This window comes from Microbacterium sp. Se63.02b, assembly GCF_014171575.1.
Classification (GTDB): domain Bacteria; phylum Actinomycetota; class Actinomycetes; order Actinomycetales; family Microbacteriaceae; genus Microbacterium.
In genome coordinates, this window is the sequence record NZ_CP050453.1 from 3,731,428 (window position 1) to 3,787,196 (window position 55,769).

A 55,769-nucleotide genomic window follows, 5' to 3' on the forward strand; every position below is an offset into this window, starting at 1 on the left:
CTCGTAGATGAGGCGTCCGACGCCCGGGTAGGCGAAGATCGTCTCGGTGAGCACGGCGCCGCCGACGAGCGTTCCGAGCTGGAGGCCCATCAGCGTCAGCGCGGGGATGAACGCGTTGCGCAGCGCGTGCAGCCAGGTGGTGCGGCGTGGCGTGTATCCGCGTGATCGCGCGCTCTTGATGTAGTCCTCGCCGAGCACCTCGAGCATGTTGGTGCGGAGGGTGAGCGCGTACGGCCCGACCTGCACCAGGACGAGCGAGAACAACGGCAGCGCCAGATGCTGGAACAGGCTCAGGTAGGCGGCGACCCCTCTGGTGTCGGGGTCGATCGCGCCACCGATCGGGAACATGCCCAGGTTCGCGGCGAAGACGACGAGCAGGAAGATGGCGACGCTCGGCACGAACAGCGCATTGCTGGTGATGCCGAGGAACTGCACGAGCTTGTCGACCGCCTTTCCGCGCCCCACGGCTGCGTACACGCCGAGCGGGATCCCGATCAGGATCGTCAGCACGAACGCCGACCCCGCGAGCAGGAGCGTCCACGGCAGCCGCTCCAGGAGCACGTCGGTCACGGGGACGAGCTGCCGGAACGAGACACCGAGATTCCCGGTGAGCAGCTCGCCGAGATACAGCAGGTACTGCACGAGCAGCGGCTTGTCCAAGCCGTACTGCTCGCGCAGCGCCTGCTGCATCTCCGGGGTCATGTCCCCCTCCACGACGAGGAGGGTGGGATCGGCCGGCAGCAGCCGCAGCAGGAAGAACGTGATGGTCACTGCGATCCAGATGGTGAGCACCGCCCGCAGGGCCTTCTTCGAGGCGTAGTGCAGCATGCCGTCCCTTCCTCCTCGTCGTGTTCTGATCGATCGACCGGGTCAGACCGGTCGGACCTGCGCCAGCGAGTAGCCGGTCACCATGCCGAGCAGATCGCTCGGCGACGGGTCGAAGCCCTCGAAGCGGTCGGAGCGGTAGGCGAACCGGAACGTCTCGACGTACAGCGGGGTCAGCAGCGCCTGATCGTGGACGTACTCGTCGATCGCGCGGATCTTCTCCCCGAACGCGTCCTTGTCGACCGTCACCGCGGCGTCGTCGATCAGAGCGTCGAGCTCGGCGTCCTGCACCAGGTTGTAGTTGATGCCGCCGGGGTTCGACGAGAGATAGGTGCTGCGCAGCTGGTCCATCGGGTTGTCGAAGACGCCCCACTGCGAGAGGTCGATGTCGTACTGGCCGTCCTTGGTGCGCGAGAGGAAGGTGTTGCGTTCGATGCACGCGACGGTCAGCTCGATACCGGCATCCACGGCGTCCTCGCGGACGACCTCGGCCACTCGGGTGAGGTTGGCGTTGGACTGGTCGCAGAGCACCTCGAACGACAGCCCGTCGAGCATCCCGTCGCCGTCGGCGTCGGTGTAGCCCGCGTCTTCGAGCAGCGCCTTCGCGCCGGCGGGGTCGAACGGATACGCCTCGAGGTCGGGGTTGTCGAACTCCCCGAAGATCGGCGAGATCGGACCGACCATCTCCTGGCCGTCTCCCTGGAGGATCGTCGAGATGATCGACTCGGTGTCCACCACCATCGACAGCGCCTGGCGCACCGGTTGCTCGGCGAGGGTCGCGTTCTGCATGTTGTAGGTGAGGTGGGCGAAGCCGAGGGATCCGACCTCCTGCATGGTGATGTCCGCTTCGGGCTCGAGCGAGGCCGCAGCAGATGCGGGGACCGGAGTGCCCATGAGGTCGATGTCGCCGTTGCGCAGCGCCAGGATCATCGTGTTCACGTCGGGGTAGACGACGTATTCGACCGTGCCGACCGCGGCGCCGCCCTCAGGCGCGTAGGGGTAGTTCTCGTTCGCCTTGAGCACGTACCGCTGGCCGCGCTTCATCGAGTCGAGGACGTACGCGCCGGCGCCGACCCAGCCGTCGGCCTGATCGTTCGCGAAGGTGCTGAGGTCGCCGGCTTCGCTGAAGATGTGCTCGGGGACGACGCGCATCCAGAATCCGACGCCTTCGGCGAAGGGCGCGTACGGCTGGGTGAGGTGGAAGATCACCGTCGTGTCGTCGGGGGCCTCGATCGATTCGACCCAGGTGAGCTTCGCGGCGACGTTGCCGAGCTGGTTCTCCATGATCGCCTCGGCCGTGAACTTCACGTCGGAGGCGGTCACCGGCTCCCCGTCGCTCCACTCGAAGTCGTCGCGGAGCGTGTAGATCACGGTCGCGCCGTCGTCTTCGAGCGTGTACTCCTCGGCGAGTTCCGGCACCTTCTCCGCGTTGCCGTCGATGCGCAGCAGCTGCGGGTACATCGCGTTGAGGATCCAGCTGTCGGTCTTGGACAGCGAACCGAGCGGGTTGAAGTTCGCGACGTCGGTCGTGGTGCCGATGCGGAGCGTCGATGCTCCGGCCTCGGTGTCGGGCTGTTCGCCCTGGTCCTCGTTGAGGCCGCAGCCCGCGAGGAGGAGCGCGGCCGCGGCGATGCCCGCAACGATTCCCGTGCCTCTGTATCTCTTCATGTGTTACCAGACCTCTTTCAGAACTCGCAGAATGTTCGTGCCGATGACTTTGCGGATGTCCTCGTCGCCGTACCCGTTTTTGACGAGCCAGCCGACGATGTTCGTGAAGTTCTCCGCGGGGTTCTCCAGGCCCGCGACGTGAGAGACGCGCGGATGCTCCACGTGTCCGTGTGCCTGACTGATGGTCAGGTGGCCGGAGAAGGAATCGTGGAGCCCGACGTGGTCTCCGAAGTTCGTGTCGGGGCCGAAGGCCACGTGGTCGATGCCGACCAGGTCGACGCAGTAGCGGAAGTGATCCATCACCGACTCCAGCGAATGCTCGGGGTGCTCGGCGGAGAGCGTCGTGTGCGGGGCGGCTTCGATGCCGATCACTCCGCCCCGTTCGGCACACGCGATGATGACCTCGTCGGGCTTCATCCGGTTGGTCGGCCAGACGCTGCGCGCACCGGCGTGCGTGATGAACACCGGCACGGACGACTCGTCGATCACGTCCATGCTGGTGCGGTCGGAGGAATGGGAGATGTCGATGGCGAGACCGAGTCGGTTCATGCGCTCGACGGCTCGACGTCCGAAGCTCGTGATCCCGCCGTCCTGGGGCTCTGCGAGTCCGGAGCCGAGCTGGTTCGCCATGGAGTAGGCGATGCCGATCTGGCGGATCCCGAGACCGTAGAGGATGTCGAGTCGGTCGAGCTCGTTCTCGATCGCGGTAGCGGCTTCGAGCCCCGCGACGAGGGCGATCCGACCTGCGGCCTTCGCGTTCTCCAGGTCGGCGACGGTCCGGGCGACGACGACGTGATCCTGCTGCGCGACGTCGGCGAAGCGCAGGCCGATGTCGAACACGACGTCGTTCCACTTCCACCCGTTCTCACTCGTGACGCAATTGGTGCCGTTCATGAAGTTGTCGAAGAAGGCGGACATGCCCGATCGCGCGAGTCCGGCGAACCCCATGGCGTTGCGCCCCGTGTGGTTGTACTCACGCAGTTGATGCGGGTCGGCCGTGAGGATCTTGGGGTGCTCATGCAGTGAGATCGCATGCTCGTCGGAGAGAAGGCGGGCGACCCGCTGCACCTGATCGGGGTCGAGCCCGAGCTCATACGCCGGAACGCGGCCGAACTCCTGCGCCAGGGCGAAGACGCGGTAGTCGACGTGCGGCTCCAGATAGTCGAAGGAGGTGTATCCGCGATAGTTGCCGCTTGGCTCTTGCATGTGTCTCCAGTGGTCGGACCTCTTACCTCTCCGACTATAGGGACGCCGAAATGCGCCGTCGAGAGTCACATGCACTTCGTAACACGGTGGTTACAAAGACTGGAGGTCCTACCTCTAGGCGAACAGATCGCGGTTCGCGACGCCGCGCGTCACCCGCGGCGGAACAGACGACGTCGCGGCGGGCGCGGCTCGGGTGCCGACACGGACCGTCCTGCGCGGCGCGCCGCCCAGGCCGCCACTTCGGCGTCGACGTCACGAGGAGCCGTCACGACGGGCGGGCCGCCCTGGAGCTGGCGGCGCGCCTCGCGCACCCGCCGATTGAAGTCCTCCAGCACGTCTCGCACGTCCGACTCGCGTCCGAGCAGGTCGAGTTGGTCGTTCAGCTCCCGATCCTCCGCACGCAGCAGGATGGCGGGCGGTCCGAGACCGGTCAGGTTCTCGGTCTCGATCTTGCGGCGGATCCACCAATCCGGGTCGTGGTGGGTGCCCAGTCCTTCCAGAGGCTTGCCTGCGCCTGGCAGGTCGTCGAAGTCGCCGCGGCGGATCGCCACCTGGATGGCGGTCTCGATGAAGGCGGCGCGATCGACAGCCGCCGCGATCCCCGGCGCGACGCCCGTCTCCTCGTCGCCGACCGCACTGTCGCCGTCCGCGCTGTCGCCGCTCCGCCGGTTCGCGAGATACCGTGCTGCGGCGTCCCTGGGGTCCGTCATGATGCACCTCCGTGGCATCCGAGCTCTTCTCCACCCTACGACGACGCCGGCAGTGCAGGATCGACGACGCCGGCAGTGCAGGACCGACGAGGTCGGCCCCAGGTCATAGGCTCGGAGGATGACCGCGCGCACCTCCCTCAATCGAGAGATTCTGCGTCTGGCGGTTCCCGCGCTCGGCGCGCTCATCGCCGAACCCGCGTTCCTCATCGTGGATGCCGCGCTCGTCGGACATCTCGGCACGACTCCGCTCGCGGGCCTCGGCATCGCGGGGGCGGTGCTGCAGACGATCGTCGGACTGATGGTCTTCCTCGCCTACTCGACGACTCCGGCGGTCGCCAGACGGTTCGGCGCAGGCGAGCCGGGTGCCGCGGTGTCGGTCGGCGTCAACGGGATGTGGCTGGCGCTCGGCCTCGGCGCCGTGCTCGCCGCGATCGGCGCCGTCTCCTCCCCTGGCTCGTCTCGCTCTTCGGTGCGAGCGAGGCGGTGGCCGCCCAGGCCAACGAGTATCTCGTCATCTCGATGTGGGGCCTGCCTGCCATGCTCATCGTCTTCGCGGCGACCGGTCTGCTGCGCGGCATGCAGGACACGATGACGCCGCTCTGGATCGCCGGACTCGGCTTCGGCGCCAACGCCCTGCTCAACTGGCTGTTCATCTACGGACTCGGCTGGGGCATCGCCGGATCCGCCGCCGGAACGGTGACGGCGCAGTGGGGCATGGTCGCGGCCTACGCGCTGGTGATCCGCCGCCTCGCCACGCGCCACAGCGCCTCGCTTCGTGCGCAGCGCGCCGGGATCCGCAGCACCGCCACATCGGGTGGCTGGCTGTTCCTGCGCACCGTGAGCCTGCGCGTCGCTCTGCTCGCGACCGTGGGCGTGGCCACCGGCATCGGCACCGATGAACTCGCGGGGTGGCAGATCGTGTTCACGATCTTCTCGGCCGCGGCCTTCGCGCTCGACGCTCTCGCGATCGCCGCGCAGGCTCTCATCGGGAAGGAACTGGGTGCCGGCGACGAGCAGCAGGTGCACCGGGTGCTCGCTCGCACGGTCGCGTGGGGCGCCTGGTTCGGCGTTATCGTCGGCGCGATCATCGCTGCGCTGTCCGGGCTTCTCGGGATCATCTTCACGGGTGACGCCGAGATCGCGACGCTCGTGCAGCCGGCACTGCTCGTGCTGGCGGTCGCCCAGCCGATAGCCGGCGTCGTCTTCGTGCTCGACGGGGTGCTGATGGGCGCGAACGACGCTCGATACCTGGCGATCGCCGGCGGCCTCAACCTGGTGCCGTTCCTTCCCGCGCTGTGGATCATCGCCGCGACCGGCGTCGACGGCGGTGCCGGTCTCGTCTGGCTCGCGGTCGCATTCTTCGGCGTGTATCTGCTCGCTCGGCTGGCCACTCTGGGCTGGCGGGTGCGCTCGGGACGCTGGCTGGGAGCACCCGCATGACCCCTGCGCAGGAGTGGCCGGGAGACGCCGCCACGGTCACGCGATGGGTGCGGGCCTCTCTCCGTCCCGAGGAAGCGGAGTTGGAGGTGCGCGGGCTCGCCGACGTGCGGGTCTCGTGCGAGGTGGCCGGCGACGACCTCGAGCACCTGACGCTCGATGCGAGTGATGTCGAGCTGCGCGTGCGTGCCCCGAAGAACGGGACGGCGTCGTCCGCCGCCGCGACGACGCCCTCGGAGACCCCCGCCGTCGTGCATCGACGCCGGGGCACCGCGCGCACGCTGCGCGTGACCGCACGGCCCGTGCGCATCGAGGGCGTCCCTCTCACGATCGATGCCCAGGTGCACGACACCCCCGTCGAATGGCTCGTCTACGCCGAACCTGCTGTGGCGGGCCGCCCCGAGAGCCGCTTCGGCATCGAGGTCGTCGAAGAGGGCGCCGGGATGCGCGGCTCCCTCCTCGCCTCTCTGGGCGCCGCCGATCTGACTCCGTTGCTGACGAGGGTCCTCCGTCCGGCGGTGCAGGCGGGCGGAATGCGCCTCCGACGCGTCAGGGCGCACGTGGCGCAGGACGGTGCCGACGGCATCCGCGTCGACGTCGCGGCAGGCGTGCGCTGGCGGGTCCTTCCCGCGTCGGCCCGCGCGACGGTCCGTGTCGGCCTCCGCCCCGACGGTGTCATCACGGTGCGGGACATCCGCGTGTCCAGCGGCAATCCGGTGATCGCGCTCGCACTTCGCGCGGCACGCAAGCCCATCCGGGCCGAGATCGGCCGCTCCCACGACCTGAACGAGATCCTCGGCCTCGGGAGCTCGGCTCCGCGCCTGCACGACGTGCGCGTCACGATCGACGACGACATCACGATCACGGCGCGTCTGGGCTGAGTGTCTCTGCACCGATTCTGATCAGAACGACTTCTTCACACCCGCCGGTTCCCGCGGAATACTACCCCCGCCGCCCCTGGCGTCCTCGACGATGATCGAGAGACACTGAAGGGATGCTGGGGATGACGGAACCACAGGTCTGGACCCTGATCGGCGTCTTCGCCGCGGGGATGTTCGGCACGCTCACACTCATGTCGACGATGTTCCTGCGCACGATGCAGAACGGATTCGACGGGGTGCGCACCGAGATGCGCAACGAATTCGCGAGCGTGCGGACGGAGTCGGCCAGCGAGTTCGCCGGCGTGCACACCGAGATCCGGGCGATGCACGAGCGCATCGATCATCTCGATCGCGATGTCAGTGCGATCTATCGCCACATCTTCGGTATCGACCGCGGCTGAACTCAGGCGATCTCGAGTTCCGCGATCACGATCTTCTTCATGTGCATGAGCGCCTGGATCTGCTCCGGCCGCTGCTGCAGGAGGTCGAGACCTGCGGGGACGACCTGCCAGCTGACGCCGAACCGGTCCTTGCACCAACCGCACGCCTCGGCTTCCGGAACCGCCGACAGCGCATTCCAGTAGTGGTCGATCTCGTCCTGGTCGGCGCACTCGATCATGAACGACACCGCCTCGTTGAAGGTGAATGCCGGGCCGCCGTCGATGCAGCCGAACCGCGTGCCGTTCAAGGTGAACTCGCCGTTGATGACCTTCCCCGACATCCCCTCGAAATGCTCGCTGAGGTTCTCGTCCGGGTAGCGGGTCACCTGGTCGATCGACGAGTTCGGGAACACCGAGACGTAGTACTCCATCGCCTCCTGCGCCCGGTCGACGAACCAGAGATAGGGACGGATGGGTGTGACGCCTGCCATGTCGGCCTCCTCGATCGGCACTCACGCTACGCCGAGGACCCGTGGCTGTCGAGGGGTCCGGTCGCTCAGCCGGCGTACCGTCGACACCACTCGTACATGATCACGGCGGCTGCGGCACTCGCGTTGATCGAGCGCGTCGATCCGTACTGGGTGATCTCGATGTGAGCAGACGCGGCGGCGAGCGCCTCTGCCGACAGCCCAGGCCCCTCCTGGCCGAACAGCAGCACGCACCGCTGCGGAAGATCGGCCCTGTCGACCGGTACGGCGCCCTCGACGTTGTCGACCGCGATGATCGGAAGGCCCTCAGTGGCGGCCCACGCGGCGAACGTCTCGACGTCGTCGTGGTGCACGACGTGCTGGTAGCGGTCGGTGACCATGGCGCCGCGCTTGTTCCACCGGCGACGCCCGATGATGTGGACGGTGTCGGCGAGGAACGCGTTGGCGCTGCGCACGATCGACCCGATGTTCATGTCGTGCTGCCAGTTCTCGATCGCGACGTGGAACGGATGCCGCTGCGTGTCGAGGTCGGCGACGATCGCCTCCATCCGCCAGTAGCGGTAGCGGTCGATCACGTTGCGGGTGTCACCGGCCGCGAGGAGCTCAGGGTCGTACTGCTCCCCCTCGGGCCAGGCCTCCTCACCTCCGGGCCATGGCCCCACGCCGTAGCCGGGCTGGGCGGTGGATCCGACGGCCGGCTCTTCCCGCGGCTCGGTGTTCCGGCTCTCCGGTGCGGCGTCATCCATCCCGCCAGGCTATCGCCGCGACTCCCGCAGGCCGCACCGGAAGGAGGCGGCCTGGGGATATTTAGGTACACCGAAAAATACGGTACGGTTTCGGTGTGCCTAAAAATAACGCGCTTCCGCTGACGACCCGGGCCGCCGGTCCTGCCGGCGCCCCGCGCAGCCTGTGGCTGCTCGGACCGGCGCTCGTGGCCGGCGTCGCCTATCTCGACCCCGGCAACGTCGCCAGCAACATGACCGCGGGCGCGCAGTACGGGTACCTGCTGGTGTGGGTGGTCCTCGCGGGAAACGTGATGGCATGGCTGATCCAGTACCTTTCCGCGAAGCTCGGCGTCGTCACCGGGCAGAGCCTTCCCGAGGTCCTGGGTGCACGACTGACACGCCCGTGGGCACGCCGCGCATACTGGCTGCAGGCCGAGCTCGTGGCGATGGCCACCGACCTGGCTGAGGTCATCGGCGGCGCGGTCGCCCTGAACCTGCTGTTCGACGTCCCCCTGCTCCTGGGCGGTCTCATCACCGGCGCGGTCTCGATGGTCCTGCTCGCCGTGCAGAGCCGTCGCGGCGCGCGTCCGTTCGAGTTCGTGATCATCGGGTTGATGGCCGTGATCACGATCGGCTTCGTCGCCGGAGTGTTCGTGGCTCCGCCCGACCCGGCAGGAGTGCTCGGCGGGATGGTGCCTCGCTTCGAAGACACCGGTTCGGTCCTGCTGGCCGCCTCCATCCTGGGCGCGACGATCATGCCGCATGCGATCTACGCACACTCCTCACTCGCCCGCGATCGGTTCGGCGCCACCACCGCTCACCTCGGCGACGAGGCGGCACGCACCGACACGTCGCGCATCCGCCGCCTGCTCACGGCCACGCGATGGGACGTGTCGATCGCGATGGTGATCGCCGGCAGCGTCAACCTCTGCATCCTCCTGCTCGCCGCGGCCAATCTCGCCGGCGTCGAGGGCACCGACTCGCTCGAGGGCGCGCACGCCGCCCTCGCTGCCGGGCTCGGGCCCGTCGTCGCGACGTTCTTCGCCGTCGGGCTGCTCGCCTCCGGCCTTGCATCGACCTCGGTCGGCGCCTACGCCGGTGCCGAGATCATGCATGGACTCCTGCACGTGCGCATACCGCTGCTCGCCCGACGACTGGTCACCCTGATCCCCGCGCTCGTCATCCTGGGCATCGGGTTCGATCCGACGCTCGCGCTGGTGCTCAGCCAGGTGGTGCTGTCGTTCGGCATCCCCTTCGCCCTGATCCCCCTGGTCGTGCTCACCGCCCAGCGCCGGACCCTCGGCCCGTGGGTCAACCGCCGCGGGACCACCGCAGCCGGGGTGCTCGCATCCGTGCTCCTGATCGCTCTGAACGGAGCGCTGCTCTGGCTGGTGCTGACCGGCGCCTGAGCCCGGATAGGCTCGACACATGTCTGCCGAGAGCGCCCGCCGCAACGTCCGCATCCTCACCTGGATCGGCCTCGCGACCGGCGTGATCGGCGGCCTTCTCGTCGCGTTCCCGAAGGTCATCGGCGCAGGCAGCCCGTGGGTGCAGCTCGCGCTGGGCGTCGCCACCCTCGTGCTCGCCTTCCGCGCCCGCAAGGTCGGGATCGCCGAGATCGAGGGGTTCGACGGCCGGCTCTCGCTGGCCGCAGCTCTCCTCGGCTTCCTCGTGCTGTTCTTCGCCGGTCAGGCTGCGTACGGCATGCTCGCCGCCGCGACGAACTGATCCGACCCTCGGGTCCCCCGCGTGGGCCCGCGAGCACACCACGTAGGCTGGTCAGGTGGCATCCCCGGCAGCTGACGACTACCTGAAGACCGTCTACGCGCACACCGAGTGGCAGGACGCGCCGATCACTCCCTCGGTGCTCGCCGCCAAGCTCGGGATCGCCCCGTCGTCGGTGACCGAGATGGTGAAGAAGCTCGCCGCCGCAGGCCTCGTCTCGCACGTGCCCTACGGCGCGGTGCGGTTGACGGATGCCGGCACGGCTCGCGCCCTCGCGATGGTGCGCCGGCATCGCCTGATCGAGACGTGGCTGGTGCAGGAGTTCGACTACGGGTGGGACGAGGTGCACGACGAGGCCGAGGTACTCGAGCACACAATCAGCGACCGCCTGCTCGAGGGCATCGACGTCCGGCTCGGACGCCCCCGCTTCGACCCGCACGGCGATGCGATCCCCGACGCCGACGGCCGCATCGAGCGCGAACCCTTCGTCCTGCTCGCCGATGCGCCGGTCGGGCACACCGGCCACGTTCTGCGCGTGGACGACCGCGACCCCGAACTGCTGCGGGCGCTCGACACCCTCGGCCTCGCGGTCTCGTCGACCGTGACGGTGACGGCATCCGGCGTCGAGGTCGGCGGTGTCGCGACAGCGCTGCCGGATGGCGCAGCTCAGGTCGTCTGGCTCAGCGCCTGACGGGCGCATCACGGTCGGGCGCGACACGGTCAGGCGCGCGTCACCCCCGGCCTCTAGGCTGTGCACATGGCACAACGAGACGACATCGAATGCTGGCTCACCGACATGGACGGCGTGCTCGTCCATGAGAACGACGCCATCCCCGGAGCGTCCGAGCTGCTCGCCGGGTGGGAGAGCGCGGGCATCCCCTATCTGGTGCTCACCAACAACTCGATCTTCACGGCGCGCGATCTGTCGGCACGCCTCCGCATCAGCGGACTGCACGTGCCGGAGGAGCGCATCTGGACCTCGGCTCTCGCGACGGCCGACTTCCTGAAGCAGCAGCTGCCCGGCGGTTCGGCCTTCGTGATCGGCGAGGCCGGCATCCTCACGGCTCTGCACGACGCGGGCTTCATCATGACCGAGACGAACCCCGACTTCGTGGTCGTCGGCGAGACGCGCAACTACTCGTTCGAGGCGATCACCAAAGCGATCCGCCTCATCATCGGCGGGGCGCGCTTCATCGTCACGAACCCGGACGCCACGGGCCCGAGCACCGACGGACCACTGCCGGCGACCGGCGCCATCGCCGCCCTCATCACGAAGGCCACGGGCAAGGAGCCGTATGTGGTGGGCAAGCCGAATCCGATGATGTTCCGCTCGGCGCTGAACAAGATCGGCGCGCACTCGAAGCGCACCGGCATGATCGGCGACCGCATGGACACCGACGTCGTGGCCGGCATCGAGGCGGGCCTGCACACCGTGCTCGTGCTCACCGGCATCAGCGACCAGGCCGAGATCGAGAAGTACCCGTTCCGCCCCGACGAGATCGTGCAGTCGGTGGCCGACCTGCTGCCGCGGATCACCGAGACGATCACGACGGTGAAGACGAAGAAGTAGGCCGTGGGCGCACTCGACGACGGCGAACGACTCCGGGCGGCGGATGCCACGGCCTGGCGCGCCTGGCTCGAGGCGAATCACGAACGGGCGGCGGGTGTCTGGCTGCTCAGCGTGCGCGGCGCCTCCGACGGGGTCGGCTACGAGGATGCCGTGCGGCAGGCGCTGTGCTTCGGATGGATCGACGGCCCGGTGCGGGTGTTCGGCGACGGGACGGACGAGCGCGCCAACGGACAGTGGTTCTCCCCGCGCCGACCGGGCAGCGGTTGGGCCGCGACGAACAAGGCCCGCATCGCGGAACTCGCGGCGGAAGGGTCGCTGGCTCCGGCCGGCATCCGCGCGCTCGAGGCCGCGAAGGCGAACGGCTCCTGGACGGTGCTCGACGGGCCGGAGGCCGGCATCGAACCGGAGGAGCTGACGACCGCCCTCGATGCCGTGCCCGCCGCACGTGAGAACTGGGACGCTTTTCCGAAGTCGGTCAAGAAGTTCGGACTCACCCAGATCGCGATGGCCAAGCGGGCGGAGACCAGAGCGGCCCGCGTCGCGAAGATCGTGGCGGATGCCGCGGAAGGGAAGCGCCCATGAGCCAGAGCGACCTGCTGTTCCTGGTGATGTTCCTGATCCTGCTCAGCTCGCTGACCGTGTTCATCGTGCAGTTCGTGCGGTCCCGCCGTCGCCGCGGACCGGACGAGGGTGCGGGCGACGGGCGTGCGGGCTGGTGGGAAGGCCCCTGGGACGACGACGACCGACGGCGTTAGCCCGCGAGTGACGCCCCGGGGATCGCGGCGAGCAGCTCCCGCGTGTACGGATGCTGCGGGTCGTCGAAGATGCGCTCGGGGGTGCCGCTCTCGACCACGACGCCGCGCTGCATGACGTGCACCTCGTCGGAGATCATGCGCACGACGGCGAGGTCGTGGCTGATGAACAGGTAGCTCAGGCCCAGACGGCGCTGCAGGTCGGCGAGCAGGTCGAGGATCTGCGCCTGCACCAGCACGTCGAGCGCGGACACCGCCTCGTCGAGCACCACGAGTTCGGGCTCGAGCGCGAGCGCGCGGGCGATCGCCACACGCTGACGCTGCCCTCCCGACAGCTCATGAGGAAGTCGCTCGGCCATCGCCGCAGGCAGCGCGACCTGCTCCAGAAGCTCGAGCACCCGCGAGCGTCGTGTCGCCGTGGAGCCGATGCGGTGCACGCGCAGAGGTTCGGTGATCGACTGCTCGACCGTGTAACGCGGGTCGAGCGATGCGTACGGGTTCTGGAACACCGGCTGCACGCGGCGACGCAGGGCGAACAGCTCCTTGCGGCGGAGCGTGGTCAGGTCGACGCCGTCGAAGAGGATCGAGCCCGAGGTGGCGTCTTCGAGACCGAGCACCATGTTCGCCGTCGTGGACTTGCCCGAACCCGACTCGCCGACGATCGACACCGTGGTCCCCCGGCGGATCTCGAAGCTCACTCCGTCGACGGCCGTGAATGTCTGGGGCTCCCCCGCCTTGGGTGCGCGGAGGGCGAACTCCTTGCGCAGGTCGCGGATCTCCACGAACGGCGTCCCGGTCGCTGCCTCGCGCTGCGGGAGGGCGTCCCGGCGCGAGGCGAGGCTCGGCGCGGCGGCGAGCAGCTGCTTCGTGTACTCGTGCTGCGGATTGCCGAGAACCTCGGCCGACGTGCCCTCCTCGACGATGTGACCGCGGAACATCACCACGATGCGGTCGGCGCGCTCTGCGGCGAGCGCCAGGTCGTGGGTGATGAGGAAGACCGCGGTGCCGAGTTCGTCGGTGAGCGCGTCGAGCTGGTCGAGGATGCGCCGCTGCACGGTCACGTCGAGGGCCGAGGTGGGCTCGTCGGCGATCAGCAGGCGCGGCTTGCAGGCGAGGCCCATCGCGATCAGCACGCGCTGGCGCATACCGCCGGAGAACTCGTGCGGGTACTGGTGCGCCCGCTGCGCGGCATCCGCGATCCCCACCATCTCCAACAGCTCGACGACCCGCGCCTTCGTGGCGTCGCCGTGGGTGTGGCCGTGCACCTCGAGCGCCTCGCCGATTTGCTCACCCACGCGCATGAGCGGGTTGAGGTTCGACATCGGGTCTTGCGGCACGAGACCGATCCCCGCCCCGCGCAGCGAGACCATGGCGTTCTCCGGGAGCTCGGTCAGCTCGCGCCCGTCGAAGCGGATGCTGCCGGCGGTGATCACGCCGTTCTCGGGCAGCAGTCGGTTGACCGCCGCCGCCGTGGTCGACTTGCCCGACCCCGACTCCCCCCACGATCGCGACGGTCTCGCCCGCGGCGACGTCGATGGTGATGTCACTGATCGCCGTGACCAGCTCGGAACCGGTCCGGAAGGCGACGGCGAGGCCGCTGATGCTCAGCACGGGCTCGGTGGTGCTCATGATGTTCTCGTTCCTTCATTGTCACGGAGTGCCTGGTCACCGGCGGATGTCGGGGCGCCGCCCAGGAGTGCGGGCAGCGCCGTGCGCCACAGCGCCTCGGTCGGCGCGGGTTCGGGCGCGAAGAGGCGGTTGGTCAGCAGGACGGCGGCGGTACCGGTGCCCTGGACGATGCCGAGGGCGCAGCCGGTGTAGCCGGGGTGCCAGAGCAGCCGAGTCTGCCGACCGGCGACGGCGACGCTGTCGCTGCGCCACCCGAGGGCCTGCCCCGCGTCGGGCCCGTCGCGGAAAAGCTCCGCCACGACCTCCGAGCGCCACAGCTCGGGGTGTGTTTCGGGGGCGGCGAGCGCGGCGCCGAGGGTGAGCAGGTCGTCGGCGGTGCTGAAGAGTCCCGCATGACCGGAGACGCCGCCGAGCGCGTGGAAGCAGTTGCCGTCGTTCACGCTTCCGGTGACCTCGCCCTCACGCCAGGCGAAGTCGCGGTCGGCCGTGAGGATCGGGTACGGCTCGCCCGTCGCGACCATCCGACGTTCGGCCGCGTCACCGATGCCGGAGGACGCCACAGGCCGGGCGACCGGACCGTACCCGGTGCGGGCGAGCCCGAGGGTGCCGTGACGAGCTCGCGGACGGCAGCGTCCAGGGGTGTTCCGGTGACGACCGCGATGATGCGGCCGAGGAGCATGAAGCCGAGGTCGGAGTAGTGGCGCCCCTCATCGAGCCCGTAGCGCAGCGGGACCGCGTCGATCGCGTCGGCCGGATCGAGGTGCTCGCGGTCGAGGTACAGCGGCTGCCACTCCCAGAGCCCCGCACGATGCTGCAGCAGGTGACGCACGGTCGTCCCCGCCGCGCACGGGGTGCCGGGCAGGAAGCGCTCGACCGGATCGTCGAAGTCGAGGTCCCCACGGCTGACCAGCCGCAGGATCACGGTCGTGGTCGCCGCGACCTTCGACACCGAGGCGATGTCGAACGCGGTCGCGGTGGTCATCGGCGTTCCCGCGAGGTCGGCGAAGCCGCCGGCTGCGAGGTCGCGTCCGGCCGTGGTCACCACTCCCGCGACGGCACCTCGGGGCGCGGAGGTGCTCGCCAGGACGGCGGCGACGGCCGCGACGGCGCTCCCCGGCGCTCATGCCCACTCCTTGCGCATGCGCTGCTCGGGTTCACCGAACTCCGGCTGCGTGCGGGTCGCCCCGTCGGGGTGCCAGCCCTTGGCCTCGTAGAAGCCGATCGATGGCAGGTTGGCCGCGAACACCCAGAGCGTCGCGGCGCCGGCTCCGACCTCGCGCAGCGCCTCGGTCGCACGCGACAGCAGCGCGCCGCCGATACCGCCGCCGTGCGCTCGTGGCGAGACGTAGAGCGAGTGCACGGCACCGTCGATGCCGCCCTCCGCGCCGTCGGTCGACGCATACCGGGTGATCCCGACGATCACGCCGTCCCGTTCCGCGACGAGCACCGTCCCGTCGGAAGAGGTCAGCACCCGACGCCACAGCGTCTCGGCGCGTTCGTCCGTCATCGCCTCGACGGCCGCATCCGGCAGCACACCTCGGTAGCTCTCACGCCAGCACGCGAGGAACACCTCGAGCACCCCGGACAGGTCGTCCGGGGTGGCGCGGCGCACCTGGAGGTTCACGATGCCGCGGCCTCCGTGAGCACGAGTGAGTCGACCGAGGCGACCGGCTCCGGCATCTGCAGCGGACCGGCACCCGGGGTGATGGTTCCGAGGATGCGTGGCTCGCGCGCTCCGGTGCCGCCGGGGACGATCGCGGGAACGCCGTGCATCGTGGACCAGCCGATCAGCGCCAGGAGGATGGCTTCCTTGCTGTCGGCCGGAGCCCCCAGCTCGTCGGCCAGCACGACCTCGGTCGCGGGGAGCGCGGCACGGAGCCCGTCGAGGATCAGCGGGTTGCGGCATCCGCCACCTGACACGGCGAGGAATCCGATGCTCGCGGCGTCCACGTCTCGCGCAACCGTGCGCACCGTGAGCTCGGTGAGCGTGCGCACGACATCGGCGACCGCGATCTCCCGCCCCTGCGCGGCGAGGTGCTCGTGCACGTAGCCGAGGTGGAAGTGCTCCTTGCCGGTGCTCTTGGGCGGGGTGAGGGCGTAGTACGGGTCGTCGAGGAGCGCATCGAGCAGCGCCTCGTCGACCGTGCCGGTGCGGGCGATCGCGGCATCGTCGTCGTAGCCGAGCGGGTTGAGGTCGTGTTCGACGATGACCGCATCGACCAGCGCGTTCGCGGGGCCGATGTCGTACGCGACCAGGCCGTCCTCGCGCACGACGGTCATGTTCGAGATGCCGCCGAGGTTCAACGCCGCCGTGACTCCGGCACGCCCGCGGAGAAGCAGCTCGTCGAGGAACGACACGAGGGGGCGCCGTGCCCACCCACGGTGATGTCGCGGATGCGGATGTCGGACACCACGGGCGCGCCGACCTTCTCGGCGATCCACGCCGGCTGCCCGATCTGCAGGGTGCCGAGCGCATGTGCGCCGTCGACCCAGTGGTACACGGTCTGTCCGTGCGAGCACACCGCGTCGACACCGCCGACCTCTGCCGCGATGTCGGCCGCGACCTCGGCGAACGCCTGCCCGATGAGGGTGTCGAGCTCGGCCACCTCCGCGAGCGTCGTCTGCGCGGGCGGCAGTGCGGCGACCAGCCGAGCCCGCAGCTCGGGAGCGTACGGCACGCTCGTCGCCGCGAGGACCGTGCCGCGCAGGTCGACACCGTGTGCGGTGAAGCCCCCGCTGGTCGCGAAGTCGACGACGGCCGCGTCGATCCCGTCGTGCGAGGTGCCGGAGATCAGTCCGAGGACGCGCATCAGTTCTCCTCCAGAGCGGCGCGCAGCCGACCACCGGCCGCGTCGAGTCGAGTGGTGGCCGCGGCGAGGTCCTCACCGCGGCGGATCATGATCGACGCGAGCTTCACGTCGTAAGCGGCCGTCTCCAGCGCAGCCACCGCCGCGTCGCGGTCGGCATCCGCGATGGTCTGCACCATCCGGATGGCGCGCTCACGGAGCTTGTGGTTCGTCGCCTTCACGTCGACCATCAGGTTGCCGTAGGCCTTGCCGCCCCGCACCATCAAGATGGTCGAGAACATGTTGAGCACGAGCTTCTGCGCCGTGCCCGACTTGAGGCGCGTCGACCCGGACAGCACCTCGGGGCCGACCTCGACCTCGATCCCGTGCTCCGCGGCCGCACTGAGCGCGGTGCCGACGTTGCAGGAGAGCCCGATGCTGAGCGCGCCGAGCTCGCGCGCCCGGCGGACCGCCGCGATCACGTACGGCGTGCGTCCGCTCGAGGCGATCCCGATCACGGTGTCGAGTGGTCCGATCCCCGCGTCGTCGATGGCTGCGGCCCCCGCGTCCGCGTCGTCTTCCGCACCCTCGACCGGGTTCACGATCGCGCCAGGCCCGCCGGCCATGATCGCGAACACCAGTTCCGGCGGGGTGCTGAACGTGGGAGGGCACTCCGAGGCGTCGAGCACGCCGATACGTCCGGGCGTTCCCGCGCCGACGTAGACCAGGCGCCCGCCCTGCGCCATACGCGCGGCGGTCGCCTCGATCGCCGGGACGATCTGCGGCAGTGCGCGCTGCACGGCGGCCGGCACCGTGGCATCCGCCTCGTTCATGGTCTGCGCGAGTTCGGCGACGCTCATCTGGTCGAGACGGGCGTACCGGGGGTCGCTGGACTCCGTGGCGAGTCCGCCGAGATCCTCCATGGTCATCGCTTTCCTCTGTTCCGGGGGTCGAGACTGTCGCGCAGGCCGTCACCGAGCAGGTTCAAGCCGACCACGAGGAGCACCACGATCACGCCGGGCGCGATCATGGTCCATGGCGCGATCGTCACGAGGGTGCGCGCCTCGAAGATCATCGAGCCGAGCGACGGCGCGGGCGGAGGGGTGCCGAGGCCGAGGAAGCTCAGCGAGGCCTCGGTGAGCACGGCCCACGACAGCGACAACGTGACCTGCACGATGATGATCGACGTGATGTTCGGCAGCACATGCCGGAACATGGTCGCCATGCGACTCTGCCCCGTGCTCTTGGCGGCCTTGACGTACTCCACCTCGCGCAGCGACAGCACGGGCCCGCGGGTGACGCGGATGAAGATCGGCACGTAGACGATCGCGATCGCGACGGCGATCGTGAACCAGTTCCGGTCGAAGACCGAGGCCAGCGACAGGGCGAGCAGCAGAGGCGGGAAGGCGAACAGCACATTCGTGACCGCGGTGATCGCACCGTCGGAGATACCGCGGTAGAAGCCGGCGATGAGTCCGCAGACGGTGCCGACGACGGTGGCGAACGCGACCGCGACGAGCGAGATCAGCGCGGAGTTCGCGACACCGGCGGCCACGCGCGAGAAGACGTCGCGGCCGAACTGATCGGTGCCGAACCAGTGCACGCCCGACGGCGGCTGGAGGCGTGACGGCGGGTCCTGGGCGAGCGGATCGAACGGCAGCAGCCCGAACGCCGAGATGAGGCTGAGCACCCCGAGCAGGATCACGATGATGAGGCCGGCGAGGCCGCTGCGGCTGCGCAGCAGGAGGCGCACGCGCTCCATGGTGCGCCCACCGCCGGGGGCGATGGTCGGGGTCTGAGAGATGTCGGTCATGCGGCACGCACCCGAGGATCGATGACCCGGTACAGCAGGTCGGTGAGCAGATTGACGATGACGAAGGCGAGCGCGATCACGAGGACGGTGCTCTGCACGAGCGCGTACTCCTTCTGCTGGATGCCCAGCAGGACCTGTCGTCCGATGCCGGGGAGCGAGAAGATCTGCTCCACCACGACGGCGCCGCCGAGCAGGTAACCGAACTGCAAGCCGGTCATCGTGACGATGGGCACGAGCGCGTTGCCCAGCACATGGCGCACCTGCAGGCGGCGAGGCGGGACGCCCTTGGCCTTCGCGGTGCGGATGAAGTCGTTGGCGCGGATCTCCAGCACCGCGGTGCGGGTCGTGCGCATGATGGGCGCGGCGATGCCGAAGCCGAGCACGATCGACGGCAGCAGCATCTGCTGCAGGTTCAGCAGCGGGTCCTCGAACAGGGTGACGTACCCCTGACCGTTCGGGTTGAACCCGAACGACGAGGCGAGAACCGCCAGCAGCGCGGTGCCGAGGAGGAACGCGGGGATCGAGAGGCCGGCGAGTCCGACCACCTGGCCGACGCCGTCGCGGACCGAGTCGGGCTTCGAGGCGGAGAGCATGCCGAGCGGGATGCCGATCGCGAGCGCGATCACGATCGAGAAGATCGCGAGCTCGAACGTGACGGGGAGGGCGGCGAGCGTCAGGTCGAGCACGCTCGTCTGCGCGCGGGAGGAGAAGCCGAGGTTTCCCGTGAAGATGTTGCCCAGCCAGGAGAAGAACTGCACGAAGAGGGGCTGGTCGAGGCCGTAGTACGCCTCGAGGGCCGCACGCTGGGCGGGGGTGAGCGCTGCCGCCTCGGTACCGAGACCGGAGCTGATCTGGTCGCCGGGGATGGCGCGCAGCATCAGGAAGACGAAGATGGCGACGCCGAGGAGCGTGCCGAGTGCTGCGAGGATGCGTCGCAGCACGCTGTTGCGGAGGAGCTGTCTGAACATGCGAGTGTGTGGTGCCTGTCGTCGGGGAACGAGGGGGTGCGGGGTGCCCGCACCCCCTCGATCCGCTACTTGATGGAGGTGGTCCGCAGGTACTGCAGCGAGCCGTTCACCATCGGGACGAAGCCGTCGACGTTCGACGCCGTCGCGGTGTACGTGTAGCTCGTGAACAGCCAGATCCACGCCGCGTTGTCCTCGAGGTTCTCGGAGACCTGCGCGTAGATGTCCTTGCGCTTGTCGGGGTCGGCCGTCTGGCGTCCCTCGGCGAACAGCGCGTCGAGCTCGGGCGACGAGTAGCCGGCGACCTTGTTCAGGTTTCCGGTGCTGGTGAAGTAGCGCCCGTACATGCCGTCGGGGTCGGGCCGACCGCCGTTGAGCGCCACGGCGGCGTCGAAGTCGGCGGCGATCCAGCGGTCGACGAACGCGCCGGACTCGAGGACCTCGAGCTCGAGGGTGATGCCCGCGTCGGCGAGCTGCGCCTTGAGGTTCTGGGCCTCGTTCACCGAGGTGGCGTACTCGCCCTGCGACACGATCGTCTTGATCGTGACGCCGTCTTCCTTGCCCGCCTTCTTCAGGTAGTCGGCGGCCTTGTCGAGGTCGCGCTCGGGGCAGGGGCGCGCGTCGGGGTCGGACTTGTAGGCCGGGGAGGTGATGGGTCCGGTGACCTCGCCCTCGCCGAGCGCTGCGGTGTCGAGCACCTCCTGGCGGTCGATGGCGCACTGGATCGCGAGGCGGACGTTGACGTCGGTCAGGTCTCCGCGCGTGGCGTTCAGCTGCAGCGCGTGGTAGCTGAGCTGCGGGGTGGTCGCGACCTCGACGTTCGCACCCTCGGCGGTCTGCGCGACCAGCGGGTCGTCGAACACGGCCAGCTGCACGTTGCCCGACTGCATGGCCGAGACGATCGACGACTCGTCGGGGATCACCCGGAACTCCACAGTGTCGAGCAGTGCGGCGTCGCCCCAGTAGTCCTCGTTCTTGGCGAGGGTGATCGACTGGCTGGCCTTGCGGTCGTCGAGGATGAAGGGGCCGGTGCCGTTCGGCGTGGTGTTCAGCGCCTCTTCGGTGTCGTCGGAAGACAGCATCGCCATGTTGATCACGGCGAGGTTGGCGGGGAGCGCGGCGTCGGGGGCGCTCAGCGCGAGGGTCACGGTCGTCGCGTCGGTGGCCTCGACTGCGGTGACCGAGGCGAGCGAGCTGCTCGCGACGGCGGCGGTGGCCTCGGCGGCGATCGCGTCGAGCGAGTACTTGACGTCCTCGGAGTCGAACGCGCTGCCGTCGGCGAACGTCACGCCCTCGCGGAGGTGGAAGGTCACGGTCAGACCGTCGTCGGAGACGTCCCACGACTCGGCGAGACCGGGAACGACGTTGAGCTCCTCGTCGAACTCGGTCAGCGTGCCGTACAGGTTCTGCAGCACGTTGACGGCCTGGAACTGCGTGGCCTTCCACGGGAACAGGGTGTCGGGGTCACTGGTCACGCCGATGACGAGGTCGCCGCCTGCGGCGCCCTCCGCCGGCTTCGGGTCGGACGCGGGTGCGGAACAACCGGTGATGACGAGCGCCAATGCGACGCCCGTGGCGGTGAGAGCGCCGAATGACGCCCGCCGTGCTGTGCTCATGCTGATTCCTCCTGGCTGGGGACCGCGTCGCCCTGGGTCGGTTCCGGCGATGCTGCCCGAACGTCCCACGAACATCCTCGGTCTGGGTTGGTACCAAAAGTACACGAAGGTCGCTTCTGATGTAACGGAAGTTCCTCTACTGTTATGAACACCGAACGGAGAACACATGTCCCCTGACGCCGCCCGCGACGACGCCGGCGCGCATCCCGTGCTCGTGCGCATGCGTGCCATCCGCCCCGAGCTGCGCCCGAGCGAGCAGCGCATCGCCGACCTGTTCCTCGCGGACCCGGCAGGAACCGCCGGGCTCTCGATCGCCGAGCTCGCCCAGCGCTGCGACACCTCGACGACCTCCGTCGTGCGCTTCTGCAAGCGTCTCGGCTACGAGCATGTGCGGGAATTGCGCAACCACGTGCTGCGCGACGTCGAGCGGGAGACCTTCGACACCGCGGCGCTCCCCGCCGTCTCGGGAGACATCGACCGCAACGACACCCTGACCGACATCGTCGCGAAGGTCTCGCTCGCCGAGACCCTCTCGCTCGCCGACACCGCCAAGGTGCTCGACGTCGAGTCGCTGCGGGCCTCGGTCGACGCGATCACCTCCTCGACCAGGGTCGACATCTTCGGCGTCGGCGCCAGCTCCATCGTGGGACTCGACCTGCAGCGCAAGCTCACCCGGATCGGGCGCACGGCCCTGGAGTGGTCCGACCCGCACGCCGCGTGGACATCGGCTGCGACCCTCGGACCAGGGAACGTCGCGATCGCCGTGTCCCACAGCGGGGCGACCACCGACACGATCGAGTTCCTGATGCTCGCACGCAGCGCCGGGGCGACGACGATCGCGATCACGAACCATGCGGGAGCGCCGCTGGCCGCCCAGGCCGACATCGTGCTCACGACCGCAGCGCGCGAGACGGGCTTCCGCTCGGGTGCGCTCGGCAGTCGGATCGCGCAGCTCATGGTGGTCGACTGCATCTTCATCGGCGTGGCGCAGTCGAACTACGACCGCTCGATGGAGGCGCTGCGCGACACGTTCGCCGCGGTGCACAGGGAGCGGACGGCGGGGGCGTGATCCCGGACGCCGGGCGTGCGCGAGCGGGACTGTTCAGCGCATTCGCGGGCCTCGGCGTCACCGCGGCGCTCGTGCCGGCCGTGCTCCCCGCGGCGGAGCGCTCGATCGATGCCGATCTCAGCTCGGCCGTGCCCGTGCTGTTCGCCGGACTCCTGATCGGCGTGCTCACCTCGAGCCCCTCCTGATGCGCCGCCCGCCGCAGGTCGCCCTGATCCTCGGCGGCGCGCTCCAGGCGGCGGCCATCGTCGGGGTGGCACTCGCCGCGACCCCTGCGGTGTTCATCGCGGCCGCGGCCGTCGCCGGATTCGGCTTCGGACTCGTCGAGGCGTCGGGATCCGTGGCGGCCAAGTCGGTCGCCGTCGGCAGCGCGACCGGTCTGCTCAGCGCCCTCCTCGGCACCGTCGCCGTGTGCGCCGCGGTCACCCCGCTCGTCGTCGCCCTCGGTTCCGGCGTCCGCCCGGCGCTCGGCATCCTGGCCCTGGTGCCGCTCGTCTCCGTCGCGGTGTTCTCGGTCGCGATGTTCTCGGTCGCGGTGTTCTCCGACCCGATGTTCTCCACCTCGGCGCCCGCGGCGGCCCGCACCGAGGCCCCTCTCGTCGCGACGCCCGCGGACTGCTCGTGCTGCTTCCGTTCGCGGTGGCGCTCCCGCTCTACGTCGGCGTCGAGACCGTGCTGTCCGGGTGGTCGGCGGTGATCCCCGGCCGGATTCTCGCGGTCGATCCTGGCATCGCTGCCCTGGGCACCTCGGCGTTCTGGACCCTGATGGCACTCGGCCGCTTCGGCGCGGCGACGCTGCGCCGCCTCGCCGTGCCGCCCACGCGGATCCTCACGACCGCCACGTGCGTCGCCGCCGTCCTGATGGCGGCGGCTGGACTCCTCGTCGACCGGGCCCCCGGCTGGGCACTGGGCTCCCTGGCCGCCGTCGTCGTGCTCCTCGCTCCCAGTTACGGCCTCATCCTCGGCCTCGCGCTGGACCGCCTCGATCCGGCCCGCAGCGCGGCCGTGACGGGAGCGCTCGTCGCCTGCGGCGCGGTCGGCGGCACTGCCATCCCCACGCTGATCCTCCTGATCGGTCGGGATCCGGCGTCGGAGACGACCTTCCTGGTCGCGGCCGCACTGTGCGCGCTCGTCCCACTGCTGGTGTTGGTCGCCGCACGACCTCCCCGACCTGCGGCCGTACCGCGCTGACATCCCCTGCACATCTGCCGACAGTCGCGACCTTCACACAGATGCTGGAATACCGGCGCTCGCACCGGCGCGGGCGGCGTACCGTCGATGACACACCCATCCGCAGCAAGGAGCCGCCCGTGTCCACCGAGGTCCTCACGATCGTCGTCAGCGCCATCGGCGTCGTGCTCACCCTCGGCACCAGTCTGTTCACCGCGGGGGCATGGCTGGTGCGCCGCATCGACGACCGCATCGACGCCGTCGACGAGAAGCTCAGCAGCCGCATCGATGCGCTCGACGAGAAGCTCAGCACTCGAATCGACGCTGTGGCCGCCGACGTCACCGACCTCAAGATCTCCGTCGCGCGCCTCGAAGGACCGCCGCGGCACCTGCTCACCGCGAGCCGCTGAACCCGCTTCCGCGAAGGAGCCCCTACCGCAAGACGAGAGCGGCGGCGCCGATGAGCGGACCCTCATCGGCCAAGCCCGAGCGCACGACGCGGGTGCGACGCGAGTACTCGTGGACCGCGCTGGCGGTGAGCGCTTCCTGCACGAGGTCGATGTAGTCGGGTGACACCCGAGAGAAACCGCCGCCGATCGCCACGACGTCGAGGTCGACGAGGGTCGCAGCATCGGCGAGCGCCTCACCCACGGCACGGGCCGAGCGCTCGATCGCCGCCCGAGCCAGACGATCGCCGGCCGCTGCATCCCTGGCCAGGTCTTCGCCCGTCGTCGCGCCGCCCCACCCCTGCTGCTGCGCCCACGCGGCACTCGCCGGTCCTGAGGCGATCTCCTCGAGGGTCAGGCCGCCCTCTCGACGCACCTGCCCGAGGTGCCCCGCGTTGCCCGTGGCGCCGGGGATATAGGCGCCGTTCACGACGAAGCCGCCGCCCACCCCGGTCGAGACGACGATCGAGAGCGAGGCGCCGGCGCCCTGCGTCGCACCGAGCCAGGATTCGGCGAGCGCGAGCGCCCCGCCGTCGTGGCCGAGCCGGGTCGGGAGGGTACGTCCGAGAATGGCTGACGCCGCTGCGCGCACCGCATCGACGAGGCCGTACCCGCGGGCGAGGGGCATGTTGACGGGGGTGATGGAGCCGGCGATCCGGTCGACCGGTCCCGCGCTGCCCACTCCGGCTCCCACGAGCTCGGCGTCGACAGGCAGCGCGCCGAGCGCGTGCTCCACGATCGCGACGACGGCGGCATCGAGCGACGCGGCGGTCGCCGCCCGCCCTGTGGCCTGCCGGCTGCGGCTGCGGTCGACGAGCACCCCGTGCTCGTCGACGAGCGCGGCCTCCATCTTGGTCCCGCCGATGTCGACGGCGAGGGCGTACCGCGTCACTGCGGGTCGAGCCCGAGGTCGTCGAGATCGAACGCGGCGCGCCATTCCAGTCCCTCGGCTTCGATCGCGGCCTGCGCTCCCGTCTTCCGGTCGACGATCACCGCGACCGCGACGACCTCGGCGCCTTCCTTGCGCAGGGCCTCGACGGCCTTGAGCGCCGACTGTCCGGTGGTCGAGGTGTCTTCGAGCACGACGACACGCTTGCCCTTGACGTCGGCGCCCTCGATCTGGCGGCCACGGCCGTGGTCCTTGGGCTCCTTGCGCACGACGAACGCGTCCAGCGGGCGCTCGGCGGCCACCGAGGCATGCAGCACGGAGTTCGCGATCGGGTCGGCGCCGAGGGTCAGCCCGCCGACGGCCACGACGTCGAGGTCGCCGATCAGGTCGAGCATGATGCGGCCGATCGCGGGGGCGGCCCGGTGATCGAGCGTGAGCTTGCGCATGTCGACGTAATACGTCGCCTTCTTGCCGCTGGAGAGGGTGAAGTCGCCGTGGAACACCGCCTCGTCCGTGATGAGGTCGAGAAGGGTCTGGCGGTCTGCGTCGAGTGCGGTCACGGCATCCAGTGTAGGAGGCACGCCCTAGGCTTGACGCATGCGCTTGGCCACCTGGAACGTCAACTCCATCCGCACCCGCGTCACCCGCACCGTCGAGTTCGCCGTCCGAGAGGATATCGACGTGCTGGCGATGCAGGAGATCAAGTGCAAGCCGGAGCAGTTCCCCTACGGTCCGTTCGAAGAGGCCGGCTACCACGTCGAGGTGCACGGACTCAATCAATGGAACGGCGTCGCTATCGCGAGCCGGCTGCCCATCACCGACGTGCGCACGGCGTTCGACGGCATGCCGGGGTTCGCGAAGGGGCATGAGGGCCCCGACGCGCCGCTCGAGGCGCGCGCCCTCGGCGTGATGGTCGACGGCGTACGCGTGTGGAGCCTGTACGTCCCCAACGGCCGTTCGCTCGACGACCCCCACTACCTCTACAAGCTGCACTGGCTGGAGCAGCTGAAGAAGTCCACGGCTGCCGAGCTCTCGGCGAACCCCGATCTTCCGCTCGCTCTGGTCGGCGACTTCAACATCATCCCGTTCGACCACGACAACGGCGACCCCGACATCGTGGTGGGCCGTTCGACCCATGTCTCACCGCCGGAGCGCGAGGCGTTCTTCGCGTTCCAGGATGCGGGTGTGACCGATGTCGTGCGCCCGCTGCTCCCCGAGGGATACACCTACTGGGACTACCAACGGCTGAAGTTCCCCCGCAACGAGGGCATCCGCATCGACTTCGTCCTGGGCTCGCGCACCCTGGCCGAGGCTGTGACCGGCGCCTCGATCCACCGCGACGAGCGCAAGGGCGAGCAGCCCAGCGACCACGTCCCCGTGGTCGTCGACCTGGATGGCCGTCGTCTGGGAACGGGCGGCCCCGCGGAAGACGACGACCTCCCGATGATCTTCTCCTGAACGTTGCTCCCATGACGGTGCGGCTGATCGCCACCGATCTCGACGGAACGCTGCTCGACTCCTCGTCCGGGGTCTCGGTGCGCACGAGGTCGGCGCTCGACGCCGCCCGTGACCGCGGCATCCATGTCGTGCCCGTGACCGCTCGGCAACCCATCGGTCTGCGCGCGATCGCGGCTGATGCGGCTTTCGACGGCTGGGCGCTCTGCAGCAACGGGGCCTACGCCGTCCACCTCGTCGACGGACGGATGCTGTTCGCAGAAGAGCTCCCGGCCGACACGATCCGCACGCTCGCCGACGCGTTGCGGGCGAGCATCCCCGGCCTGCTGTTCGCGAGCGTTCGGGAGGGCGGCGAGACGTTCGTCGCCCAGCACGGCTACGCCGAGATCGCCGACGTCTCCGACCACAAGCGAGACCCCGAGACCATGGGCGGCGTGCCGCTCGATCGACAGGTGCTCTCCGCGCCGAGCCTGAAGCTCGTCATCCGGCATCCCGAACTCGCACCCCCGACTCTGTTCGAGGCGCTGCGCTCACTCGGACTCACGGGTTTCGAGGCCACCCTGTCGGGGGCGCCGTTCGTCGAGGTGATGGCGGAGGGCGTCACGAAGGCCACCGGCCTCGCCCGCCTCTGCGATCACCTCGGCATCGACCGCGCCGAGGTGATCGCTTTCGGCGATGCCCTCAACGACGTGGAGATGCTCCGGTGGGCCGGCCGCGGCGTGGCGATGGCGCATGCGGCAACCCTCGTCCAGGATGCTGCCGACGAGACCACCTCCTCGAACGACGAGGATGGCGTGGCGAGGGTGATCGAGCGACTGCTCGGCTGACACCGGCTCGACCGCGAAGGTCGAACCGCGCCCTGACACCTCAGCCGAACGTCCCGACCTCGGGTACTCGATCCGTTCTCCCGTAGCGCAGCAGCGTCACGCCTTCGTCGTCGGTGATCGGCAGCTCGAGCAGACGCAGCACGGACGGCAGGGCACTGTCGGCGAAGACCTTCTTCCCCGCGCCGAGCAGGATCGGATACACCCAGAGGTTCAGCTGGTCGAAGAGTCCCTCGGCCAGCAGCGTGTGCACGAAGTCGATGCTGCCGATCACGTGGACTTCGCTGTGCGCGGCGCGCATCGCGGCGATCTCGGCCGCGAGGTCGGCGCCGACGCGGGTGCTTCCCGCCCAGTCGAGGGCCAGGTCGTCGTCGCGTGTCGCCACGTATTTCGGCACCCGGTTGAAGAGCGTGCCGATGTCGCCGGACTCCCCTCGGTGTGGTGCGGCCAGTAGGAGGCGAAGATGTCGTAGGTCCGACGACCGAGGAGCAACGCATCCAGCCCGCGCATGCCCTTCTCGATCTCGGGGCCGACGCCGGAGGAGGGATACCCCGCCTGCCAGCCGCTGAAACGGAACCCGCCCGAGGGGTCTTCGTCGATGCCGCCGGGCCCCTGTGCGACCCCGTCGAGCGTCAGGAAGAGGTCGATCAGGATGCGGCCGCGCGTGGCGTGCTGCGTGCTGTCAGTGCTCATGTCGTGCTCCCTACAGTCATCCGTGCGATGTGGAACGTGGTCGAGAAGGCGTCGAGCCAGGAGTCCTCTCCGCGGACCACCGCGACGACATCCTGCGCGAGCGCCTCGGCCGCGGTGAGGTCTCCGCCGATCAGGTGACGGATGCCGGGACCGGCGACGATCACGGCGTCCGGGTCCCCCTCGGGGAGTCGTCCGCCGACGGGCGGCGCGGGAGGGGCGAGCTGGGCGATGCGGAGTCCGCCGTCGCGCACGGACGCGCGCAACGCCACGTCGCCCACGTGGAGTTCGTACTCGCCGTCTGTCGCCGCATCCGCCTGGAACGCCGTGCGCAGTGCCATGGTGAGCGAGTCCGGGGTGACCACGTCGCCCTCTTCGGGGTCGCCCATCGCCTGGAATCCCCAGCGGCCGAGGGCGAGCATGATCGGCTCGAACGAGCGCCCGTACGGGGTGAGCTCGTACACGAGGCCGCAGTTCAGCAGCGGAACCCGGCGCACGACGCCGCCCTCCTGCAGCTCCTTCAGCCGCGTGGAGAGGATGTTGGTGGGGATGCGCGGCAGGCCCTGCTTGAGGTCGGTGTACCGACGGGGACCGACGAGCAGATCGCGCACGATGAGCAGCCCCCACCGTTCCCCGATCAGCTCGACGGCGGTCGTCACGCCGCAGTACTGGCCGTAGCTGCGCGCCGCCATGTCAGGCCGACGTCGCCTGATCCGCCACGTGGTCCGGCCCGTTCTCGACGGCCTCGGGGGTCATGTAGAGGAAGCCGAGGGAGTTGCCGTCGGGGTCATCGAGGTCGCGCGAGTACATGAAGCCGTAATCCTGCACGGGCTTGGGTTCGGTGCCGCCTGCGGCGAGGCCCTTGGCGAGGATCGCATCGACCTCCTCGCGGGAATCCCGGCTGAAGGCGACCGACACCTGGACGATCTCGTTCGGGTCGGCGATGGGCTTGTCTGTGAAGGTCGCGAAGAACTCGCGCTTGAGGACCATGAAGTAGATGTCCTCGCTCCACACGATGCAGGCGGCGTTCTCGTCGGTGAACTGCGGGCTGATGTCGCAGCCCAGCGCCGTGTAGAACGCCTTGGCGCGCTCGAGGTCGCTGGTGGGCAGGTTGACGAAGACCTTGGTCATGATGACTCCTTTGTCCGGTGTTCTGCGCTCATGCTTGCAAATAACAACCATGCTTGTCAATAGCAAGTAACCGATCCGTCGCCAGGGGGATGCCTCGACCCGCGCACCCGCCCTACGGTGGAGAGATGCCCGCCGTCCCGTTCACCCGCACGCCGACCGAGCGCGAGCGCCGGGCGGATGTCATCCTCGCCGCCGTCATGTTCGTCGGTGCGGTGCTGAGCGCGGGGCTGTCCTCGATCGCAGAGATCTACGGGGAAGAGCAGGCACCGCTGTGGTGGGCGCTCGTCTACGCTGTCGTCGCCACCGTCCCCCTGGCTTTCCGCAGGCGCTGGCCGGGGACCGCCGCCGTGATCGTGGCCGCGGCGTACTTCACGGCCGTCACGATCCGCGTCCCCGAGATCTATGTGGGCAACATCGTGATGTTCCTCACGCTGTACACGGTCGGGGCGTGGATGAACGACCGTCGCCGCGCGATGCTCGTTCGGGTCGGCATCATCCTGGGCATGTTCGTGTGGTTGATCATCACGATGTACCGCGACGCGATCAGCGAGGCCGACAAAGCCGACGTCGCCGCCGGAGCCATGTCGCCGTACGTCGCCTTCATGCTCATCCAACTGCTGCTGAATGTGCTGTACTTCGGCGGCGCCTACTACTTCGGTGAGCGCTCCTGGGCCGCGGCTGCGCAGCTGGCGGTGCTCGAGCAGCGCACCGTCGAGCTCGAGCGCGAGCGCGAGGTCACCGCGGCTCAGGCCGTCGCCCTCGACCGCGTGCGCATCGCGCGCGAACTGCACGACGTCGTCGCGCACCACGTGTCGGTCATGGGCGTGCAGGCGGGCGCCGCGCGACTCGTGCTCGAGCGCGACCCCGCCGAAGCCGCCCGCATCCTCTCCGGCGTCGAGGGTTCGGCGCGCGACGCGATCCACGAGCTCCGCCAACTGCTGGAGACCCTGCGCACGCCGGGCGGCGAGACGACGGACGCGGCGTCGACCCTCGCGCTCGACGACATCGCCGACCTCGCCGATGCCTCCACCGAGGCGGGGCTGCCCACGGACTACGCGGTGATCGGCGAGCCGGTGCCCGTGCCGTCGCTGGTCGCGGTGAACCTGTACCGGATCGCCCAGGAGTCGCTCACGAACGCCCGCCGTCACGCCGGGAGCGGAGCGACGGCCGACGTGCGCGTGCGGTACGACGACGACGGCGTCGAACTCGAGATCGTCAACACCGGACGCGCGATCACCCAACTCCGCCCGGGGCTCGGGCAGTTGGGCATGCGGGCGCGCGCCGCGGCATCCGGAGGCACGCTCGAGGTGTCGCCGCGGCCGCTGGGCGGGATGCGCGTGCGCGCGCGGGTGCCACTCCCGGCCCCGGCAGGATCGGCGGCGGATCGATGAGCGCCCCGATCCGCGTCCTGCTGGTCGACGACCATGCGCTGCTGCGCGCCGGCTTCCGGACGATCCTCGACACCCAGCCCGACATCACGGTGATCGGCGAGGCGTCGTCGGGCGCGGAGGCCGTGGCCAAGGCATCGGCGCTCCGCCCCGACGTGATCACGATGGACGTGCAGATGCCCGATATGGACGGCATCGAGGCGACCAGGCTCCTCGTCGCCGACCCCGCGGTCGGCGCGGCCATCGCGATCGTGACCACGTTCGATCGCGACGACTACCTGTACCAGGCACTGGATGCGGGGGCGAGTGGGTTCCTGCTCAAGAACGCCGGAGCGGAGGATCTGATCGCCGCCGTCCGGGCCCTCGCCGCGGGCGACGGGATGCTCGCCCCGAGGTGACCCGCCGTGTGCTGGCTCGGTTCGCCGCGACGCCCGCTGCGCCACCTCCGGGGCACCCGTCGACCGCGGCCCCGCGCCGAAGGTCGCGCTCGCCGAGCCGCTCACCGAGCGCGAGACCGAGGTGCTGACCCTGCTGGCCGATGCCCGCAGCAACGCCGAGATCGCCAAGGCGCTGTTCATCGGCGAGGCCACGGTCAAGACGCATGTGTCACGCATCCTCCAGAAGCTCGGCGCACGGGATCGGGTGCAGGCGGTCGTGCTCGCGCATCGCATGGGCCTCGCGTGACCACCCGCCTCCGCCCGCCGCGATAGCCTCGGATCCATGCCAGACGCCGCCCCGCTGTCCCGTCCGATCCTGGCGGGGGTGGTCACGGCACTCGTCGGCTTCACGAGTTCGTTCGCGGTCGTGCTCACCGGACTCGACGCGGTCGGGGCCGACGCCGCGCAGGCGGCCAGCGGTCTCCTCGCGGCGAGCCTCACGATGGGACTCGCGTGCGTGGTGCTGGCGTGGCGGTACCGGATGCCGATCACGGTCGCGTGGTCCACACCCGGCGCGGCCCTCCTCGTGGCGACCGGGACCGTCGAGGGCGGATGGCCCGCCGCGGTCGGGGCCTTTCTCGTCACGGCCGCGCTCATCCTGCTCACCGCGCTGTGGCCCGCGCTGGGCTCTCTGATCGCCCGCATCCCACCGTCGATCGCGCAGGCGATGCTCGCCGGTGTCCTGCTGCCGCTGTGCCTGACGCCGATCACGGGCATCGTCGCCAACCCGTGGGGCGTGGTCCCTGTCGTGCTGACCTGGCTGGTGTTCACACGACTCGCGCCGCGCTGGGCGGTGCCGCTGGCGTTCGTCGCCGCGGCGGTGGTGGTCGCGGTCTCGCTGATCGTCGACGGCGCCTCGTTCGACCCGGCGCTCCTGCTGCCGGGCTTCTCGTTCACGGCGCCGACGTTCACGGTGGGCGCGCTGGTCGGCCTCGCCGTACCGCTGTTCATCGTGACCATGGCCTCGCAGAACGTGCCGGGCATCGCCATCATGCGCAGCTTCGGATACGAGGTGCCCTGGCGGCCGGCGATGCTGGTCACCGGACTGGGCACCGCGCTCGGGGCCACAGCCGGCGGGCACGCCATCAACCTCGCAGCGATCAGTGCCGCGCTCGCCGCATCGCCGGATGCCGACCCCGACCCGAAGCGACGGTGGGTCGCCGGGGTCTCCACCGGGGTGTCGTACCTGGTGCTGGGCGGCTTCTCGGCCGCGTTCGCCGCTCTCGTGGTGCTCGCGCCGGACGCCGTGATCCCCGCTGTCGCGGGGCTCGCCCTGTTCGCCGCGTTCGGTGCGTCCGTGCACCAGGCCATCGACGATCCCGGCGAGCGGATCCCCGCGGTCGTGACCTTCCTGGTGGCGGCATCCGGAATCTCCGTGCTCGGGGTCAGCGCCGCGTTCTGGGCTCTCGTCGCCGGACTGCTGGTGCGCACCGCGCTGCACGCCGGCCGTCGCTGACAGGAGGTCCACCGGGCGGGGGTGGGGAGTCCGCCATGCGGGGGATGCCGCGCGTCGACGCCCTGCGTAGCGTGAAAGGCATGACGACAGGAATGCTCGAACTCTCCGGCATCACCAAGAGCTACGGCTCTCGGCGCGTGCTCGACGACGTCTCCTTCACGGTCGCCCCCGGGCGACTCACGGGCTTCGTCGGCGGCAACGGCGCCGGCAAGACCACCACCATGCGGATCGTCCTGGGGCTGCTGTCCTCCGACGGCGGCCGGGTCGACCTCGACGGCGCACCGATCACCGCCGAGGACCGCCGTCGTTTCGGGTACATGCCCGAGGAGCGCGGCCTGTACCCCAAGATGAAGGTGCTCGAGCAGATCGTCTACCTCGCGCGCCTGCACGGTTTCGGCAAGCAGGACGCCGCGGACCGGGCGACCGCCCTGCTCACGGAACTCGGCCTGGGCGAGCGGCTGAACGACACGATCGAGTCGCTGTCGCTCGGAAACCAGCAGCGGGCGCAGATCGCCGCGTCGCTGGTGCACGACCCCGAGGTGCTGATCCTCGACGAGCCGTTCTCCGGCCTCGACCCGCTCGCGGTCGACGTGGTCGCTGGCGTCCTGCAGTCCAGCGCGGCGAAGGGCGCGTCGATCCTGTTCTCCTCGCACCAGCTCGATGTGGTCGAGCGTCTGTGCGACGACCTCGTCATCCTCGCCGGTGGCACGATCCGCGCGGCAGGGTCGCGTGACGGGCTTCGCGCCGAGCACGCCCGCGACCGGTACGAGCTGGTGTCGGCGGGGGATGCGGGCTGGCTGCGCACCGAGCCCGGTGTGACGGTGGTCGACTTCGAGGGCGGATACGCGCTCTTCGACGCGGACGGCGCCGAGACGGCCCAGCGCGTGCTCCAGTCCGCCGTGCAGCGTGGTGATGTCGCCAGCTTCGCCCCCAAGCATCCGTCCCTCGCCCAGATCTTCAAGGAGGTCATCCAGTGAGCACCCCCGCCCCCGTTCGCAGCTCGAACGGCATCTGGCTCGTCGCCGAGCGCGAGATCGGATCGAAGCTGCGCAGCAAGGCCTTCCTGATCTCGACCGGAATCCTCCTGATCCTCGCTCTCGCGGGCATCGTCCTCGGCGGTTTCGCGAGCAAGAACACCGACACCACGCCGATCGCCGCGACCGCGGAGACCGCGTCGGCCGTCTCCGCCATCCCGAACGTCGAAGTGACGACGGTGGCCGACGAGGCCGAAGCCGAGCAGCTCGTGCGCGACGACAAGGTCGACGCAGCCGTGCTTCCGGGCGACGGGCCTTCGGGCTACACGATCATCGCGCTGCAGGATGCTCCCGGCTCGATCGTGTCCGCCCTGTCGATCTCTCCCGAGGTCGTGATCCTGGAGCCGGCGACGACGAACCCCCTGCTGCGGTACTTCATCGCCATCGCGTTCGGACTCGTGTTCATGATGGCCGCCGCGACGTTCGGCGGGACGATCGCGCAGAGCATCGTCGAGGAGAAGCAGACCCGTGTGGTCGAGGTGCTGCTGTCGGCCATCCCCGCTCGCACGCTCCTCGCGGGCAAGGTGATCGGCAACACGGTGCTCGCGATGGGGCAGATCCTCGCGCTCGCAGCGGTGGCCACGATCGGGCTGATCGTCACAGGTCAACGCGAGGTGCTCACGACTCTCGGGGCGCCGATCATCTGGTTCGCGGTGTTCTTCCTGTTCGGCTTCATCCTGCTGGCGGCGATGTTCGCGGCTGCGGCGTCGATGGTGTCGCGCCAGGAGGACATCGGCTCCACGACCACGCCGATCACGATGCTGATCATGGCGCCGTACATCCTCGTCATCGTCTTCAACGACAACCCGCTCGTGCTGACGATCATGTCGTACGTGCCGTTCTCGGCTCCGGTCGGCATGCCGATGCGCCTCTTCGTGGGCGAGGCGCAGTGGTGGGAGCCGTTGCTGAGCCTGGTGATCCTGCTCGCGAGCTGCGTGGCCGCGATCGTCATCGGCGCGAAGATCTACGAGAACTCTCTGCTGCGCATGGGATCCCGCGTCAAGCTCAAGGACGCGCTGCGCGGCTGACGCCGGAACCGAGAAGCCCCCTGCTCCGCGTCGCGCGGACCAGGGGGCTTCGTCGTCCGACCCGGGTCAGGTCAGATCACACCGTCGGCGAGCGTGGTGGGGTTGCCGAAGCGGTGGTTCGTGATCGAGACGGCCTGCTCGTGCAGGAACGGCAGCATCTCGACGCGGCCGGCGCCGGTCACCGCGTGCGACCAGACCGCGACGTCCGGGCTCCCGCCGAGTTCCTCGAACAGTGCCGACGCGTCACCGCCGACCAGACGCACGCGCTGCCACGAGTTCGCCGCCTTGGCATAGCGCTTAGCCCATACGGCATCCGACTCGTGCTTGACGGTCACACCGTGCGCGCGCAGCGCCTCGACGACGCGAGAGGGCAGTGCGGGAGCCGAGACCGTGAACGGGCTGCCGCTGCGCAGGGCGGCCGCGAGCACACGGATGCCGTCGACCACGGCTGCGTCCTCCGCGATGCGCACGTCGACCGCGACGGGCCGGTACCGGAAGAGGTTGCGCTCGACGCCGAGGCCGGACTTGTCGCTGACGGCGCCGAACTCGTCGATCCACGCCCGCTCGTCCGATGCGGCAGCGCGCTGCAGCCAGTCCGCCTCAGCCGCATCGACCTCGGCACCGGCCGCGTCGAGCAGTGCGCCGACGGCCGGAGCCACCGCGGCTCCTGGAGCGACCGCGGGAAGCTCCGCCGGACGCCACTCCCCAACCCGAAGAGGTAGTTCGGTCCACCGGCCTTGGCGCCGGCACCGACAGCCGAGCGCTTCCATCCCCGAACGGCTGACGCTGCACGATCGCGCCGGTGATGCCGCGGTTCACGTACAGGTTGCCCGCCTCGACGCGGTCGAGCCAGGTGGCCACCTCGTCGGAGTCGAGCGAGTGGATGCCCGCGGTGAGGCCGTAGTCGACCGCGTTCTGGAGTCGCAACGCCTCGTCCAGGTCTTCGGCGTGCATGATGCCGAGCACCGGGCCGAAGAACTCGGTCAGGTGGAAGTACGAGCCCTCGCGCACACCGGTCTTCACGCCGGGCGTCCACTGCTTTCCTTCGTCGTCGAGCTTGCGCGGCTTCACCAGCCAGCGCTCACCCTTCTCCAGCTTCGTCAACGCGGTCAGGAGCTTGCCGTTCGCCGGCTCGATGATCGGACCCATCTGTGTGGCAGGGTCATCGGGCAGGCCGACGCGCATCGAGGTCACGGCGTCTACCAGCTGACGCTCGAACCGCTTCGAGTCGGCGACGGAGCCGACGAGGATCGCGAGCGACGCGGCGGAGCACTTCTGCCCCGCGTGCCCGAATGCGCTGCGCGCCACATCGGCGGCGGCGAGGTCGAGGTCGGCGGAGGGGGTGACGATGATGGCGTTCTTGCCGCTGGTCTCGGCGAGCAGCGGCAGGTCGGAGCGGAACGAGCGGAACAGCTGTGCGGTCTCATACGCTCCCGTGAGGATCACCCGGTCGACGGTCGGGTTCGCGATCAGACGGGTGCCGAGGTCGCGCGAGGCGAGGTCGACGAGCACGAGCAGGTCTCGCGGCACCCCGGCGGCCCAGAGCGCCTCGACCATCACGGCCCCGCAGCGCTGGGTGAGCTTGGCGGGCTTGATGACGACCGCTGACCCCGAGGCCAGACCGGCGAGCACGCCCCCTGCGGGGATCGCGACCGGGAAGTTCCAGGGAGGGGTGACCACGGTGACCTTCGACGGCACGAACTCGGCCCCGGACACGGCCTCGAGGTCTTTCGCCCGCTCGGCGTAGTAGTGCGCGAAGTCGATGGCCTCGCTGATCTCGGGGTCGGCCTCGGCGATGGTCTTGCCCGCCTCGTGCGCCATGATCTCGATCAGCTGACCACGGCGCGCGGCGAGCTCGTCTCCGGCGCGGTGCAGCACGGCGGCGCGGTCGGCGGCCGGCAGCGCGGCCCACTTCTCGGCGGCCGCGGTCGCCGCGGCGAAGATGCCGTCGAGCTCGGCATCCGTCTCGACCTTGGCGATCGCGATCGTGTCGATGCCCAGCGTCGACGAGACGGAGCGCTGCAGGATCTCGCGCCCCCAGGTGCGGTTCGCGCCGAGCGCCGGGTCGGTGTCGGCCTGGTTCGCGAAGCCGGTCGTCGTGCCGGCGGGCGTCTCCGCGGTGCGGTCCTGCACACGGTGGGGTGCCGGCACGGCGCGGTCGAGTTCGAGGGCGGCGAGCGAGCGCTCGAAGCGCTCACGCTCCCGGGTCAGCAGTGTGGGGTTCGAGGCCAGCTCGAACACCGCCGACATGAAGTTCTCGGAGCTGGCGTTCTCTTCGAGGCGGCGCACGAGGTACGCGATCGCCACGTCGAACTCGGCCGGGTTCACGACCGGCGTGTAGAGCAGGAGCCGCCCGACGTCCTTGCGCACGGCCTCGGCCTGGCCGGTCGCCATGCCCAGGAGCATCTCGTACTCGACGGCATCCGTGACGCCGCGGGCCTTGGCGAGCAGCCATGTGTAGGCGATGTCGAACAGATTGTGCCCGGCGATGCCGATGCGTACGGCATCCAGTCGCTCGGGGGTCATCGCCCAGTCGAGCACCCGCTTGTAGTTGGTGTCGGACTCCTGCTTGGTGCCGTAGGTTGCCAGCGGCCAGCCGTGGATCTTCGCGTCGACCTCTTCCATGGCCAGGTTCGCACCCTTCACCACACGCACCTTGATCGGCGCCCCACCCTTGGCGCGACGCGCCGTTGCCCACTCCTGCAGGTGCTGCATGGCCCCGAGGGCGTCGGGCAGATAGGCCTGCAGCACGATGCCGGCCTCGAGGTTCTCGAGCCCCGGCTGGTCGAGGATGCTCGTGAAGGCCGCGATCGTCAGGTCGAGGTCGCGGTACTCCTCCATGTCGAGGTTGATGAACTTGGCCTTGCCCTTTGCCTCGGCCGTCGCGGCGAGTTCGTAGAGCGGGGTGAGCTTCTCGACGACATCGGCCACGGCCTCGTCGAACGACCACATCGACAGCTGGCTCACGACGCTGGAGACCTTGATCGACACGTAGTCGACGTCGTCTCGGGCCAGGAAGTCACGGGTGCCCTGCAACCGATGCCCGGCCTCACGCTCGCCGAGCACCGCCTCGCCGAGCAGATTGAGGTTCAGGCGGTTGCCGCTCTTGCGCAGCTTGGCGATGGCGGGACCGAGCTTCGCCGGAGTGGCGTCGAGCACGAGGTGGCCCACCATGGCGCGCAGCACACGGCGGGAGATCGGCACCACGACTCCGGGGAGCTTGGGCGCCCAGAACCCGCCGGTCTTGATCGCGGCACGCAGATACCCCGGCAGCAGAGTCGGGGTGATCTCCGAGATCTCGGCGAGTGTGCGGCCCGCGACGCGCAGATCTTCCGGACGCATCACGCCGTCGACGAAGCCGACCGTGAACGCGAGGCCGTTCGGGTCCTTGAGCACTTCGGACAGGCGCTGGGCGGCCGGCTCGACGGGGTGGGTCTCACTCTCGACGAGCCAGCGCTGCACGAGGGCTGCGACGTCTTCGGTACGGGGGGTGGTGTCATCGATGACGGTCATGGACGGGAACCTTCCGGGCAGGCGCACACCGGGGTTTCGTGTGCGGCTGGATCATTGTCCTGCCGGTCGCTAGGCTCCGTCTATCAACCGATTTGCGTGAATTCTGTTCACTCGAACTGAACGAACGGAAGCGCGATGCTCGACGTCAACCGCCTGCGCATGCTCGTGGAACTCTCCCGCCGTGGAACCCTCTCGGCCGTCGCCGACGCGCTCTCCTACAGCAAGGCCTCGGTGTCGCAGCAGCTGAGCGCGCTGGAGCGCGATGTGGGAGTGCCCCTGCTGCGCCGCGTCGGGCGCGGAGTGCAGTTCACGCCGCAGGGGAACGTGCTGGTCGCCGAGGCGATCGGCATCCTCGATCAGCTCGAGCACGCCGAGGTCGCCGTCGCCGAGTCCCTCACCGAGGTCACGGGAACCGTGCGCATCGCGGTGTTCCAGTCGACGGCGCACTCGCTCCTGCCCCGAGCCCTCGCATCGCTCAAGGTCCGGCACCCCGCACTGCGGGTCGAGGTCACCGAGTGCGATCCCGAGACCGGGTTGGTCGGGGTGTCCAGCCGCGACTTCGATCTGATCCTCGCCGAGCAGTATCCGGGGCGCACGCGCCCGATCCATGCCGACCTCGACCGCGTGGTGCTCGCGCACGATGCGATCGCGCTCGCGCGCCGCCCCGGCTCGCCCGCGCACGCGGATGCCGCCGCCGCCCTGTCGTCGACCCGTGACGAGCCGTGGGTGCTCGAGCCCGCCGGCACCGCCTCCCGGGCCTGGGCGGAGCAGCTCTGTCGCACGGCGGGATTCGAGCCCGACGTCCGCTTCGAGATCGCCGACCTCACCGCGCACGTGCGGCTGATCCACGCCGGCCTCGCGGTCGGTCTCCTGCCCGAGCTCGTCTGGGCCGGGGACACCCCGACCGTCGACCTGGCCCCGCTCCCCATGCGCCACGGCGCGAGATCTTCTCCTCGGCACGGCGCGTGTCGGCGGACGCGCCCTCGATCAGGGCGGTGCGCAGCGCACTGACCGACGCGGCGTCGCACGATCTGCCGATCTGAGATCCCGCGACATCGGGGAATATGCATGCACATGCATCTGTTTGCTCCCGTGTACCCGGACGAAGGAGTCCGATCCACTCCTTCCGAAAGGCACTTCTGTGAGCACTCCCGTCATCGACCGCACCGCACCGACCGAGCACCCCGTCCTCGACGTCCTCGCCGGCCGCTGGAGCCCTCGTGCCTTCGACGCGCAGAACTCGATCGACGAGGCCAAGCTCGCCACCGCTCTCGAGGCCGCCCGCTGGAGCCCTTCCGCCAACAACACCCAGCCCTGGCGCTTCATCGTCGCCCGCCGCGGAACGGCCCTGCACGCCCAGGTCGTCGATGCACTGATGGGCTTCAACCAGGCATGGGCCGGCAACGCCGCGGTGCTCGTGGTCGCGATCGCCGAGACGGCCGCAGCCGACGGCACGCCGATCACCCACGCGCTCTACGACCTCGGCCAGGCCGTCGCGCACTTCTCTGTGCAGGCCCACCACGACGGACTCCTCGTGCACCAGATGAGCGGCTTCGACCCGGAGGTCGTCCGCGAGTTCGCCGACCTCGAGCCCCGGTTCGTCCCCGTCACGGTCTTCGCCGTCGGCGAGTTCGGCGACATCGAGGCCCTTCCCGAGGTGCTGCAGCAGCGTGAGGTCGCCCCGCGCGTGCGCCGCCCGATCGACGAGACGGTGGTCCTGAGCGCCTGACGCGCGCTTCTGTCGACGGGGCCTCCGGAGTGTCCGGGGGCCCCGTTAGCGTGTGCGGATGGATATTCTCCGCATCACCGGCGCGCGGACGAACAACCTCCGCGACATCTCCCTCGACATCCCCAAGAAGCTGCTCACCGTCTTCACCGGCGTCTCCGGATCGGGCAAGTCTTCGCTCGTGCTCGATACGGTCGCCGCCGAGGCGCAGCGACTCGTCAACGACTCGTATTCGACCTTCATCCGCGCCCGACTCCCGCAGCTGCCCGCACCCGACGTGCAGGCCATGGACGGGCTGACCTTCACCGTCCTGATCGACCAGCGCCGGTTCACGGGCAACGCACGCTCGACCGTGGCGACCGCGACCGACCTGGCCTCTCTCGTGCGCCTGGTCTTCTCGCGGGTCGGCGAGCCGTCGGCCGGCTACTCCCCGGCGTACTCGTTCAACGACCCGTCCGGCATGTGCCCGACCTGCGAGGGCCTCGGCACCGTGTACGACATCGATATCGATGCGCTCATCGACCCCGAGAAGAACATCGACGAGGGGCCGGTGCGGTTCAGCCTGTTCCGCCCCGGCGTGTACCGCTGGAAGCGCTTCGCCTACTGCGGACTGTTCGACCGCGAGAAACCGTTGAAGGACTACTCGGTCGAGGAGATGGATCAGTTCCTCTACGCCGACAAGCTCAAGCTCGACGACCCCGATCCGCGGTTCCCGCAGAGCGCCCGGTTCGACGGCGTGATCACCCGGATGCGCGACGTGTTCCTGAAGCAGCGGCCGGTGAAGATGTCGGCCTCGGTGCGCGAGGAGCTCGACCGGCTCGTGACCCGCCACACCTGCCCGGATTGCGACGGCGCGAGGGTGAACGAGGCAGCGCGGACGAGCCTGATCGACGGACGCTCGATCGTGGAGTGGATGCGGCTGCCGGTGGCCGAGCTGCACTCCCTGCTCGGCGCCTTCGACGATCCGCGGGTGGCACCGGCTGTCGAGGGCATCCGTCACGTGCTCGACGCCCTCCTCTCGGTCGGGCTCGGCTATCTCACGCTCGACCGCGAATCGGCGACCCTGTCCGGCGGAGAGGCGCAGCGCGTCAAGATCGTGCGCCACCTGGGCAGCGCACTGACCGACGTGACCTACGTGTTCGACGAGCCGAGCACCGGGCTGCACCCCGCCGACATCCAACGCCTCGTCGCCCTGCTGCAGCGGCTGCGCGATGCGGGCAACACGATCCTCGTCGTCGAGCACCATCCGCAGGTGATCGCGGTCGCCGACCATGTGGTCGACCTCGGTCCCGGTGCGGGCTCTGCCGGAGGCATCGTGCAGTTCGAGGGGACGCCCGCAGCGCTGCGTGGCAGCGAGACGCTGACGGGACGGGTCCTCGCCGAGCCGCTGCGGGTCCGAGACACGGCTCGCGCGCCCTCGGGCCAGGTCACCGTGCGGGATGCGCGCTCGCACAACCTGAGCGGGTTCGATGTCGACGTCCCGCTGGGCGTGCTCACCGCGATCACGGGGTCGCGGGCTCCGGCAAGAGCTCCTTCGCCACGGTGGAGCTGCCGCGCCAGCATCCCGAGTTCACGGTCGTGGGTCAGGACCCGCTGCGTGGCGGCGCCCGATCGACGACCCTGAGCATCCTGCGGATCGCAGACACCGTGCGCGAGGTGTTCGCGGCCGCTTCGGGCCTCGACCCGTCGTGGTTCAGCTTCAACTCGCGCGGTGCGTGCCCCACCTGCCGCGGACGCGGGCACATCACGACCGAGCTTGCGTTCCTCGACGATGTCTCGCTGCCCTGCGACGCATGCGGCGGCCTGCGCTTCAATCCGAAGGCGCTCGGCGTGCGGGTCGACGGCGCCTCGATCGCCGACGTCCTCGCATCGACACCTGCCGAGGCCCGCGAGCTGTTCTCCGCGCATCCCGACGTCGTGTCGGCACTGGACTGGGTGCAGCGCACCGGCCTGAGCTACATCCCGGTCGGGCGCTCACTCGACACCTTCTCGGGCGGCGAGAAGCAGCGGCTGCTCCTCGCCCGGCATCTCAGCGACCCGCGGCGCGACCCCGCCGACCGGATCATCCTCGACGAGCCGACGTCGGGTCTGCATCCGACCGACGTCGACACGATCAACATCCTCTTCGACGATCTGCTCGACGAGGGCGCGACCCTGGTCGTCGTGGAGCACAACCTCCGGGTGGTCTCGCGCGCGGACCACGTGATCGACATCGGTCCCGGCGCCGGGTCGGACGGTGGTCGGCTGATCTTCGCCGGCACCCCCGCGGAGATCCTGCGCGACGACGACTCGCTCACCGGAAAGGCTCTCGCCGTCGCATCCAGCCCGCACTCGTGAACCGGATCAGTCGTCGAGCAGCTCGGCCTCGATCACCTCGTCCTCATCCTCGGACGAGGGCTCGGGATCGGGCGTCGCCGAGGTGAGCACGAGGCCCATCCGTCGGCGGCCACGTCGACGCGGACGGTGTCGCCGTCGTGCACGTTGCCCGAGAGCAGCGCGGTCGCCAGCTTGTTCTGCACCTCGCTCTGGATGAGCCTGCGCAGCGGCCGGGCGCCGAACATCGGGTCGTAGCCGCGCTCCGCGAGCCAGGCCCGAGCGTCAGGCGTGACCGCGAGCGTCAGCCGACGGTCGCGCAGACGGTCGTGCAGCTGATCGACCGACAGCTCCACGATCTGCGCGAGGTCGTCCTCGCTGAGCGCCGAGAACATCACGATGTCGTCGAGCCGGTTCAGGAACTCCGGACGGAAGGCCTGACGCACCAGCGCCATGACCTGCTCGCGCTTCTCGTCGGGCGACAGCACGGGGTCGATCAGGATCGGGGACCCCAGGTTCGACGTGAGGATCAGGATCACGTTCGAGAAGTCGACCGTGCGTCCCTGACCGTCGGTCATTCGACCGTCGTCGAGCACCTGCAACAGCACGTCGAACACCTCGGGGTGCGCCTTCTCGACCTCGTCGAGCAGGATCACGCTGTACGGACGGCGCCGCACGGCCTCGGTCAGCTGACCTCCCTGCTCGTAGCCGATGTACCCGGGAGGGGCGCCGACGAGGCGGGACACCGAGTGCTTCTCGCCGTACTCCGACATGTCGATGCGCACCATGGCGTGCTCGTCGTCGAAGAGGAACTCCGCGAGCGCCTTGGCCAGCTCGGTCTTTCCGACACCGGTCGGTCCGAGGAACAGGAACGAACCGGTCGGTCGGCCGGGGTCGCTGATGCCCGCACGCGAACGACGGACAGCGTCGGACACCGCCTTCACGGCATCCTTCTGTCCGATCAGACGCTTGCCGAGCTCGTTCTCCAGGTGGAGCAGCTTCTCACCCTCGCCCTGAAGGAGACGCCCGACGGGGATGCCGGTCCATGCCGCGATCACGGCGGCGATGTCTTCCTCCGTGACCTGCTCGTTGACCATGCGCGGTTCCGCCGGCGTCGCGGCCTCGGCCTGCTCTGCCTCGGCGATGTCGCGCTCGAGCCGTTTGATGGTCTCGTACTCGAGCTTCGACGCCTTGGTGTAGTCGGCGTTGCGCATCGCGAGGTCGCGCTGGGTGATCGCGTCGTCGAGCTGCTTCTTCAACTCGCCGACCCGGTTGAGACCCTGACGCTCGCGCGCCCATCGGGCCTCGAGTTCGGCCAGCTGCTTCTCCATGCCCACGAGCTGCTCGCGCAGGGTGCCGAGACGCTCCTTCGAGGCCGCGTCCTTCTCGCGCTTGAGGGCGAGCTCCTCGAGCTTCATGCGGTCGACCTGGCGCTTGAGCTGGTCGATCTCGACGGGCGAGGAGTCGATCTCCATCTTGAGCCGTGACATCGACTCGTCGATCAGGTCGATGGCCTTGTCGGGGAGTTGGCGTGCGGGGAGATAGCGGTTCGACAGGGCGGCTGCGGCCACGAGAGCGCTGTCGGAGATCGTGACTCCGTGGTGCGCCTCGTACCGGCCCTTGAGGCCGCGGAGGATCGCGATCGTGTCCTCGACCGTGGGCTCGCCGACGTACACCTGCTGGAAGCGCCGCTCGAGTGCGGCGTCCTTCTCGATGAACTCGCGGTACTCGTTGAGCGTGGTCGCACCGATCAGACGCAGCTCACCACGGGCCAGCATCGGCTTGAGCATGTTGGAGGCCGCGACCGAACCCTCGCCGCCGCCCGCGCCCATCAGCACGTGGAGCTCGTCGATGAACGTGATGACCTGCCCGTCGGACTCGGTGATCTCCTTGAGGACCTGCTTCAGCCGCTCTTCGAACTGGCCGCGGTACATCGCGCCGGCCACGAGGGCGGAGATGTCGAGCGTGACCAGCTCCTTGTCCTTGAGGGATTCGGCGACGTCACCCGCGACGATGCGCTGAGCGAGACCTTCCACGACGGCGGTCTTGCCGACGCCGGGCTCTCCGATGAGCACGGGGTTGTTCTTCGTGCGGCGGGTGAGCACCTGGCTGACACGACGGATCTCGCTGTCGCGTCCGATCACGGGGTCGAGCTTGCCTTGGCGGGCACGGTCGGTGAGGTTGATGCCGAACTGCTCGAGGGCGGATTGCTGGTCTTGATTCTGGGAACCGGTCTGCGGGGTGGTCATGCGCTCCTCCTGGGGATGCTCCTTCTGGTCGCCCCTGGCCCGCCAAGTCGGGGAGCCAGGTCAAAAGTTGAGTGGTATTGACTCAAGTTTAACACTCACCGGATCGCTCCTCCAGCCCTGCTCAGCGCTCCCGCGCGATGGCATCCCAGATCGCGGCTGCGACGAGACGCTTGGACCCTGACGCGGCGCCGGCATCCACACCGTCGGGCCCGAGGATGTGCACGGCGTTCTCCGCGCTCTCGAAGCCGCGCGCCCAGCCCACCGCGTTCACGACCAGCAGATCGACACCCTTGCGCTGCTGCTTGCGGCGGGCGCGCGCGAGAAGCTCGGCATCGTCTTCCGGGGTCTCTGCGGCGAAACCGACGACGAACTGGCCCGGTCGTCGCGTCGAGGCGAGCGCCGCCACGATGTCCTCGTTCTCCGCGAGTTCGATCGGGGGCACTCCTCCGCCCTCCTTGGTGAGCTTGCGCTCCGACACCTCGACGGGCCGATAGTCGGCGACTGCGGCGGCCATCACGACCACGTCGGCCCCGAGCGCCTCGCGCTTCATCGCGTCGGCGAGCTCGGCGGCGGCGCCGACCGTGACGATACGGATCGCCGGATGCCGCGCCTCGAGCAGGACGTCGCCGGAGACGTTCGCCGCCACCAGGGTCACCTCGGCTCCGCGGGCGGCGGCCTCCGCGGCGAGCGCGACCCCCTGCCTGCCGCTGGAGCGATTGCCGAGGAAGCGCACGGGATCGATCGGCTCCCGCGTGCCACCGGCCGACACCACGACGCGCACACCCATGAGGTCGCCGGGGTGAGCAGCGCCTGCGCCGCCGCGAAGATCTCCTCGGGTTCCGACATCCGCCCCGGACCGCTGTCGCCGCCGGCGAGCTCGCCGTCGGCGGGTCCCACGATGTGCACACCGCGTTCCCGCAGCGTCGCGATATTGGCCTGCGTCGCCCTGTTCCGCCACATCTCCGCGTGCATGGCGGGGGCGACCAGCACCGGAGCCTCTGTGGCCAGCAGGGTCGTGCCCAGGAGGTCGTCTGCGAGCCCCGCGGTGATCTTGGCGATGGAGTTCGCGGTCGCCGGAGCCACGATCACGAGGTCCGCGGCCTGCCCGAGAGCCACGTGCCGCACCTTGGCCACGTCGTCGTGCACGCTCGTGGTGACCGGGTGCCGGCTGATCGCCTCCCACGTGGGCAGCCCGACGAAGCGCAGCGCATCTTCGGTGGGCACCACGGTCACGTCGTGCCCACCCTTCGTGAGCAGGCGCACCAGGTGCACCGTCTTGTACGCGGCGATGCCGCCTGTGACTCCGACGACGATGTTCACGTCTCGATTCTGCCCCAGCATCCGCCGCCGCGGGCCGACGGGAGCATCCTCGACCTAGACTGGCACCCGTGTGCACGGTCGTGATCGATGTCGAGAATGCCGGATCCGCACGATTGCTCGCGGTCCGCGATGAGGACCCGCTGCGGGCCTGGGACTCCCTCGGCGCCTGGTGGCCCGAGGACTATCCCGGCGTGATCGGCATCCGCGATCGCCGCGCAGGTGGTGCGTGGCTCGCCGCGAACCCCGGGGAGCGGCGGCTCGCCGTGCTGCTGAACCGGGCGGATGTGCGCGACCTGCCGGACGGGCGGGCCGTCTCCCGTGGCGCCCTCGCCCTCGAATCGGTGAAGGGCCGCTCGCCGATCGCACCGCTGTCGATGCACGGCTTCAACCTGCTCGAAGTCGGCCCCGACGGCGCACGCGTGTTGTCGTGGGACGGGGTCGAACTGCGGGAGACCCGCATCGCCCCCGGGACGCACATGATCGCGCACGACGATCTCGACGACGCGACGACCCCGCGGATCGAGGCCTGGCTGCCGGAGTTCCGCGCTCTCGGCCCGACCGCGGATAGCCCGGACTGGACGGCGGAATGGACGGCGCTGCTCGCCTCTTCGGCGGCGCTCCCCCAGAAGACGACAGGGCGATCATCCGCGACAACCGCCCGCACGGCTACCCGACGCAGTCACTGCTGTACTGCATCGCCTCCGTCACCGCCGAGGGCGTCGAGGTGCGCGACGTCACCCTCCCCTCGCCCGCGCACTGGGGCGGGTAGCCGAGGCGGTAGCCGCCCCGATCAGGCCGCAGGCACCGACGACTCCTCGGCGCACGAGAACCGCGCGCGATAGGCCGTCGGGGTGAGCCCGAGCACTCTCGCGAAGTTCTGCCGGAGCACGGCCGCCGACCCGAACCCGCATTCGTCGGCGATGTGGTCGAGGGGAGGTCGGTGCGCTCCAGCATCCGCTGCGCGTGGATGATGCGCTGGCGCGCGAGCCAGGCGGCGGGGTGGCCCCGTACTCGGCCTTGAACCGTCGCGCGAACGTGCGCGGCGACATCAGGGCCCTCGCCGCGAGCTGGTCGACGCCCAGGTCGTCGCGCAGATGAGCGACCGCCCAGTCGGCGACGGCGGCGAGCGAGTCGGTGGGCACGACGGGGATGGGACGGTCGATGAACTGCGCCTGCCCTCCGTCGCGCTGCGGGGGACCACCATGCGGCGGGCGATGCGATTGGTGAGCTCGGCCCCCACCTCCTGTCGGAGCAGGTGCAGGCACGCGTCGATCCCGGCCGCCGTCCCTGCACTGGTGATGATCTTGCCGTCCTGCACGAACAGCACGTCGGGGTCGATGTCGATCTGCGGGTACATGTCGGCCATGACGTGGGCGTACATCCAGTGCGTGGTCGCACGGCGTCCGTCGAGCACGCCGGCGGCGGCCAGGATGAACGACCCGCTGCACACGCTCATCACCCAGGCCCCGCGTTCGACCGCACGCCGGGCGACGTCGAGCAGAAGCGGGTCGATGTCGCCCCAGCGCTCCCGCGGCAGCGGGCAGAACACCACGAGGTCGGCTTCGTAGGCGTAGGCCAGATCGTGCTCGACGTTGATCGAGAAGCCGATCTTCGACGTCACGACGCCCGCGCGGGGAGCGACGATGCGGAAGTCGAAATTCGGCACTCCGTCGTCGGCGCGATCGAGACCGAACGCCTCGCAGGCGACGCCGAACTCGAAGGGCGCGAAACCGTCTTGGACGACGCAGGCGACAGTTTTCATGCAGATGCTCCCGATTGGCAGTTTTCGTTTGTTCAGAGTCTATTCTGCCACTCGTGGCGTTTCAACACCGAACGTAGCGTTTCTGCCATGTTCCTCATCCTCGCTCTCCTCCTCCTCGCCCTGTGGGCCATCGTCGCCACCGTCGTCGAACTCCGCCGCGACGGCTATCGCCGCACTCCGACCGACTGGACCCGCGTCGCCGAACGCGACATCGTCCAGCAGGCCGAGTCCGGCCACACCTACCGCTGACCGGCACGCTCCCTCCGACGCCGTGGAGCAGACGGGGCTACGCTCGTCGTCATGAGCGAGCCGCAGCAGCCTCCCGTTCCCCCACCGGCCCCGTCGAACCCGCTGGTCCCGTGGAACCGCAGCAACCGGCCTCGCCTCCGCCCGCCACCCATCTCCCCGCGGCTCCGCAATACCCCACCGGCCCGCACCACCCCGCCGGCCCGGACCACCCCGCCGGCCCGGACCACCCCGCCGGCCCGGAAGGCCATCCGCCGCGACCGCCCCGGCACCCCACGCGTATCCGACGGCGTATCCGACCGCCTTTCCGGCATCCACCTCTGCCATCCCGCCGGCGTACGCGACGCCGGGGACCGGATTCCCCGGGCACGTCCCACCCCAGGGGCAGGGGCGCGCAGCCAACCCGCTCGGCGTCACGGCGTTCGTGATCGCCGTGGCCACTCTCGCAGTGAACTTGCTCAGCTCCCTGGCACGGCCCTTCGTCTACGGGGGCGGTGGTGCCTTCGAGTTCATGCTCGCGCTCGACAACGGAATCGGGATCCTCAGTTTCTTCGCCTACGTCGTCGCCCTCGTGCTGGGACTGATCGCGGTGCGCCGTTCCCCGTCACGGCTGCTCACCGGCATCGCCATCGGCGTCGCGGGAGCCGGTGCCGTCGGCCTCGTGTTCACGGGACTCACGATCGGGCTGTACCAGTACTTCTGAGTCCGCTCCGATACCTCTGAGACCGCTTCGGCTCAACCAGCGGCGAGCACCCGGTCGTAGACCTCGATCATCGCGGCGGTGCGCGACGACTGTCGGAACGCCTCCGACACCGCAGCAACCGGAGTGGGCGCAGCCGCGACGGAGATGTCGGATGCGGCGCGCTGCAGTGTCTCCGCGAGCGCAGCGACCCGCTGACTCTCGAGCTCGCGGCCCGACGCGTCGGCGCCGGCATCCGGAACCGCCCAGAGCCCCCGCCCAGCTCGGCGGCGATGTCGGGGTCGCAGATCACGGAGGGCGTGCCGAGCGTGGCGGCCTCGAACGGGGTCATCCCCTGGGTTTCGAAGCCGATCGACGTCTGCACGAGCGCGTCGGCGGCGGCGATCCGCGCCAGAGTCTGCGGGTAGGTGAGGCGGCCGGCGAAGTGCACGCCCGCGTGGCCGGCGACGATCTTCTCCGCAGCTGCGCGCTGCGCCCGCCGCCGATGACCTCCAGGTCGGCATCGACCCCTGAGGCGACGAACGCCTCGAGGAACGGCAGCAGACGCTTCTCAGGACTCATCCGCCCCAACCACACGAAGCGCGGCCGGCCCGGAGTGCGCTCCGCAGGTGCTGCGGCCAGGATCTCGTCTCGCAGGTCGTCGTCGATGCCGTTCCAGATCACATCGACCCGCGGGAACACGTCATGCTGCTCGAGGCGCGCGGCGAAGTGCGTCGACGGCGCCGTCACGGCGGATGCGCCCGCAGCCAGTCCGCGCAGGAACGCCCAGCCGTCGGTGCCGCGCACCGGGTCGCCGATGCCGCGCATCGCGACGCGTCGCCATGCGTTCAGCACCGCGAGGACCGGGCGGTGCAGCGGGGTGACCGCAGCGATCCCGACATCGACACGGTTGTGCATGGTGTGCACGACGGGGATGCCGTGGCGGCGGGCATACCTGTGACCGATGAACGCGCCCCAGAAGTCGGCCTGCACGTGGACCAGGTCGACCGGCGGCCTCCTGGTCATCGCCGAGTCGAGAGTCCGATCGGTCGCGCGGCCCGGCCAGGTCATCGAGTATTCGCGGTCGACCGTGATCGGCATCGACGGGAGGTCGATGGACGCCCCGCCGTGCGAGCCGGACGAGGGACGGGACCCGTGCATCCGCGGCGCGACCACCGTGACGATGTGGCCTGCGCGTTCGAGGAACTCGCGCTGGAGCCGCATCGACACCTGCGCGCCGCCGAGGGAGTCGAGGTGCTGATCGCCGAAGAAGACGATGTGCATGTCAGGCCGCTCTGCTACTCGGGCAACGGCTCGTCGCGGTACAGCGCCTCGAAGGTGTCGAGGGTGCGGTTGATGTCGTGGATCACGACACCGTCGAGCGAGGCCCGCTGCATCCGCTCGTACTCGTCCGGCGACGCGGTGAGCACATCGGTGAGGCGCGCCGCGAGCTCGTCGACATCTCCCGGCGTGAACAGGTACCCGTTCTCGCCGTCGTGCACGAGATGCGGGAGCGCGACGGCATCCGCCGCGACGATGGGCAGGGCCGAGGCCATGGCCTCCATCGTGGCGATCGACTGCAGCTCGGCGATCGACGCGATCACGAACAGGCTCGCGCGAGACAGCAGGGCCCGCAGCTCCTCGTCGGTGGTGCGACCGTGGAAGGTGACACGGTCGGCGAGCCCGAGCTGCGCGGTCAGGTGCTCGAGCTGCTTGCGCTGGTCGCCGCCGCCGACGATGTCGAACGTCGTGTCGAGCGCCGGGTCGAGCTTCGTCATCGCCTGGAGGATGACCTCGACCTGCTTCTCGGCGGTGAGGCGTCCGACGAAGACGATGCGGTTCTTGTCGCGGGGTCCGATGACGGGGGAGTACTGCGTGCGGTCGATGCCGCAGCTGACGGGGATGACACCCTGCACCTCGACGGTCTTCTCGAGGAAGTCGGCGGCGCGACGGGTCGGGGTCGTGATCGCACGCGTGAGATCGAAGGTGCGCTTCGCATCCGCCCAGGCGAACTTCAGGACGAGGTCGTCGATGAACTTCGGCATGGTCGTGTGGTCGAGGATGTTCTCGGCCATGACATGGTTCGTGGCGATCACGGGGATACCGCGCTCGTGCGCGATGCGCGACAGACCGCGGCCGATCACGATGTGCGACTGGATGTGCACGATGTCGGGCTGGACCTGGTCGAGGACTGTGCGCGCGTAGTGCTTGGAGCGCCACGGCCACACGAACCGCAGCCAGTCGTGCGGGGGCCAGCGCACGGAGGGCAGCCGGTGCAGGGTCATCGGCTCGCCCTCGATCACCTCGGTGCGGGCCGGCGTGCGACGGTAGGCCTGGTTGGGGGCGACGACGTGCACGTCATGCCCGCGCTGGACGAGGCCGGCGGCGAGGCGCTCGGCGAACCGTGCGGCGCCGTTGATGTCGGGCGCGAACGTGTCGCAGCCGATCAGGATCTTGAGCGGGCGGGGCGCGGGCTCGGCGGCGGGGCCGCTCGACGGATCGATCGGATCGTCGGAGGAGGTCACAGACATGCTGCCTTACGATGTGGCGGCCAAGGAGAGCCCTGGTCGGGCGCTGGCCACTCTACCCGAGGGCCCTGATCGGACCGCCGAGGCATACCGGCATCCCTTCAGCCTCAGCCAGTAGCGTGGAGCGCATGCGACTGAGCGCCGAGGCCGATCCCCAGCTGTGGATTCCCGTGACGGACTCGCTGGGGTGGAAGGGCCGCCGGCATCGCAAGGCCGCGATCCGGATGCTGCTCGGTCAGGTCAACGCGGCCGTCGGCGCGACGGAACGGCCCGGCTCGCGGTTCGGCGCGTGGGCGATGAGCCAGGCGGCGCCGATGCTCATGAAGCGGGCGGACGGCAGGGTGCTCGTATGGACCTGGAAGGCCGAGCCCGAACTCGTCGTGGCGATGGCGACCGCACAGGTCCTGACGCCGGATGTGCGGATCGCACGGGCCTCGATGCCGATGGACTACGACGACACCGAGTCGTTCCCCACCCGACTGGGCGTGGGCGAGAAGCTGCTCGTGCCGATGCCGCCGTCTCCCGCCTCTCCCCCTTCGCGACCTACACCTGGGACACGGGCACGCACCTGGTAACCCTGACCGCGGTGTGCAGCGCCAAGGAGCGCTTCGGCACCCTGATCGGCGCGCTCGACGACCTCGCGCGCAGCCTCCGCATCGCCGACGATCTCACGGGCGGCGAGTCGCCCGACGTGCTGCGCCTGCCGCCCGCCTGATCTCGCACTCCGACTACACAACTAGTGAAGTCGGGTAACTATGTAGTAGCATCATCATTATGGATCCGCTGCTGCTCGACCGCCTGCTCCAGATCGGCGACCTGTTCCAACGCGACATGGCACGTGCGTTCGAGGGGACGGGACTGACGACGGCGCGGGTCCACCTGCTGTGGACCCTGCAGCACGCGGGCCCGTCCACTCAGAAGACGCTCGCCCGACTGTGCGAGGTCAGTCCCCGCAACATCACAGGGCTCGTGGACGCCCTGGAGGCCACGGGGCACGTCCGGCGCACGCCGCATCCCTCCGACCGGCGAGCGGTGCTGGTCGAGCTGACCGCCTCGGCCTCCGAGACGATGGCACAGATGCAGAAGGAGCACACGGACCTCAATGCGACACTGCTCGCGGCCGTCGCCCCGGAGGACCGCGACGCCGTGGAGCGCGGAGTCTCCGCCATCGCCGCACACCTCGAGCAGCTCGTGGCTCAGGCGGCGGGCGAGCCCACGAAAGACGCCCCATGATCGCCGAGCAGAGCGTGAGCGGAGCGAAGCAGCCGGCTCCGCCGACCGCCCCGACGCGCACCGCCCGCATCGGGAGCCTGCTCCATCGGGCGCTGATCGCCGAGCTGCGCGTGTACTCGAGCATCGGCCGCGCGATCGCGAGACGGCCGGCGGTGCCGGCCGGTGGTACGGGGATCGGCTACCACCGCCCGGTACTGACCGTCCTCCTCATCTTCATCGTGCTCTCCGCCGTCGAGATCCCGATCCTCGACCTGATCGTGCACCCGTGGCCCGCCGTGCGCATCCCGATCCTGATCCTCGGCATCTGGGGACTCACCTGGATGCTGGGGCTGCTGTGCGCGATGCTGCTGCGCCCGCATGCCGTCGGCCCCGACGGCATCCACGTGCGGAGCGGTCTGGAGGTCGACGTCTTCATCCCGTGGGAGGCGGTGGCCTCCGTGGCGATCTCGAAGCGCGTCGACGAGCCGAAGCGGCCGCGCGTGACCGTGTCCGACAAAGGCGCCGAGTACGCGGAGCGGATGCAGGACGAGACGAACATCGAGATCGAACTCGAGCGCCCTCTGGCCGTCCATCTTCCGGGACTCGCACCGCGCGGCGGACAGCACGAGGTCACGAGCATCCGGCTCTGGGCCGACGAGCCTCGCGCGTTCCTCGACGCCGCGCGACCGTTCCTGACCGCCGCGGACTGAGCGGACGACGGGCTGCCGCCAGGAACCCGATCACTCCAGCCCGTGCTCCGCCAGCCACTCCTTCGCGACCGGCGCGGGCGCGCGCACGAGCCAAGCATCCGTGATGATCTCCTCGAGTCGGTCCCGGTCGACGACATCGAGACGCACGAGCAGCCCGGCGTAGCCGTCGAAGTGCGGGATCGTGAACAGGTCCTCGGGCTCGGCCGCGAGCAGGGCCTCCTTCTCACCGAGGTCGCCCACGCGCACCGCGAGCACCTTTCCTGACGGCCAGTCCCGTCCGAGCTCGGAGAGCTGACGCAGGTCCGTCGCGCTCGGGCCTCGCATCCACGCGAACTGTCCGCTCCTGACCCGCCACGCAGCCTCGCCGGTGTGTCCGCTCACGGTCTCTTCGACCCCGGGCAGAGCCAGGGCGATCGCGCGCACTTCCTCGATGCTCACCATGCCGTCATCGTCCACCCGGCGGCCCGTCGGCACAACACGGCCGCGCCCGTCACCCCGACGCGCGGGCTCAGCGCACGATGCGGAGCGTGCGCACCTCGAACGGCCGCAGACGCAGGGCGCCCCCGGTCCGCGCATCGTCGATGTCGTCTTCGATCAGAGTCACCTCGCGCACCTCCCGGTGCTCGAAGCCGATCGTCAGCTCTCCGGTCGCACGCCGACCGAGCGCCTCGTACACGCGCACGATCACGTCACCGGAGCCGTCGTCGGCGAGCTTGACCGACGACACCACGATGCCTTCACCCTGCACACTCACCAGGGGCTCGACCTCCCGCGCACCACGCACGACCGTGGGCAGAGCGTTGATGCGGATGCCCTCGGCCGTGGCGATCGCGGCATCCGCGCCGATCACGAAGCCCACCTCGATCTCGTGGTGCCCGTGGTCGGTGTCGGGATCGGGAACCGCGGGGCACGCAGCAGCGACAGCCGCACGGTCGTCGTCACCGCGTCGTCGGAGACCTCGCGCGCCGTGTCGTACCCGTAGATCGAGTCGTTCACGAGGGCGACACCGAAGTCGTGCTCGCGCACCAGCACGAACCGGTGCATGGAGGTCTCGAACTTCGCCGCCTCCCAGCTGGTGTTCGTGTGCGTGACCCGCGACTGGTAGCCGAACTGGGTCTCGGCCTCGGTGTGCGCGGCCTGGATGTCGAGCGGGAACGCGAGCTTGAGCAGCTTCTCGGTCTCATGCCAGTCGATCTCGTTGCGCAGCAGCACCGTGCGCGACTCGGGCGCGAGGATGATCGTCTGCGCGATGGTCGACTCGGAGAACGGGCGCACGACCACGATCTGCGCGACGCCCTTCACGACGGACGCCTCGATGGACGCGACCGCGGTGATGTCGTCGACGCTGTTGCGGTAGTACCGGTCGATGTCCCACGCATCCCACATGTTGGGGAAGTCCTGGTGCAGCTGGAACAGGTTCGCGGCCCTGCCCTGCGCGACGGCCTCGCGGCCGGTGGCCTTGTCGACGGCCGACACGATCAGACCATCGGCCGAGACGAGCACGGAGACGAGCTCGTTCTCCAGGCGCCAGCCGCCGTCTTCTTCCGTGAGCGAGACCGGCTCCGCCGTGGGCTCCGCCACGAAGGCCGCCCCGAGCGCGCGACCGCGCCCGACCGAGGTCGGATCGAACCGCAGCTCCCGGTCGCCCTCGCCCGCGAGCGAACGGCGGGCGGCGACCGAGATGTCCTCCGCATCCGACAGCACATCGGTCAGCACCGCGACGGCCTCGCGGTGCACCCACGCGATCGATGTACCGGGCAGGATGTCGTGGAACTCGTGCAGCAGCACAGCCTGCCACAGCCGGTCGAGCTCGGCCTGAGGATAGGCGGCGCCGGTGCGCACGGCATCGGTCGCCGCCCACAGCTCGGCCTCGACCAGCGCGTGCTCGGCCCAGCGGTGCAGCGCCTTGGTGGCGTGCTGGCTGGTGAGCGTTCCCCGGTGCAGCTCGAGGTACAGCTCGCCGACCCAGACGGCCGGATGCGGCAGCTCGGCCTTGGCAGCATCGAAGAAGACGTCCGGATGCTCCCACACCACCTGCGCGCTGCCCTCGAGGTCGCGCAGGCGCTCGGCCTTCCCTGTCATCTCGCGCGTCGTGCCGCCGCCGCCGTCGCCCCAGCCGACCGGGGCGATCGACCGCGAGCTGTGCCGGTTCTCCTTGAACTGCCGAGAGGCCTTCGCGACCTCCATGCCGCTCAGCTGCGAGTTGTAGGTGTCCATCGACGGGAAGTGCGTGAACACCTGCGAACCGTCGATGCCCTCCCAGAGGAACGAGTGGTGCGGGAAGACGTTCTGCTGGTTCCACGAGATCTTCTGCGTGAAGAACCACTCGAACCCGGCACGGCGCATCAGCTGCGGCAGGGCCGGCGAGTAGCCGAAGCTGTCGGGCAGCCACACGCCCTTCGACCGGATGCCGAACTCCCGCTCGAAGAACCGCTGCCCGTGCGAGAACTGCCGCACGAGGGACTCGCCCGTGGGCATCACGGTGTCGGACTCGACCCACATGCCGCCCAGAGGCAGGAAGCGCCCTGCGGCGACAGCGGCCTTGACCCGCTCCCACACCTCGGGACGATGCTCCTTGATCCAGGCGTACTGCTGCGCGCTCGACATGCCGTACTGGAAGTCGGGCTGTTCCTCGATGAGCGTCGTCATCGAGGAGGTCGTGCGGGCGACCTTGCGGATCGTCTCGCGCACGGGCCACAGCCACGCCGAGTCGATGTGCGCGTGACCGACGGCCGAGATCCGGTGCGCACTGGCTTCGGCGGGGGCGGCCAGCACCTCGGCCAGTCGGGCACGGGCGTCCGACGCGGTCTCGACGATGCGCTGCAGGTCGAGCACGTCGAGCGCGTCGTCCAGGGCCTGCAGGATGCGCATGCGGCGCGGCGAGGTCGACGGCAGCTCGGCCTGCAGCTCGAACAGCACCTCGAGGTCGAGGGAGAGGTCGAACACCTCCTTCTCGAACACCGCGAGATCGAGCCGCCGGAGCCGATACAGAGGCTCCTTCGAGGAGGTGAGGATGTCGCCCTCCTGCGTCGGGAGGAAGGGGTGGTAGTCGAGGAGGACGGGGTTCGACGCGCCCTCCAGGTAGAGCTCGACGGGCTCGTCGCCGACCGCGCTCTCGGTGATCGGCACCCACTGGTTCCTCGGGTTGATGCTCTTGATGGGCGTCCCGTCCGGGCGGTATGCCAGAGCCTCGCACTGGAAGCCCGTCATGTTCACGTCGAAGCCGAGGTCGATCAGGGCCTCGACGCGACGACCCGCCCATTCCGCCGGCACGCGTCCGGTCAGTCGGAACCACGTCGTCCCCCACGCCGGCCCCCATTG

The 55,769-nt window shown here is 69.7% G+C and carries 55 protein-coding genes and 7 pseudogenes (2 of these 62 only partly in view); 33 read left to right on the forward strand and 29 right to left on the reverse strand.

The annotated features are described in order from the left end of the window. The 4 genes from G4G29_RS18645 to G4G29_RS18660 form a co-directional block, all read right to left on the reverse strand. Positions 1-828, reverse strand: the 5' portion of a protein-coding gene (locus G4G29_RS18645; RefSeq protein WP_183151154.1) for an ABC transporter permease. 126 nt of this gene lie to the left of the window's left edge; the window shows 828 of its 954 coding nt (coding positions 1-828); its start codon is at positions 826-828; the stop codon falls past the left edge of the window. A gap of 42 nt (positions 829-870) precedes the next feature. Beyond that, positions 871-2,493 carry an ABC transporter substrate-binding protein gene (locus tag G4G29_RS18650; RefSeq protein WP_183151155.1) on the reverse strand — a complete coding sequence of 541 codons (1,623 nt, stop codon included), beginning with the start codon at positions 2,491-2,493 and terminating at the stop codon, positions 871-873. Between the two features lie 3 nt (positions 2,494-2,496). Then, the gene (locus G4G29_RS18655; RefSeq protein ID WP_183151156.1) at positions 2,497-3,699 is read right to left on the reverse strand and encodes a membrane dipeptidase; all 1,203 of its coding nucleotides are present in this window, start codon (positions 3,697-3,699) and stop codon (positions 2,497-2,499) included. A gap of 149 nt (positions 3,700-3,848) precedes the next feature. Continuing rightward, positions 3,849-4,409 carry a DUF1992 domain-containing protein gene (locus tag G4G29_RS18660; protein ID WP_183151157.1) on the reverse strand — a complete coding sequence of 187 codons (561 nt, stop codon included), beginning with the start codon at positions 4,407-4,409 and terminating at the stop codon, positions 3,849-3,851. 118 nt (positions 4,410-4,527) lie between these two features. On the opposite strand from G4G29_RS18660, the pseudogene G4G29_RS18665 reads away from it, so the two are divergent. The 3 genes and pseudogenes from G4G29_RS18665 (at position 4,528) to G4G29_RS18675 (ending at position 7,128) form a co-directional block, all read left to right on the forward strand. After that, positions 4,528-5,849 (forward strand): annotated as a pseudogene (locus tag G4G29_RS18665) (MATE family efflux transporter). Next, the gene (locus G4G29_RS18670; RefSeq protein ID WP_183151158.1) at positions 5,846-6,727 is read left to right on the forward strand and encodes a hypothetical protein; all 882 of its coding nucleotides are present in this window, start codon (positions 5,846-5,848) and stop codon (positions 6,725-6,727) included. The pseudogene G4G29_RS18665 and the gene G4G29_RS18670 overlap by 4 nt, the downstream one beginning before the upstream one ends. A gap of 122 nt (positions 6,728-6,849) precedes the next feature. Next, the gene (locus tag G4G29_RS18675; protein ID WP_183151159.1) at positions 6,850-7,128 is read left to right on the forward strand and encodes a hypothetical protein; all 279 of its coding nucleotides are present in this window, start codon (positions 6,850-6,852) and stop codon (positions 7,126-7,128) included. A gap of 2 nt (positions 7,129-7,130) precedes the next feature. On the opposite strand, the gene G4G29_RS18680 is transcribed toward G4G29_RS18675, so the two are convergent. Together G4G29_RS18680 and G4G29_RS18685 are read right to left on the reverse strand one after the other, a co-directional pair. After that, complete coding sequence (locus G4G29_RS18680; RefSeq protein WP_183151160.1) at positions 7,131-7,598, reverse strand: VOC family protein; 468 nt, start codon at positions 7,596-7,598, stop codon at positions 7,131-7,133. Positions 7,599-7,663: 65 nt separating this feature from the next. Beyond that, positions 7,664-8,341 (reverse strand): TrmH family RNA methyltransferase, encoded by a 678-nt coding sequence (locus tag G4G29_RS18685; protein ID WP_183151161.1) that lies wholly within the window; start codon positions 8,339-8,341, stop codon positions 7,664-7,666. 119 nt (positions 8,342-8,460) lie between these two features. Here G4G29_RS18685 and G4G29_RS18690 point away from each other — a divergent pair, with 119 nt between their 5' ends. The 6 genes from G4G29_RS18690 (at position 8,461) to G4G29_RS18715 (ending at position 12,370) form a co-directional block, all read left to right on the forward strand. Then, positions 8,461-9,729 (forward strand): Nramp family divalent metal transporter, encoded by a 1,269-nt coding sequence (locus G4G29_RS18690; RefSeq protein ID WP_183152895.1) that lies wholly within the window; start codon positions 8,461-8,463, stop codon positions 9,727-9,729. A 19-nt stretch (positions 9,730-9,748) separates the two neighbouring features. Further along, positions 9,749-10,048 (forward strand): hypothetical protein, encoded by a 300-nt coding sequence (locus G4G29_RS18695; RefSeq protein ID WP_183151162.1) that lies wholly within the window; start codon positions 9,749-9,751, stop codon positions 10,046-10,048. Positions 10,049-10,103: 55 nt separating this feature from the next. Then, a complete protein-coding gene (locus G4G29_RS18700) occupies positions 10,104-10,736 on the forward strand; it encodes a metal-dependent transcriptional regulator (protein ID WP_183151163.1) in 633 nt (210 codons plus the stop codon). A 66-nt stretch (positions 10,737-10,802) separates the two neighbouring features. Then, positions 10,803-11,615, forward strand: coding sequence for an HAD-IIA family hydrolase (locus G4G29_RS18705; RefSeq protein ID WP_021198233.1), 813 nt, complete (start codon positions 10,803-10,805; stop codon positions 11,613-11,615). Between the two features lie 3 nt (positions 11,616-11,618). After that, positions 11,619-12,197, forward strand: a complete 579-nt coding sequence (locus tag G4G29_RS18710; protein ID WP_183151164.1) for a YdeI/OmpD-associated family protein — start codon at positions 11,619-11,621, stop codon at positions 12,195-12,197. After that, a complete protein-coding gene (locus G4G29_RS18715; RefSeq protein ID WP_183151165.1) occupies positions 12,194-12,370 on the forward strand; it encodes a hypothetical protein in 177 nt (58 codons plus the stop codon). Before G4G29_RS18710 ends, G4G29_RS18715 begins: the two co-directional genes overlap by 4 nt. Here the strand turns inward: G4G29_RS18715 and G4G29_RS18720 are convergent. The 10 genes and pseudogenes from G4G29_RS18720 to G4G29_RS18760 form a co-directional block, all read right to left on the reverse strand. Next, positions 12,367-13,996, reverse strand: a pseudogene (locus G4G29_RS18720) (ABC transporter ATP-binding protein). The gene G4G29_RS18715 and the pseudogene G4G29_RS18720 sit on opposite strands and share 4 nt — an antisense overlap. Then, positions 13,993-14,541 (reverse strand): serine hydrolase, encoded by a 549-nt coding sequence (locus G4G29_RS18725; protein ID WP_345941190.1) that lies wholly within the window; start codon positions 14,539-14,541, stop codon positions 13,993-13,995. The pseudogene G4G29_RS18720 and the gene G4G29_RS18725 overlap by 4 nt, the downstream one beginning before the upstream one ends. Further along, positions 14,433-15,080 (reverse strand): serine hydrolase domain-containing protein, encoded by a 648-nt coding sequence (locus G4G29_RS18730; protein WP_274601253.1) that lies wholly within the window; start codon positions 15,078-15,080, stop codon positions 14,433-14,435. The genes G4G29_RS18725 and G4G29_RS18730 overlap by 109 nt, the downstream gene beginning before the upstream one ends. Before the next feature lie 36 nt (positions 15,081-15,116). Continuing rightward, the gene (locus tag G4G29_RS18735; RefSeq protein WP_183151168.1) at positions 15,117-15,620 is read right to left on the reverse strand and encodes a GNAT family N-acetyltransferase; all 504 of its coding nucleotides are present in this window, start codon (positions 15,618-15,620) and stop codon (positions 15,117-15,119) included. After that, on the reverse strand, positions 15,617-16,354 hold the full coding sequence (locus tag G4G29_RS23010) for an anhydro-N-acetylmuramic acid kinase (protein WP_244632196.1): 738 nt from the start codon (positions 16,352-16,354) through the stop codon (positions 15,617-15,619). Before G4G29_RS23010 ends, G4G29_RS18735 begins: the two co-directional genes overlap by 4 nt. Then, positions 16,297-16,806, reverse strand: a complete 510-nt coding sequence (locus G4G29_RS23015; protein WP_244632197.1) for an anhydro-N-acetylmuramic acid kinase — start codon at positions 16,804-16,806, stop codon at positions 16,297-16,299. The genes G4G29_RS23010 and G4G29_RS23015 overlap by 58 nt, the downstream gene beginning before the upstream one ends. After that, positions 16,806-17,711, reverse strand: coding sequence for an N-acetylmuramic acid 6-phosphate etherase (murQ, locus tag G4G29_RS18745; RefSeq protein ID WP_183151169.1), 906 nt, complete (start codon positions 17,709-17,711; stop codon positions 16,806-16,808). Before murQ ends, G4G29_RS23015 begins: the two co-directional genes overlap by 1 nt. Beyond that, the gene (locus G4G29_RS18750; protein WP_183151170.1) at positions 17,708-18,595 is read right to left on the reverse strand and encodes an ABC transporter permease; all 888 of its coding nucleotides are present in this window, start codon (positions 18,593-18,595) and stop codon (positions 17,708-17,710) included. Before G4G29_RS18750 ends, murQ begins: the two co-directional genes overlap by 4 nt. Then, positions 18,592-19,563 carry an ABC transporter permease gene (locus G4G29_RS18755; RefSeq protein WP_183151171.1) on the reverse strand — a complete coding sequence of 324 codons (972 nt, stop codon included), beginning with the start codon at positions 19,561-19,563 and terminating at the stop codon, positions 18,592-18,594. The genes G4G29_RS18750 and G4G29_RS18755 overlap by 4 nt, the downstream gene beginning before the upstream one ends. A 65-nt stretch (positions 19,564-19,628) precedes the next feature. Beyond that, a complete protein-coding gene (locus G4G29_RS18760) occupies positions 19,629-21,176 on the reverse strand; it encodes an ABC transporter substrate-binding protein (protein WP_183151172.1) in 1,548 nt (515 codons plus the stop codon). Positions 21,177-21,342: 166 nt separating this feature from the next. Here G4G29_RS18760 and G4G29_RS18765 point away from each other — a divergent pair, with 166 nt between their 5' ends. From G4G29_RS18765 to G4G29_RS18785, 5 genes are all read left to right on the forward strand, one after another. Continuing rightward, positions 21,343-22,245 (forward strand): MurR/RpiR family transcriptional regulator, encoded by a 903-nt coding sequence (locus tag G4G29_RS18765; RefSeq protein ID WP_183151173.1) that lies wholly within the window; start codon positions 21,343-21,345, stop codon positions 22,243-22,245. After that, on the forward strand, positions 22,242-22,430 hold the full coding sequence (locus G4G29_RS18770) for a hypothetical protein (protein ID WP_183151174.1): 189 nt from the start codon (positions 22,242-22,244) through the stop codon (positions 22,428-22,430). Before G4G29_RS18765 ends, G4G29_RS18770 begins: the two co-directional genes overlap by 4 nt. Next, complete coding sequence (locus tag G4G29_RS18775; RefSeq protein ID WP_183151175.1) at positions 22,430-22,939, forward strand: hypothetical protein; 510 nt, start codon at positions 22,430-22,432, stop codon at positions 22,937-22,939. Before G4G29_RS18770 ends, G4G29_RS18775 begins: the two co-directional genes overlap by 1 nt. Next, positions 22,864-23,433, forward strand: a complete 570-nt coding sequence (locus G4G29_RS18780; protein ID WP_183151176.1) for a hypothetical protein — start codon at positions 22,864-22,866, stop codon at positions 23,431-23,433. Before G4G29_RS18775 ends, G4G29_RS18780 begins: the two co-directional genes overlap by 76 nt. Positions 23,434-23,552: 119 nt before the next feature. Continuing rightward, positions 23,553-23,822 (forward strand): hypothetical protein, encoded by a 270-nt coding sequence (locus G4G29_RS18785; RefSeq protein ID WP_183151177.1) that lies wholly within the window; start codon positions 23,553-23,555, stop codon positions 23,820-23,822. Between the two features lie 22 nt (positions 23,823-23,844). Here G4G29_RS18785 and G4G29_RS18790 read toward each other — a convergent pair whose 3' ends face one another. After that, positions 23,845-24,750 (reverse strand): ROK family protein, encoded by a 906-nt coding sequence (locus tag G4G29_RS18790; protein WP_183151178.1) that lies wholly within the window; start codon positions 24,748-24,750, stop codon positions 23,845-23,847. Further along, positions 24,747-25,307 carry an orotate phosphoribosyltransferase gene (gene pyrE, locus G4G29_RS18795; RefSeq protein WP_183151179.1) on the reverse strand — a complete coding sequence of 187 codons (561 nt, stop codon included), beginning with the start codon at positions 25,305-25,307 and terminating at the stop codon, positions 24,747-24,749. Before pyrE ends, G4G29_RS18790 begins: the two co-directional genes overlap by 4 nt. Positions 25,308-25,344: 37 nt before the next feature. On the opposite strand from pyrE, the gene G4G29_RS18800 reads away from it, so the two are divergent. Next, entirely contained in the window at positions 25,345-26,205 is an 861-nt protein-coding gene (locus G4G29_RS18800; RefSeq protein WP_183151180.1) for an exodeoxyribonuclease III, read from the forward strand. Between the two features lie 11 nt (positions 26,206-26,216). Further along, entirely contained in the window at positions 26,217-27,029 is an 813-nt protein-coding gene (locus tag G4G29_RS18805) for an HAD family hydrolase (protein ID WP_183151181.1), read from the forward strand. Positions 27,030-27,069: 40 nt separating this feature from the next. Here G4G29_RS18805 and G4G29_RS24295 read toward each other — a convergent pair whose 3' ends face one another. The 3 genes from G4G29_RS24295 to G4G29_RS18820 form a co-directional block, all read right to left on the reverse strand. Next, positions 27,070-27,411, reverse strand: a complete 342-nt coding sequence (locus tag G4G29_RS24295; RefSeq protein WP_309491603.1) for a dihydrofolate reductase family protein — start codon at positions 27,409-27,411, stop codon at positions 27,070-27,072. Between the two features lie 304 nt (positions 27,412-27,715). Next, positions 27,716-28,408: a helix-turn-helix domain-containing protein gene (locus G4G29_RS18815; RefSeq protein WP_183151182.1), complete on the reverse strand. Its 693-nt coding sequence runs from the start codon at positions 28,406-28,408 to the stop codon at positions 27,716-27,718. 1 nt (position 28,409) lies between these two features. Continuing rightward, positions 28,410-28,847: a VOC family protein gene (locus tag G4G29_RS18820; RefSeq protein ID WP_183151183.1), complete on the reverse strand. Its 438-nt coding sequence runs from the start codon at positions 28,845-28,847 to the stop codon at positions 28,410-28,412. Positions 28,848-28,972: 125 nt separating this feature from the next. Between G4G29_RS18820 and G4G29_RS18825 the strand changes: the two genes are divergently transcribed. The 6 genes from G4G29_RS18825 to G4G29_RS18850 all read left to right on the forward strand — a co-directional run bounded on the left by G4G29_RS18825 (position 28,973) and on the right by G4G29_RS18850 (position 34,190). Continuing rightward, positions 28,973-30,238, forward strand: coding sequence for a sensor histidine kinase (locus G4G29_RS18825; RefSeq protein ID WP_183151184.1), 1,266 nt, complete (start codon positions 28,973-28,975; stop codon positions 30,236-30,238). After that, the gene (locus tag G4G29_RS24300) at positions 30,235-30,633 is read left to right on the forward strand and encodes a response regulator transcription factor (RefSeq protein WP_244632198.1); all 399 of its coding nucleotides are present in this window, start codon (positions 30,235-30,237) and stop codon (positions 30,631-30,633) included. Before G4G29_RS18825 ends, G4G29_RS24300 begins: the two co-directional genes overlap by 4 nt. Positions 30,634-30,754: 121 nt before the next feature. After that, positions 30,755-30,919 (forward strand): LuxR C-terminal-related transcriptional regulator, encoded by a 165-nt coding sequence (locus tag G4G29_RS24305; RefSeq protein WP_183151185.1) that lies wholly within the window; start codon positions 30,755-30,757, stop codon positions 30,917-30,919. A gap of 36 nt (positions 30,920-30,955) precedes the next feature. Beyond that, positions 30,956-32,128 (forward strand): benzoate/H(+) symporter BenE family transporter, encoded by a 1,173-nt coding sequence (locus G4G29_RS18840; RefSeq protein ID WP_183151186.1) that lies wholly within the window; start codon positions 30,956-30,958, stop codon positions 32,126-32,128. A 92-nt stretch (positions 32,129-32,220) separates the two neighbouring features. Beyond that, entirely contained in the window at positions 32,221-33,105 is an 885-nt protein-coding gene (locus G4G29_RS18845; protein WP_183152896.1) for an ATP-binding cassette domain-containing protein, read from the forward strand. Then, the gene (locus G4G29_RS18850; RefSeq protein WP_183151187.1) at positions 33,102-34,190 is read left to right on the forward strand and encodes an ABC transporter permease; all 1,089 of its coding nucleotides are present in this window, start codon (positions 33,102-33,104) and stop codon (positions 34,188-34,190) included. Before G4G29_RS18845 ends, G4G29_RS18850 begins: the two co-directional genes overlap by 4 nt. 71 nt (positions 34,191-34,261) lie before the next feature. Here the strand turns inward: G4G29_RS18850 and G4G29_RS18855 are convergent. After that, positions 34,262-37,703 (reverse strand): annotated as a pseudogene (locus tag G4G29_RS18855) (bifunctional proline dehydrogenase/L-glutamate gamma-semialdehyde dehydrogenase). 135 nt (positions 37,704-37,838) lie between these two features. Here G4G29_RS18855 and G4G29_RS18860 point away from each other — a divergent pair. The 4 genes from G4G29_RS18860 to G4G29_RS23020 all read left to right on the forward strand — a co-directional run bounded on the left by G4G29_RS18860 (position 37,839) and on the right by G4G29_RS23020 (position 41,766). Next, positions 37,839-38,714, forward strand: a complete 876-nt coding sequence (locus G4G29_RS18860) for a LysR substrate-binding domain-containing protein (RefSeq protein ID WP_244632199.1) — start codon at positions 37,839-37,841, stop codon at positions 38,712-38,714. Positions 38,715-38,844: 130 nt separating this feature from the next. Then, positions 38,845-39,432 (forward strand): nitroreductase family protein, encoded by a 588-nt coding sequence (locus G4G29_RS18865; protein WP_183151188.1) that lies wholly within the window; start codon positions 38,845-38,847, stop codon positions 39,430-39,432. Positions 39,433-39,490: 58 nt separating this feature from the next. Next, positions 39,491-41,053, forward strand: a complete 1,563-nt coding sequence (locus G4G29_RS18870) for a hypothetical protein (protein ID WP_244632200.1) — start codon at positions 39,491-39,493, stop codon at positions 41,051-41,053. After that, a complete protein-coding gene (locus G4G29_RS23020) occupies positions 41,008-41,766 on the forward strand; it encodes a hypothetical protein (protein ID WP_244632201.1) in 759 nt (252 codons plus the stop codon). Before G4G29_RS18870 ends, G4G29_RS23020 begins: the two co-directional genes overlap by 46 nt. Before the next feature lie 6 nt (positions 41,767-41,772). Here G4G29_RS23020 and G4G29_RS18875 read toward each other — a convergent pair. Further along, a pseudogene (locus G4G29_RS18875) lies at positions 41,773-43,991 on the reverse strand (AAA family ATPase). A gap of 121 nt (positions 43,992-44,112) precedes the next feature. Further along, positions 44,113-45,311 (reverse strand): annotated as a pseudogene (coaBC, locus tag G4G29_RS18880) (bifunctional phosphopantothenoylcysteine decarboxylase/phosphopantothenate--cysteine ligase CoaBC). 68 nt (positions 45,312-45,379) lie between these two features. Between coaBC and G4G29_RS18885 the strand changes: the two are divergent. Further along, the gene (locus G4G29_RS18885) at positions 45,380-46,153 is read left to right on the forward strand and encodes an NRDE family protein (RefSeq protein ID WP_244632203.1); all 774 of its coding nucleotides are present in this window, start codon (positions 45,380-45,382) and stop codon (positions 46,151-46,153) included. Here the strand turns inward: G4G29_RS18885 and G4G29_RS18890 are convergent. After that, positions 46,102-47,073 (reverse strand): annotated as a pseudogene (locus G4G29_RS18890) (helix-turn-helix domain-containing protein). The gene G4G29_RS18885 and the pseudogene G4G29_RS18890 sit on opposite strands and share 52 nt — an antisense overlap. Positions 47,074-47,160: 87 nt before the next feature. Between G4G29_RS18890 and G4G29_RS18895 the strand changes: the two are divergent. Further along, a complete protein-coding gene (locus G4G29_RS18895) occupies positions 47,161-47,322 on the forward strand; it encodes a hypothetical protein (protein ID WP_183151189.1) in 162 nt (53 codons plus the stop codon). 430 nt (positions 47,323-47,752) lie between these two features. Then, the gene (locus G4G29_RS18900) at positions 47,753-48,022 is read left to right on the forward strand and encodes a hypothetical protein (protein WP_210274205.1); all 270 of its coding nucleotides are present in this window, start codon (positions 47,753-47,755) and stop codon (positions 48,020-48,022) included. Positions 48,023-48,346: 324 nt separating this feature from the next. Here G4G29_RS18900 and G4G29_RS18905 read toward each other — a convergent pair whose 3' ends face one another. Further along, positions 48,347-49,282 carry a glycosyltransferase gene (locus G4G29_RS18905; RefSeq protein ID WP_244632204.1) on the reverse strand — a complete coding sequence of 312 codons (936 nt, stop codon included), beginning with the start codon at positions 49,280-49,282 and terminating at the stop codon, positions 48,347-48,349. Positions 49,283-49,296: 14 nt separating this feature from the next. Further along, positions 49,297-50,529, reverse strand: coding sequence for a glycosyltransferase (locus G4G29_RS18910; RefSeq protein WP_183151191.1), 1,233 nt, complete (start codon positions 50,527-50,529; stop codon positions 49,297-49,299). Between the two features lie 125 nt (positions 50,530-50,654). Here G4G29_RS18910 and G4G29_RS18915 point away from each other — a divergent pair, with 125 nt between their 5' ends. The 4 genes from G4G29_RS18915 to G4G29_RS18925 are packed head-to-tail and all read left to right on the forward strand — an operon-like array spanning position 50,655 to position 52,448. Further along, positions 50,655-51,101, forward strand: coding sequence for a hypothetical protein (locus tag G4G29_RS18915; protein WP_309491604.1), 447 nt, complete (start codon positions 50,655-50,657; stop codon positions 51,099-51,101). Positions 51,102-51,112: 11 nt separating this feature from the next. Next, the gene (locus tag G4G29_RS24310; protein ID WP_309491605.1) at positions 51,113-51,241 is read left to right on the forward strand and encodes a hypothetical protein; all 129 of its coding nucleotides are present in this window, start codon (positions 51,113-51,115) and stop codon (positions 51,239-51,241) included. A 59-nt stretch (positions 51,242-51,300) separates the two neighbouring features. Then, positions 51,301-51,759 carry a MarR family transcriptional regulator gene (locus G4G29_RS18920; RefSeq protein ID WP_183151192.1) on the forward strand — a complete coding sequence of 153 codons (459 nt, stop codon included), beginning with the start codon at positions 51,301-51,303 and terminating at the stop codon, positions 51,757-51,759. Next, the gene (locus G4G29_RS18925) at positions 51,756-52,448 is read left to right on the forward strand and encodes a hypothetical protein (protein WP_183151193.1); all 693 of its coding nucleotides are present in this window, start codon (positions 51,756-51,758) and stop codon (positions 52,446-52,448) included. The genes G4G29_RS18920 and G4G29_RS18925 overlap by 4 nt, the downstream gene beginning before the upstream one ends. Positions 52,449-52,478: 30 nt before the next feature. Here G4G29_RS18925 and G4G29_RS18930 read toward each other — a convergent pair whose 3' ends face one another. Both G4G29_RS18930 and G4G29_RS18935 read right to left on the reverse strand, forming a co-directional pair. Next, positions 52,479-52,889 (reverse strand): MmcQ/YjbR family DNA-binding protein, encoded by a 411-nt coding sequence (locus G4G29_RS18930; protein WP_183151194.1) that lies wholly within the window; start codon positions 52,887-52,889, stop codon positions 52,479-52,481. Between the two features lie 67 nt (positions 52,890-52,956). Beyond that, positions 52,957-55,769, reverse strand: a pseudogene (locus G4G29_RS18935) (glycoside hydrolase family 38 C-terminal domain-containing protein) (it continues 180 nt past the right edge of the window).

Excerpts from the sequence above, each read along its gene's own strand:
- G4G29_RS18650 (WP_183151155.1), bottom strand. The coding sequence starts at position 2,493 with ATGAAGAGATACAGAGGCACGGGAATCGTTGCGGGCATCGCCGCGGCC.
- G4G29_RS18655 (WP_183151156.1), bottom strand. The coding sequence starts at position 3,699 with ATGCAAGAGCCAAGCGGCAACTATCGCGGATACACCTCCTTCGACTAT.
- G4G29_RS18660 (WP_183151157.1), bottom strand. The coding sequence starts at position 4,409 with ATGACGGACCCCAGGGACGCCGCAGCACGGTATCTCGCGAACCGGCGG.
- G4G29_RS18670 (WP_183151158.1), top strand. The coding sequence starts at position 5,846 with ATGACCCCTGCGCAGGAGTGGCCGGGAGACGCCGCCACGGTCACGCGA.
- G4G29_RS18675 (WP_183151159.1), top strand. The coding sequence starts at position 6,850 with ATGACGGAACCACAGGTCTGGACCCTGATCGGCGTCTTCGCCGCGGGG.
- G4G29_RS18680 (WP_183151160.1), bottom strand. The coding sequence starts at position 7,598 with ATGGCAGGCGTCACACCCATCCGTCCCTATCTCTGGTTCGTCGACCGG.
- G4G29_RS18685 (WP_183151161.1), bottom strand. The coding sequence starts at position 8,341 with ATGGATGACGCCGCACCGGAGAGCCGGAACACCGAGCCGCGGGAAGAG.
- G4G29_RS18695 (WP_183151162.1), top strand. The coding sequence starts at position 9,749 with ATGTCTGCCGAGAGCGCCCGCCGCAACGTCCGCATCCTCACCTGGATC.
- G4G29_RS18705 (WP_021198233.1), top strand. The coding sequence starts at position 10,803 with ATGGCACAACGAGACGACATCGAATGCTGGCTCACCGACATGGACGGC.
- G4G29_RS18715 (WP_183151165.1), top strand. The coding sequence starts at position 12,194 with ATGAGCCAGAGCGACCTGCTGTTCCTGGTGATGTTCCTGATCCTGCTC.
- G4G29_RS23015 (WP_244632197.1), bottom strand. The coding sequence starts at position 16,806 with ATGCGCGTCCTCGGACTGATCTCCGGCACCTCGCACGACGGGATCGAC.
- murQ (WP_183151169.1), bottom strand. The coding sequence starts at position 17,711 with ATGACCATGGAGGATCTCGGCGGACTCGCCACGGAGTCCAGCGACCCC.
- G4G29_RS18750 (WP_183151170.1), bottom strand. The coding sequence starts at position 18,595 with ATGACCGACATCTCTCAGACCCCGACCATCGCCCCCGGCGGTGGGCGC.
- G4G29_RS18755 (WP_183151171.1), bottom strand. The coding sequence starts at position 19,563 with ATGTTCAGACAGCTCCTCCGCAACAGCGTGCTGCGACGCATCCTCGCA.
- G4G29_RS18760 (WP_183151172.1), bottom strand. The coding sequence starts at position 21,176 with ATGAGCACAGCACGGCGGGCGTCATTCGGCGCTCTCACCGCCACGGGC.
- G4G29_RS18765 (WP_183151173.1), top strand. The coding sequence starts at position 21,343 with ATGTCCCCTGACGCCGCCCGCGACGACGCCGGCGCGCATCCCGTGCTC.
- G4G29_RS18775 (WP_183151175.1), top strand. The coding sequence starts at position 22,430 with ATGCGCCGCCCGCCGCAGGTCGCCCTGATCCTCGGCGGCGCGCTCCAG.
- G4G29_RS18800 (WP_183151180.1), top strand. The coding sequence starts at position 25,345 with ATGCGCTTGGCCACCTGGAACGTCAACTCCATCCGCACCCGCGTCACC.
- G4G29_RS18805 (WP_183151181.1), top strand. The coding sequence starts at position 26,217 with ATGACGGTGCGGCTGATCGCCACCGATCTCGACGGAACGCTGCTCGAC.
- G4G29_RS18815 (WP_183151182.1), bottom strand. The coding sequence starts at position 28,408 with ATGGCGGCGCGCAGCTACGGCCAGTACTGCGGCGTGACGACCGCCGTC.
- G4G29_RS18820 (WP_183151183.1), bottom strand. The coding sequence starts at position 28,847 with ATGACCAAGGTCTTCGTCAACCTGCCCACCAGCGACCTCGAGCGCGCC.
- G4G29_RS18825 (WP_183151184.1), top strand. The coding sequence starts at position 28,973 with ATGCCCGCCGTCCCGTTCACCCGCACGCCGACCGAGCGCGAGCGCCGG.
- G4G29_RS24300 (WP_244632198.1), top strand. The coding sequence starts at position 30,235 with ATGAGCGCCCCGATCCGCGTCCTGCTGGTCGACGACCATGCGCTGCTG.
- G4G29_RS18840 (WP_183151186.1), top strand. The coding sequence starts at position 30,956 with ATGCCAGACGCCGCCCCGCTGTCCCGTCCGATCCTGGCGGGGGTGGTC.
- G4G29_RS18845 (WP_183152896.1), top strand. The coding sequence starts at position 32,221 with ATGCTCGAACTCTCCGGCATCACCAAGAGCTACGGCTCTCGGCGCGTG.
- G4G29_RS18860 (WP_244632199.1), top strand. The coding sequence starts at position 37,839 with ATGCTCGACGTCAACCGCCTGCGCATGCTCGTGGAACTCTCCCGCCGT.
- G4G29_RS18870 (WP_244632200.1), top strand. The coding sequence starts at position 39,491 with ATGGATATTCTCCGCATCACCGGCGCGCGGACGAACAACCTCCGCGAC.
- G4G29_RS18895 (WP_183151189.1), top strand. The coding sequence starts at position 47,161 with ATGTTCCTCATCCTCGCTCTCCTCCTCCTCGCCCTGTGGGCCATCGTC.
- G4G29_RS18905 (WP_244632204.1), bottom strand. The coding sequence starts at position 49,282 with ATGCACATCGTCTTCTTCGGCGATCAGCACCTCGACTCCCTCGGCGGC.
- G4G29_RS18910 (WP_183151191.1), bottom strand. The coding sequence starts at position 50,529 with ATGTCTGTGACCTCCTCCGACGATCCGATCGATCCGTCGAGCGGCCCC.
- G4G29_RS18915 (WP_309491604.1), top strand. The coding sequence starts at position 50,655 with ATGCGACTGAGCGCCGAGGCCGATCCCCAGCTGTGGATTCCCGTGACG.
- G4G29_RS18920 (WP_183151192.1), top strand. The coding sequence starts at position 51,301 with ATGGATCCGCTGCTGCTCGACCGCCTGCTCCAGATCGGCGACCTGTTC.
- G4G29_RS18925 (WP_183151193.1), top strand. The coding sequence starts at position 51,756 with ATGATCGCCGAGCAGAGCGTGAGCGGAGCGAAGCAGCCGGCTCCGCCG.
- G4G29_RS18930 (WP_183151194.1), bottom strand. The coding sequence starts at position 52,889 with ATGGTGAGCATCGAGGAAGTGCGCGCGATCGCCCTGGCTCTGCCCGGG.